The sequence below is a fragment of the Bacillus sp. LBA3-1-1.1 genome (genome assembly GCF_040676495.1).
Classification (GTDB): domain Bacteria; phylum Bacillota; class Bacilli; order Bacillales; family Bacillaceae_G; genus Bacillus_A; species Bacillus_A nitratireducens.
Genome location: NZ_JBEGIB010000009.1, coordinates 57,672 through 114,075, shown reverse-complemented (window position 1 = coordinate 114,075; position 56,404 = coordinate 57,672). Strand labels below are relative to the sequence as shown.

63 protein-coding genes, 4 pseudogenes and 1 other annotated feature (2 of these 68 only partly in view) are annotated in these 56,404 nt (G+C 36.5%); of the genes and pseudogenes, 45 read left to right on the top strand and 22 right to left on the bottom strand.

What is annotated here, in order from left to right:
- The 3 genes in view from acuC to acuA are tightly spaced (at most 17 nt apart) and all read right to left on the bottom strand, a layout consistent with a single transcriptional unit that may run on beyond the window.
- On the bottom strand, positions 1-168 hold the beginning of the coding sequence (gene acuC, locus MRBLBA3_RS09790; protein ID WP_363381065.1) for an acetoin utilization protein AcuC. Its footprint begins 999 nt before the window's first position; only the first 168 of its 1,167 coding nucleotides appear in the window; the start codon lies at positions 166-168; its stop codon lies beyond the left edge, outside the window.
- A complete protein-coding gene (locus tag MRBLBA3_RS09785) occupies positions 165-809 on the bottom strand; it encodes an acetoin utilization AcuB family protein (RefSeq protein WP_000634567.1) in 645 nt (214 codons plus the stop codon). Before MRBLBA3_RS09785 ends, acuC begins: the two co-directional genes overlap by 4 nt.
- 17 nt (positions 810-826) lie before the next feature.
- Positions 827-1,459 (bottom strand): acetoin utilization protein acetyltransferase AcuA, encoded by a 633-nt coding sequence (acuA, locus tag MRBLBA3_RS09780; RefSeq protein WP_061680131.1) that lies wholly within the window; start codon positions 1,457-1,459, stop codon positions 827-829.
- 176 nt (positions 1,460-1,635) lie between these two features.
- Between acuA and acsA the strand changes: the two genes are divergently transcribed.
- The 6 genes from acsA (at position 1,636) to tyrS (ending at position 6,908) form a co-directional block, all read left to right on the top strand.
- A complete protein-coding gene (gene acsA / locus MRBLBA3_RS09775) occupies positions 1,636-3,354 on the top strand; it encodes an acetate--CoA ligase (protein ID WP_363381018.1) in 1,719 nt (572 codons plus the stop codon).
- An 89-nt stretch (positions 3,355-3,443) separates the two neighbouring features.
- Complete coding sequence (locus MRBLBA3_RS09770; protein WP_363381017.1) at positions 3,444-4,001, top strand: maltose acetyltransferase domain-containing protein; 558 nt, start codon at positions 3,444-3,446, stop codon at positions 3,999-4,001.
- 66 nt (positions 4,002-4,067) lie between these two features.
- Positions 4,068-4,523: a hypothetical protein gene (locus MRBLBA3_RS09765; RefSeq protein WP_363381015.1), complete on the top strand. Its 456-nt coding sequence runs from the start codon at positions 4,068-4,070 to the stop codon at positions 4,521-4,523.
- Positions 4,504-5,049: an RNA polymerase sigma factor gene (locus MRBLBA3_RS09760; RefSeq protein ID WP_212088158.1), complete on the top strand. Its 546-nt coding sequence runs from the start codon at positions 4,504-4,506 to the stop codon at positions 5,047-5,049. The genes MRBLBA3_RS09765 and MRBLBA3_RS09760 overlap by 20 nt, the downstream gene beginning before the upstream one ends.
- Entirely contained in the window at positions 5,030-5,275 is a 246-nt protein-coding gene (locus MRBLBA3_RS09755) for a hypothetical protein (protein ID WP_363381013.1), read from the top strand. The genes MRBLBA3_RS09760 and MRBLBA3_RS09755 overlap by 20 nt, the downstream gene beginning before the upstream one ends.
- A 77-nt stretch (positions 5,276-5,352) precedes the next feature.
- Positions 5,353-5,581: a binding site (T-box leader), on the top strand.
- Between the two features lie 70 nt (positions 5,582-5,651).
- On the top strand, positions 5,652-6,908 hold the full coding sequence (gene tyrS / locus MRBLBA3_RS09750; protein WP_000512075.1) for a tyrosine--tRNA ligase: 1,257 nt from the start codon (positions 5,652-5,654) through the stop codon (positions 6,906-6,908).
- A gap of 78 nt (positions 6,909-6,986) precedes the next feature.
- Here the strand turns inward: tyrS and MRBLBA3_RS09745 are convergent.
- Positions 6,987-7,289, bottom strand: a pseudogene (locus MRBLBA3_RS09745) (YjdJ family protein).
- Positions 7,290-7,476: 187 nt separating this feature from the next.
- Between MRBLBA3_RS09745 and MRBLBA3_RS09740 the strand changes: the two are divergent.
- The gene (locus tag MRBLBA3_RS09740) at positions 7,477-7,605 is read left to right on the top strand and encodes a hypothetical protein (RefSeq protein WP_000050937.1); all 129 of its coding nucleotides are present in this window, start codon (positions 7,477-7,479) and stop codon (positions 7,603-7,605) included.
- Between the two features lie 70 nt (positions 7,606-7,675).
- On the opposite strand, the gene MRBLBA3_RS09735 is transcribed toward MRBLBA3_RS09740, so the two are convergent.
- Positions 7,676-8,539: an alpha/beta fold hydrolase gene (locus MRBLBA3_RS09735; RefSeq protein ID WP_363381063.1), complete on the bottom strand. Its 864-nt coding sequence runs from the start codon at positions 8,537-8,539 to the stop codon at positions 7,676-7,678.
- Between the two features lie 393 nt (positions 8,540-8,932).
- Positions 8,933-9,535, bottom strand: a complete 603-nt coding sequence (rpsD, locus tag MRBLBA3_RS09730) for a 30S ribosomal protein S4 (protein ID WP_000135322.1) — start codon at positions 9,533-9,535, stop codon at positions 8,933-8,935.
- A 398-nt stretch (positions 9,536-9,933) separates the two neighbouring features.
- Between rpsD and megL the strand changes: the two genes are divergently transcribed.
- Entirely contained in the window at positions 9,934-11,109 is a 1,176-nt protein-coding gene (gene megL, locus MRBLBA3_RS09725) for a methionine gamma-lyase (RefSeq protein WP_000726600.1), read from the top strand.
- A 63-nt stretch (positions 11,110-11,172) separates the two neighbouring features.
- On the opposite strand, the gene MRBLBA3_RS09720 is transcribed toward megL, so the two are convergent.
- Positions 11,173-11,652, bottom strand: coding sequence for a GAF domain-containing protein (locus MRBLBA3_RS09720; RefSeq protein ID WP_000494318.1), 480 nt, complete (start codon positions 11,650-11,652; stop codon positions 11,173-11,175).
- Positions 11,653-11,799: 147 nt separating this feature from the next.
- Between MRBLBA3_RS09720 and refZ the strand changes: the two genes are divergently transcribed.
- On the top strand, positions 11,800-12,438 hold the full coding sequence (refZ, locus tag MRBLBA3_RS09715) for a forespore capture DNA-binding protein RefZ (RefSeq protein WP_000814943.1): 639 nt from the start codon (positions 11,800-11,802) through the stop codon (positions 12,436-12,438).
- Between the two features lie 11 nt (positions 12,439-12,449).
- On the opposite strand, the gene MRBLBA3_RS09710 is transcribed toward refZ, so the two are convergent.
- Complete coding sequence (locus MRBLBA3_RS09710; protein WP_363381009.1) at positions 12,450-13,394, bottom strand: DMT family transporter; 945 nt, start codon at positions 13,392-13,394, stop codon at positions 12,450-12,452.
- Positions 13,395-13,518: 124 nt separating this feature from the next.
- On the opposite strand from MRBLBA3_RS09710, the gene MRBLBA3_RS09705 reads away from it, so the two are divergent.
- From MRBLBA3_RS09705 to MRBLBA3_RS09670, 8 genes are all read left to right on the top strand, one after another.
- On the top strand, positions 13,519-14,361 hold the full coding sequence (locus tag MRBLBA3_RS09705) for a LysR family transcriptional regulator (RefSeq protein ID WP_212091629.1): 843 nt from the start codon (positions 13,519-13,521) through the stop codon (positions 14,359-14,361).
- Positions 14,362-14,567: 206 nt separating this feature from the next.
- Positions 14,568-16,277: a septation ring formation regulator EzrA gene (gene ezrA / locus MRBLBA3_RS09700; RefSeq protein ID WP_000377311.1), complete on the top strand. Its 1,710-nt coding sequence runs from the start codon at positions 14,568-14,570 to the stop codon at positions 16,275-16,277.
- A gap of 172 nt (positions 16,278-16,449) precedes the next feature.
- The gene (locus tag MRBLBA3_RS09695) at positions 16,450-17,592 is read left to right on the top strand and encodes a cysteine desulfurase family protein (RefSeq protein WP_000638969.1); all 1,143 of its coding nucleotides are present in this window, start codon (positions 16,450-16,452) and stop codon (positions 17,590-17,592) included.
- Positions 17,593-17,598: 6 nt separating this feature from the next.
- Complete coding sequence (gene thiI, locus MRBLBA3_RS09690; RefSeq protein WP_363381007.1) at positions 17,599-18,813, top strand: tRNA uracil 4-sulfurtransferase ThiI; 1,215 nt, start codon at positions 17,599-17,601, stop codon at positions 18,811-18,813.
- A 79-nt stretch (positions 18,814-18,892) separates the two neighbouring features.
- The gene (locus tag MRBLBA3_RS09685) at positions 18,893-19,087 is read left to right on the top strand and encodes an alpha/beta-type small acid-soluble spore protein (RefSeq protein ID WP_363381005.1); all 195 of its coding nucleotides are present in this window, start codon (positions 18,893-18,895) and stop codon (positions 19,085-19,087) included.
- Between the two features lie 192 nt (positions 19,088-19,279).
- Positions 19,280-20,866, top strand: a complete 1,587-nt coding sequence (gene mbcS, locus MRBLBA3_RS09680) for an acyl-CoA synthetase MbcS (protein WP_363381003.1) — start codon at positions 19,280-19,282, stop codon at positions 20,864-20,866.
- Between the two features lie 103 nt (positions 20,867-20,969).
- A complete protein-coding gene (locus MRBLBA3_RS09675; RefSeq protein WP_000600347.1) occupies positions 20,970-21,401 on the top strand; it encodes a VOC family protein in 432 nt (143 codons plus the stop codon).
- 86 nt (positions 21,402-21,487) lie between these two features.
- On the top strand, positions 21,488-23,056 hold the full coding sequence (locus tag MRBLBA3_RS09670; protein WP_363381001.1) for an amidohydrolase: 1,569 nt from the start codon (positions 21,488-21,490) through the stop codon (positions 23,054-23,056).
- A 232-nt stretch (positions 23,057-23,288) separates the two neighbouring features.
- Here MRBLBA3_RS09670 and MRBLBA3_RS09665 read toward each other — a convergent pair whose 3' ends face one another.
- On the bottom strand, positions 23,289-24,092 hold the full coding sequence (locus MRBLBA3_RS09665; protein ID WP_000013620.1) for an NAD kinase: 804 nt from the start codon (positions 24,090-24,092) through the stop codon (positions 23,289-23,291).
- A gap of 204 nt (positions 24,093-24,296) precedes the next feature.
- Here MRBLBA3_RS09665 and MRBLBA3_RS09660 point away from each other — a divergent pair, with 204 nt between their 5' ends.
- From MRBLBA3_RS09660 to ackA, 5 genes are all read left to right on the top strand, one after another.
- Positions 24,297-24,935, top strand: coding sequence for a DUF2953 domain-containing protein (locus MRBLBA3_RS09660; RefSeq protein WP_044737576.1), 639 nt, complete (start codon positions 24,297-24,299; stop codon positions 24,933-24,935).
- A gap of 12 nt (positions 24,936-24,947) precedes the next feature.
- Positions 24,948-25,343 carry a GerW family sporulation protein gene (ytfJ, locus tag MRBLBA3_RS09655; protein WP_000350005.1) on the top strand — a complete coding sequence of 132 codons (396 nt, stop codon included), beginning with the start codon at positions 24,948-24,950 and terminating at the stop codon, positions 25,341-25,343.
- 134 nt (positions 25,344-25,477) lie between these two features.
- Positions 25,478-25,978, top strand: a complete 501-nt coding sequence (gene tpx, locus MRBLBA3_RS09650) for a thiol peroxidase (RefSeq protein ID WP_000024524.1) — start codon at positions 25,478-25,480, stop codon at positions 25,976-25,978.
- Between the two features lie 211 nt (positions 25,979-26,189).
- Positions 26,190-27,176, top strand: a complete 987-nt coding sequence (locus MRBLBA3_RS09645; RefSeq protein ID WP_000076016.1) for a class I SAM-dependent methyltransferase — start codon at positions 26,190-26,192, stop codon at positions 27,174-27,176.
- Between the two features lie 299 nt (positions 27,177-27,475).
- Entirely contained in the window at positions 27,476-28,669 is a 1,194-nt protein-coding gene (gene ackA / locus MRBLBA3_RS09640; protein WP_000034571.1) for an acetate kinase, read from the top strand.
- 28 nt (positions 28,670-28,697) lie between these two features.
- Here the strand turns inward: ackA and MRBLBA3_RS09635 are convergent.
- Positions 28,698-29,132 (bottom strand): annotated as a pseudogene (locus MRBLBA3_RS09635) (NUDIX hydrolase).
- Between the two features lie 71 nt (positions 29,133-29,203).
- On the bottom strand, positions 29,204-29,839 hold the full coding sequence (locus MRBLBA3_RS09630) for a DUF1796 family putative cysteine peptidase (RefSeq protein ID WP_242399424.1): 636 nt from the start codon (positions 29,837-29,839) through the stop codon (positions 29,204-29,206).
- Positions 29,840-29,976: 137 nt separating this feature from the next.
- Between MRBLBA3_RS09630 and MRBLBA3_RS09625 the strand changes: the two genes are divergently transcribed.
- Positions 29,977-30,810 carry an EcsC family protein gene (locus MRBLBA3_RS09625; RefSeq protein WP_001256862.1) on the top strand — a complete coding sequence of 278 codons (834 nt, stop codon included), beginning with the start codon at positions 29,977-29,979 and terminating at the stop codon, positions 30,808-30,810.
- A 32-nt stretch (positions 30,811-30,842) separates the two neighbouring features.
- Here the strand turns inward: MRBLBA3_RS09625 and MRBLBA3_RS09620 are convergent, their stop codons facing one another.
- Positions 30,843-31,505 (bottom strand): YitT family protein, encoded by a 663-nt coding sequence (locus tag MRBLBA3_RS09620; protein ID WP_001244528.1) that lies wholly within the window; start codon positions 31,503-31,505, stop codon positions 30,843-30,845.
- Positions 31,506-32,361: 856 nt separating this feature from the next.
- Between MRBLBA3_RS09620 and MRBLBA3_RS09615 the strand changes: the two genes are divergently transcribed.
- On the top strand, positions 32,362-32,556 hold the full coding sequence (locus MRBLBA3_RS09615; RefSeq protein WP_000910278.1) for a hypothetical protein: 195 nt from the start codon (positions 32,362-32,364) through the stop codon (positions 32,554-32,556).
- A 28-nt stretch (positions 32,557-32,584) separates the two neighbouring features.
- Here MRBLBA3_RS09615 and MRBLBA3_RS09610 read toward each other — a convergent pair whose 3' ends face one another.
- On the bottom strand, positions 32,585-32,902 hold the full coding sequence (locus MRBLBA3_RS09610; protein ID WP_000759797.1) for a hypothetical protein: 318 nt from the start codon (positions 32,900-32,902) through the stop codon (positions 32,585-32,587).
- 166 nt (positions 32,903-33,068) lie between these two features.
- On the opposite strand from MRBLBA3_RS09610, the gene MRBLBA3_RS09605 reads away from it, so the two are divergent.
- Complete coding sequence (locus MRBLBA3_RS09605) at positions 33,069-34,274, top strand: argininosuccinate synthase (RefSeq protein WP_044737579.1); 1,206 nt, start codon at positions 33,069-33,071, stop codon at positions 34,272-34,274.
- Positions 34,271-35,659: an argininosuccinate lyase gene (gene argH, locus MRBLBA3_RS09600; RefSeq protein WP_044737580.1), complete on the top strand. Its 1,389-nt coding sequence runs from the start codon at positions 34,271-34,273 to the stop codon at positions 35,657-35,659. Before MRBLBA3_RS09605 ends, argH begins: the two co-directional genes overlap by 4 nt.
- A 57-nt stretch (positions 35,660-35,716) precedes the next feature.
- Here argH and MRBLBA3_RS09595 read toward each other — a convergent pair whose 3' ends face one another.
- Together MRBLBA3_RS09595 and MRBLBA3_RS09590 are read right to left on the bottom strand one after the other, a co-directional pair.
- Positions 35,717-36,283 carry a DinB family protein gene (locus tag MRBLBA3_RS09595; RefSeq protein ID WP_044737581.1) on the bottom strand — a complete coding sequence of 189 codons (567 nt, stop codon included), beginning with the start codon at positions 36,281-36,283 and terminating at the stop codon, positions 35,717-35,719.
- Positions 36,284-36,380: 97 nt separating this feature from the next.
- Positions 36,381-36,560, bottom strand: a complete 180-nt coding sequence (locus tag MRBLBA3_RS09590) for a hypothetical protein (protein ID WP_000342972.1) — start codon at positions 36,558-36,560, stop codon at positions 36,381-36,383.
- Between the two features lie 95 nt (positions 36,561-36,655).
- Here MRBLBA3_RS09590 and MRBLBA3_RS09585 point away from each other — a divergent pair, with 95 nt between their 5' ends.
- Positions 36,656-37,351: a hypothetical protein gene (locus MRBLBA3_RS09585; RefSeq protein ID WP_044737582.1), complete on the top strand. Its 696-nt coding sequence runs from the start codon at positions 36,656-36,658 to the stop codon at positions 37,349-37,351.
- A 41-nt stretch (positions 37,352-37,392) separates the two neighbouring features.
- Here MRBLBA3_RS09585 and MRBLBA3_RS09580 read toward each other — a convergent pair whose 3' ends face one another.
- A complete protein-coding gene (locus MRBLBA3_RS09580) occupies positions 37,393-37,851 on the bottom strand; it encodes a universal stress protein (protein WP_001066676.1) in 459 nt (152 codons plus the stop codon).
- 147 nt (positions 37,852-37,998) lie between these two features.
- Between MRBLBA3_RS09580 and MRBLBA3_RS09575 the strand changes: the two genes are divergently transcribed.
- The 8 genes and pseudogenes from MRBLBA3_RS09575 (at position 37,999) to MRBLBA3_RS09540 (ending at position 42,916) form a co-directional block, all read left to right on the top strand.
- A complete protein-coding gene (locus tag MRBLBA3_RS09575; RefSeq protein WP_002077498.1) occupies positions 37,999-38,790 on the top strand; it encodes an SDR family oxidoreductase in 792 nt (263 codons plus the stop codon).
- A 212-nt stretch (positions 38,791-39,002) separates the two neighbouring features.
- The gene (gene ald, locus MRBLBA3_RS09570; RefSeq protein WP_001219389.1) at positions 39,003-40,136 is read left to right on the top strand and encodes an alanine dehydrogenase; all 1,134 of its coding nucleotides are present in this window, start codon (positions 39,003-39,005) and stop codon (positions 40,134-40,136) included.
- 137 nt (positions 40,137-40,273) lie between these two features.
- Positions 40,274-40,702 (top strand): hypothetical protein, encoded by a 429-nt coding sequence (locus MRBLBA3_RS09565; RefSeq protein ID WP_044737583.1) that lies wholly within the window; start codon positions 40,274-40,276, stop codon positions 40,700-40,702.
- Positions 40,703-40,747: 45 nt separating this feature from the next.
- Positions 40,748-41,080, top strand: a complete 333-nt coding sequence (locus MRBLBA3_RS09560; RefSeq protein ID WP_044737584.1) for a cupin domain-containing protein — start codon at positions 40,748-40,750, stop codon at positions 41,078-41,080.
- Complete coding sequence (locus tag MRBLBA3_RS09555) at positions 41,077-41,871, top strand: GNAT family N-acetyltransferase (protein WP_044737585.1); 795 nt, start codon at positions 41,077-41,079, stop codon at positions 41,869-41,871. Before MRBLBA3_RS09560 ends, MRBLBA3_RS09555 begins: the two co-directional genes overlap by 4 nt.
- A gap of 2 nt (positions 41,872-41,873) precedes the next feature.
- On the top strand, positions 41,874-42,218 hold the full coding sequence (locus tag MRBLBA3_RS09550) for a DUF6176 family protein (RefSeq protein WP_363380992.1): 345 nt from the start codon (positions 41,874-41,876) through the stop codon (positions 42,216-42,218).
- A gap of 170 nt (positions 42,219-42,388) precedes the next feature.
- A pseudogene (locus tag MRBLBA3_RS20095) lies at positions 42,389-42,646 on the top strand (anti sigma factor C-terminal domain-containing protein); the annotation flags it as partial.
- 63 nt (positions 42,647-42,709) lie between these two features.
- Entirely contained in the window at positions 42,710-42,916 is a 207-nt protein-coding gene (locus MRBLBA3_RS09540) for a hypothetical protein (protein ID WP_001248910.1), read from the top strand.
- A 32-nt stretch (positions 42,917-42,948) separates the two neighbouring features.
- Here the strand turns inward: MRBLBA3_RS09540 and MRBLBA3_RS09535 are convergent.
- Positions 42,949-43,182: pseudogene (locus tag MRBLBA3_RS09535) on the bottom strand (hypothetical protein); the annotation flags it as partial.
- Between the two features lie 93 nt (positions 43,183-43,275).
- Here MRBLBA3_RS09535 and MRBLBA3_RS09530 point away from each other — a divergent pair.
- Positions 43,276-43,650 (top strand): hypothetical protein, encoded by a 375-nt coding sequence (locus MRBLBA3_RS09530; RefSeq protein WP_000816734.1) that lies wholly within the window; start codon positions 43,276-43,278, stop codon positions 43,648-43,650.
- 20 nt (positions 43,651-43,670) lie between these two features.
- On the top strand, positions 43,671-44,042 hold the full coding sequence (locus MRBLBA3_RS09525; RefSeq protein WP_044737587.1) for a DUF3221 domain-containing protein: 372 nt from the start codon (positions 43,671-43,673) through the stop codon (positions 44,040-44,042).
- A gap of 29 nt (positions 44,043-44,071) precedes the next feature.
- On the opposite strand, the gene pepQ is transcribed toward MRBLBA3_RS09525, so the two are convergent.
- A complete protein-coding gene (pepQ, locus tag MRBLBA3_RS09520; protein ID WP_044737588.1) occupies positions 44,072-45,169 on the bottom strand; it encodes a Xaa-Pro dipeptidase in 1,098 nt (365 codons plus the stop codon).
- 149 nt (positions 45,170-45,318) lie between these two features.
- Between pepQ and MRBLBA3_RS09515 the strand changes: the two genes are divergently transcribed.
- Positions 45,319-46,002, top strand: coding sequence for a metal-dependent hydrolase (locus MRBLBA3_RS09515; protein ID WP_044737662.1), 684 nt, complete (start codon positions 45,319-45,321; stop codon positions 46,000-46,002).
- Positions 46,003-46,041: 39 nt separating this feature from the next.
- Here MRBLBA3_RS09515 and MRBLBA3_RS09510 read toward each other — a convergent pair whose 3' ends face one another.
- Entirely contained in the window at positions 46,042-46,203 is a 162-nt protein-coding gene (locus MRBLBA3_RS09510) for a hypothetical protein (protein ID WP_000984674.1), read from the bottom strand.
- A gap of 244 nt (positions 46,204-46,447) precedes the next feature.
- Here MRBLBA3_RS09510 and MRBLBA3_RS09505 point away from each other — a divergent pair, with 244 nt between their 5' ends.
- The 3 genes from MRBLBA3_RS09505 (at position 46,448) to MRBLBA3_RS09495 (ending at position 48,625) form a co-directional block, all read left to right on the top strand.
- Positions 46,448-47,761 (top strand): CBS domain-containing protein, encoded by a 1,314-nt coding sequence (locus tag MRBLBA3_RS09505; RefSeq protein ID WP_000201570.1) that lies wholly within the window; start codon positions 46,448-46,450, stop codon positions 47,759-47,761.
- Positions 47,762-47,916: 155 nt separating this feature from the next.
- Positions 47,917-48,240 carry a hypothetical protein gene (locus tag MRBLBA3_RS09500; RefSeq protein ID WP_044737589.1) on the top strand — a complete coding sequence of 108 codons (324 nt, stop codon included), beginning with the start codon at positions 47,917-47,919 and terminating at the stop codon, positions 48,238-48,240.
- Between the two features lie 121 nt (positions 48,241-48,361).
- Positions 48,362-48,625: a DUF3949 domain-containing protein gene (locus tag MRBLBA3_RS09495; protein WP_000093647.1), complete on the top strand. Its 264-nt coding sequence runs from the start codon at positions 48,362-48,364 to the stop codon at positions 48,623-48,625.
- A gap of 7 nt (positions 48,626-48,632) precedes the next feature.
- Here MRBLBA3_RS09495 and MRBLBA3_RS09490 read toward each other — a convergent pair whose 3' ends face one another.
- Entirely contained in the window at positions 48,633-48,938 is a 306-nt protein-coding gene (locus tag MRBLBA3_RS09490) for a YtpI family protein (RefSeq protein WP_001144758.1), read from the bottom strand.
- Between the two features lie 156 nt (positions 48,939-49,094).
- Between MRBLBA3_RS09490 and MRBLBA3_RS09485 the strand changes: the two genes are divergently transcribed.
- Positions 49,095-50,027, top strand: coding sequence for a DHH family phosphoesterase (locus tag MRBLBA3_RS09485; RefSeq protein ID WP_000545125.1), 933 nt, complete (start codon positions 49,095-49,097; stop codon positions 50,025-50,027).
- 99 nt (positions 50,028-50,126) lie between these two features.
- Here the strand turns inward: MRBLBA3_RS09485 and ytrI are convergent, their stop codons facing one another.
- Both ytrI and MRBLBA3_RS09475 read right to left on the bottom strand, forming a co-directional pair.
- Complete coding sequence (gene ytrI, locus MRBLBA3_RS09480) at positions 50,127-50,630, bottom strand: sporulation membrane protein YtrI (protein ID WP_001265739.1); 504 nt, start codon at positions 50,628-50,630, stop codon at positions 50,127-50,129.
- A complete protein-coding gene (locus MRBLBA3_RS09475) occupies positions 50,627-51,040 on the bottom strand; it encodes a YtrH family sporulation protein (protein WP_141528859.1) in 414 nt (137 codons plus the stop codon). Before MRBLBA3_RS09475 ends, ytrI begins: the two co-directional genes overlap by 4 nt.
- Positions 51,041-51,082: 42 nt before the next feature.
- Here MRBLBA3_RS09475 and dnaE point away from each other — a divergent pair, with 42 nt between their 5' ends.
- The 3 genes from dnaE to MRBLBA3_RS09460 all read left to right on the top strand — a co-directional run.
- The gene (gene dnaE / locus MRBLBA3_RS09470; protein WP_000673704.1) at positions 51,083-54,409 is read left to right on the top strand and encodes a DNA polymerase III subunit alpha; all 3,327 of its coding nucleotides are present in this window, start codon (positions 51,083-51,085) and stop codon (positions 54,407-54,409) included.
- A gap of 133 nt (positions 54,410-54,542) precedes the next feature.
- Entirely contained in the window at positions 54,543-55,751 is a 1,209-nt protein-coding gene (locus MRBLBA3_RS09465; RefSeq protein WP_165444500.1) for an NAD(P)-dependent malic enzyme, read from the top strand.
- A 14-nt stretch (positions 55,752-55,765) separates the two neighbouring features.
- Positions 55,766-56,404, top strand: the 5' portion of a protein-coding gene (locus tag MRBLBA3_RS09460) for a FadR/GntR family transcriptional regulator (RefSeq protein WP_000204430.1). Its footprint extends 6 nt past the window's final position; only the first 639 of its 645 coding nucleotides appear in the window; the start codon lies at positions 55,766-55,768; the stop codon falls past the right edge of the window.

Sequence of the window (56,404 nt, the reverse complement as noted above, 5' to 3'; positions counted from 1 at the left end):
AATCTCTTCATCTGTAGCCATCCGTGGCGCGATGACTTGAGAAGGAGAGATAAAACCGCTCTTTTGTAATAAATCATACGTGAGTGTGACGCGCAGTTGGTTAAAAGGATGATCAGGGCTAAATGAATAGCCCCGAAAGTCATCCGAATAAATGAAGGCGCTACTCATGCTTGCATCCCCATTATGTTCGGCCATAAAACACGATAGCCTTCTGTTTCAAGTGCTTCAATCACCCTTAAAGGATTCATCGTTTGAATGCGGAAAACGAGTACTTTATCATTCTCATCTTTTGCTGGGTAGACGAGAACGCTCACGATATTTATTTGTAAATCACTAAAAATAGCAACAACTTTTCCGAGAATACCAGGTTCATTTTTTACTTGAATTTCAATTTGTGAACTTGGTTGATGTGCTCCTGTTAATTTCACTAACGTGTGCAGTACCGTAGATTCAGAAATGATTCCAACTAACTTTCCAGCCTTTGTAACAGGGAGACAGCCAATTTTATTTTCAAAAAATAAAGTAGCAATTTCCTCAACGAAATCAAGAGGATGGCAAGTCATAACAGGATGTTTCATAATAAGTTCAAGTGGTTGCTTCAGCATATCGAGTGAAACTTGTTCATCTAAAATAGACGGACTTGCATCTCTTACATCCCGATCAGAAATAATGCCTACGACATGATTATTTTGATCGACAATTGGAATGTGCCGAATGCCTTTCGTGCGTATCGTTCGGATTGCTGTTTCAATTGTATCGTTTGGATGCAGTGTCACTACATCTTGATTCATAATTTCTTCTACAATCATTCCAGTTGCCCCCTTTATTAATACATAAAACGATTGTGAAAACGTAGACGATCAAATGCTTGAATAGAATCCGTATCAACACGTTTACCGATGCGGACCATTAAACAGTTAGCAGGATGTGAACAAATTTCAGGATCATCTGTAGCCATCCATTGTAAGCCACCAGCATTCATCATTTTTTCCATTACTTTTCGGTATTCCCAAACATTTAAGCCTGTTTGTTTTAAATCCCAGTGCCAATAATATTCAGTCGTTAATATAATGTAATCCTCCATATGATCGTCCATCATTGAAACTTCTAATAAGTTTTTTCCGACAGCGCAACCACGAAAGGCTGGGACAACTTCAATCGCCCCAAGTTCAATTAAGTTTTCAATCTTTCCTTCTGACCATCGCTCGAGCGGATCAGGATACAAGTATGTAACATATCCAACGATCGTTTGGTCATGTCTAGCAATAATGAGACGAGCTTCTGGTAACTTAGAAATTTCGACAATTGCTTTATATTGCTGCTCGGCAGGACGAAACGCAATTAAGTCTGGATGGAATTCATACATTTCAAGATTATGTGTAGAGACAGGACCTTCAATAATTAAAGTGCCTTTCGCTGTTTTTAAGTTTCTGGCATTATATATTTTTTTATGAATCAATTTATTGCTCACCACCTTGAGGGTTTGTGAATCTATTAATATCGTACTTTATAATATATGCGATGTGAATCGAATTTTGTCATTAAAAATTTGTCTAAAAATCAACAAATATACTGAAAATTTTAAATAATATCATTATAATAGATAATAGAATACATAGGAGGGGGATGTAAAGTATGAAAGTGGAAACGCTTCCTGTCATTAAAGGAGAAAATAATTTGCCGAATTATGAAGAGGCATACGCGAATTTTAACTGGGAAGAGGTTAATAAAAATTTTACTTGGAATGAAACAGGCCGAGTGAATATGGCGTATGAGGCAATTGATAAGCATGCGAAATCCGATCGAAAGAATAAAGTGGCACTTTATTATCAAGATGGATCGCGAAAAGAGAAATATACATTTAAGGAAATGAAGGATTTTTCTAATAAAGCAGGAAATGTCCTGAAAAACTATGGCGATGTTGAGAAAGGCGATCGCGTTTTTATTTTTATGCCGCGTTCCCCAGAATTATATTTCGCACTTCTAGGTGCAGTGAAATTAGGGGCAATTGTTGGACCGTTATTTGAAGCATTTATGGAAGGCGCAGTTCGCGATCGTTTGGAAGATAGCGAAGCAAAGGTGTTAATTACAACTCCTGAATTGTTAGAGCGCATACCATTAAATGATTTACCAGCTTTAAAAACTGTCTTCCTTGTTGGAGACAATGCAGAAGAAGGCGGTAAACTTGTAGCGTTCAATCCTTTATTTGAACAAGCTTCAAAAGAATTACATATCGAATGGTTAGGCCGTGAAGACGGTTTAATCCTTCATTACACATCTGGCTCTACTGGTAAGCCAAAAGGCGTCCTTCATGCGCAAAACGCAATGGTTCAGCACTATCAAACAGCGAAATGGGTATTAGATTTAAAAGAAGATGACGTATATTGGTGTACAGCTGACCCAGGCTGGGTAACTGGAACAGCTTACGGTATTTTCGCACCGTGGTTAGTAGGGGCATCAAATGTTATTTTAGGCGGGAGATTTAGTCCAGAAGCGTGGTACGAAGCGTTACAAGATTACGGTGTAACAGTTTGGTATAGCGCACCAACAGCGTTCCGTATGTTAATGGGAGCTGGACAAGAAGCAATAAAAAAATATGATTTATCACAAGTACGCCACGTTTTAAGCGTTGGTGAACCGTTAAATCCAGAAGTAATTCGTTGGGGTATGAACGCATTTGGACTTCGTATTCATGATACGTGGTGGATGACAGAAACAGGTGGACAAGTTATTTGTAACTACCCTTGTATGGAAATCCGTCCAGGTTCAATGGGTAAACCAATTCCAGGTGTGAAAGCAGCGATTGTTGATAATGAAGGAAATGAAGTACCTCCATACACAATGGGGAACTTAGCAATTGGTAAAGGCTGGCCAGCTATGATGCGTGGAATCTGGAATAACCAGCAAAAATATGAATCTTACTTTATGCCAGGAGATTGGTACGTATCAGGTGATTCAGCTTATATGGATGAAGACGGATACTTCTGGTTCCAAGGGCGCATTGATGATGTAATTATGACGTCAGGTGAGCGCGTTGGTCCATTTGAAGTAGAAAGTAAATTAATCGAGCACGCTGCTGTTGCAGAAGCTGGTGTAATTGGTATTCCTGATCCGGTTCGCGGAGAAATCATTAAAGCATTTATCGCGCTTCGTGCAGGATATGAACCATCTGATGAATTAAAAGAAGAGATTCGTCAATTTGTAAAAAAAGGCCTAGCAGCTCATGCAGCGCCAAGACAAATTGAATTTAGAGATAAATTACCGAAAACGAGAAGTGGTAAAATTATGCGCCGCGTATTAAAAGCGTGGGAGTTAAACTTACCAACAGGTGACTTATCAACGATGGAAGATTAAGAGAGAAAGGTCTGAACGAAATAACGTTCAGACCTTTCTTTTTTTATGGTATCATAAACTTATACATACGAGTTAAGGGGGAGAAGGAAATGAAAACAGAAAAAGAAAAGATGATACAAGGGGAAATGTACATACCAGCTGATCCAGTTTTAGTACAAGAGAGGGAGCAGGCTCGTATATTAACGAGAAAATTAAATGATACGCCAGAAGTACAATTAAAAGAGCGTAGCGAAATCGTAAAAGAACTATTCGGAACGACTGGAGATAACATTCATCTTGAATCTTCTTTTAGATGTGATTATGGTTATAACATCCACGTTGGTGAAAACTTTTACGCAAACTTTGACTGTACGATTTTAGACGTATGCCCAGTTACAATCGGAGTGAACTGTATGTTAGCTCCAGGTGTTCACATTTATACAGCAACACACCCGCTTGACCCGGTAGAGCGCATAAGCGGATCAGAATACGGAAAACCAGTTACAATTGGTGATAACGTATGGATTGGTGGAAGAGCGATTATTAATCCAGGTGTAACAATTGGAGATAATGCGGTTATCGCATCTGGTGCTGTTGTAACGAAAGATGTGCCTGATCATGTAGTAGTTGGCGGAAATCCTGCGAAGATTATTAAAAAACTAAAATAATATTTGAACGAAGTGCCTTCCTTGTCTGTATACATTTATGAAAGAATAGATGAGGGAGGCTTTTTTATGTCCAATAAATTACTTCTTGCTTTTGCTTTAATTGGAATTATAGTCGTATTTTCTTGTGGTTTGCTATTACCGATGCCAATCGGATTTAAAGTATCAATGATTACAGCTGGGGTCATGATGATTGTTATGTTTTCCATCATTATTCCGTTTGATAGAAAACATATAGTAAGGAAAAAAGGATATAAAATTGATTTTACAAAAACAAAAGTGTATTTTCGTTGGAATGTATTTGATACGATTTCGGCCAGTCTTGCAGTGTATGCATGCATATGTGTGCAGGTATTAAACATTTTAGTTTCAACCGGCCATACAATTCAAAACCCTTACGTTCAATTTTTTACGAATCAATCGCAAGTATGGATTATTGTCGCAAGTGTATATTTAATTTCCCGTATTTCATTAACGTTAAAAGGAATAAAGGAGATCAAAAATCATGGCGCAGATTGGGATTGAGGAAGAGCTCATGCTTGCCTATCAAAGAGGAGATAAACAGGCGGGAGAAAAACTATATGTTTTAATCAAACCAGCGCTATATACATTTTTATATCGATTTAACCGAGATGAACAATTAAGTATCGACCTCGTACAAGATACGTTTTTGACGTTAGAGCGTAAGAAACATATGTATGAACCTGAAAAAGGCAAAATAAAAACGTATTTATTTCAAATTGGTTATCGTCTCATGATTAATAAATTAAATAGAAGAAAAAAGTGGCGTACGCTTTTGCCATTTTTAGTACCGATTCAGGAAAAAGAATTTTCTCACGAAGATCGGCTCACGGTAAGAGAGGCAATTTTGAAAGTTCCTGAAGAGCAGCGGGCTGTCCTTATTCTTTCTTATTATCATGATATGCAGCAAAAAGAGATTGCAGAGATATTAAACATCCCGATTGGAACAGTGAAGTCGAGGCTTCATAACGGAATAAAGAAATTGAAACAATTGCTGGAGGTGGATGAAATTGAGCGAAAATCCCTTTAAGACTGAATATAAATTACAGCAGCATTTGGATAGTGACCATGTAGAAATACCCGATTTTCCAAAAACGGTAAGTCGCTTCGATCGATTAATCGGATTTCTTGCTTCTCCGGCGAAAGATCCTGTGGAAGCGATGATTGGAAATGATTTATCAATTGTTTTTCATATTTCACTATTAGTCGGTGTTCCAATTCTTTCTCTTATTACGATACTTTTTGCGACGTTGTAAAGGAATGGAAAGGAGAGAAAACCTACCTCTATTTGACACGCCTATATAAATGATGGTATAAAGAAAAGTATATGAATAATTGAGCGTGGAAAGGGAGAAGTAGTGATCATTTCCCTGTTTTAGAGAGCTGATGGTCGGTGAAAATCAGCACATAGATGATCGCGAATTACGCCCCTAGAGCATCTTTTTTCGATTGAATTGTATTCAAAAGGGAAAAGACGGTGCTAAGCCGTTATGTAAATAAGGTGGTAGGCTTTTTTTGTCTGCAACTAGGGTGGTAACGCGATAATCAAAATCGTCCCTTATTTAAAGGGGCGATTTTTTTATGTTTTCAACCTTCACGCCAGTAATGAACTTAAAGGAGAGTATGTAGGATATGGGTATTTTACAAGATCTTGAATTTCGCGGTCTAATTAATCAGCAAACAGATGCTGAGGGCCTTGAGCAATTATTAGAAAAAGAAAGCGTTAAATTATACTGTGGTTTCGACCCGACAGCGGATAGCTTACACATCGGTCATATGTTACCAGTATTAATGTTACGCCGTTTCCAATTAGCTGGTCACCAACCAATCGCACTTGTTGGCGGTGGTACTGGTATGATCGGTGACCCAAGTGGTAAAAAAGCAGAACGTACATTAAATACGAAAGATACAGTTGCTTACTACACAGAAAGCATTAAAAACCAACTTTCAAATTTCTTAGAATTTGAAAACGTGGACAACCCAGCAACAATGGCTAATAACTATGATTGGCTTGGTAACTTAGATGTAATTTCATTCTTACGCGATATCGGTAAAAACTTCGGTTTAAACTATATGTTAGCAAAAGATACAGTAGCATCTCGTTTAGATACTGGTATTTCATTCACTGAGTTTAGTTATATGATTTTACAATCATACGACTTCTTAAACTTATATCAAAACCATAATTGCCGTCTACAAATCGGTGGTAGTGACCAATGGGGTAACATTACAGCTGGTCTTGAATTAATCCGTAAATCAGAAGAAGATGCGAAAGCATTTGGTTTAACAATTCCACTTGTTACAAAATCTGACGGTACGAAGTTTGGTAAAACAGAAGGCGGCGCAATTTGGTTAGACCCAGAGAAAACAACTCCTTACGAGTTCTACCAATTCTGGATTAACACAGATGACCGCGACGTTGTTAAATACTTAAAATACTTCACATTCTTATCTCATGAAGAAATTCTTGAGCTTGAAAAGCAAGTAGCTGAAGCACCAGAAAAACGTGCAGCACAAAAAGCATTAGGTTCTGAAATGACAAAACTTGTTCACGGCGAAGAAGCATTAGAGCAAGCGATTAAAATTTCAGCTGCATTATTCAGCGGTTCTGTAGCAGAACTTACTGCAAGCGAAATCGAGCAAGGATTCAAAGACGTACCATCTGTAGAACGCACTGCAGAAGATACAGTATTAATTGACTTACTTGTAGAAAGCAAAATCTCTCCATCTAAACGTCAAGCGCGTGAAGATGTAACGAACGGCGCGATCTACGTAAACGGTGAGCGTACACAAGCATTAGACTACGTTGTAACAGAAAACGACCGCATCGAAGGTAAATTTACAATTATTCGCCGCGGTAAAAAGAAATATTTCTTAATTCGTTACTAATCAGAAACGAATGTAAAACAAATAGTACCCCGAATTGTAAACTGAAAAGTTTATGATTCGGGGTTTTTATGTATGAATTTAGATTACCTCATGAGTTCTTTTAAATAGAATATGAAGAATTAATCCGAGCATATAAAGTAAGCTAATTAACATAACGACAAATGCTGTTGGATAAAATTTTGCCGCATATATAAAGAAATCGATTTGATAAATATCTTGATAATTTGAAACTGTGCCTTTAAAGTAATTCGTAAACTTAGCGCTATATTTTCATTCATCGGGATAGTCTATTAAATTACTCCCTTGATACCAACTAATCAAAGCTGAAGTAATAAACAGCATAAACGAACTGCCTAGTTGAACCATTTGGTTTATTGTCAAAACGAATCACACCCCTAATTTCTGGTATTATATCGTAAAAATTTACTTTAATAAACCATTTCGGGGATAAAATACAGTTAGCAGTTCTGTAACTTTTTTGTTTTAATCTCCTTTTCGAGTTCATACGGAAATCACATGTAAGCGGTATGATAAACGTATAACAAATAGAAAGGAGTGGTAAAACGAAATGTCACTAGAAGCGCTCATTATTTTTTCTTTGCTAAATGCGGGTCAGCTTGCAGAGCATTCGAAGGTTGATATACATAAAGAGCAGAAGGATGCTTATGTATATGTTCAAAAAGAGGAAAATAAATAATTTTATTTTATATATAAACGAAAAAAGCCAATCCAGAGGATTGGCTTTTTGGAATTTGTTATTTTATTGGTTACTGGATTGTATTTTTTGAAGTGTGTGCAACAATTGCATTAATGATTGTATTCCAATCATCAAAATGTATTTCGTGACCAGTTCCTTCAAGGGTAAGAAGAGTTGAATTCGGCAGCTCATTCATTAATGCTAAGCCGTGTTCATACGGAAGAATCGTATCGTCTGTACCGTGAATTACTAGTGTTGGAACTTGTATTTCTTTGATTTTGTCTTCATAAAAGTCATTCCCAGTAAGTGTTGCATGATTAAACATGCTTAGTAAACTATTCGCACGTTTACAATCTTGAGTTGTTTGCTTACGGGCGCGTTCTTCGTCAAATATATGATTTGAACCACAAAGTATTTTTGCTCCTTCTACTAAGTAGTCAATAACAGCTTCTTCATTTGACCAATCCAAAGTTGCTCCTTTAGCATGGTACTCAAATAAGCTCGGATCTATGCCGGGTAAATTACGGTCATTTTCATCTGCTCCAAAAAGACTGGAAGAAATGGTTGTCATACTTAAAATTCTTTCAGGGTTGTTATAGGATACGACCTGAGCAATCATACCTCCTAATGACATGCCAACTAGATGTGCTTGTTGAATATTATAAGCATTTAGGACACTGATAGCATCATTTGCCATATCGACCACAGTATAGTTAGTTGTGCCAGGAGCATACGTAGTAGAGCGTCCCACATCCCGGTTGTCAAATCGAATTACGTATCTACCTGCAGCAGCTAATTTTTGGCAGAATTCTTCGTCCCAATAGACCATTGAATTCATAGCTCCATTTATTAATAAGATAGTTGGGTTTATTGTTTCACCAAAACTTTCTGTACATATGTTAATGTCGTTAATTCTAATCATTTTTTCATTCATCATTTATTCCTCATCTCATTTGAATTTAGTGGACTTAGAAAAAGGCACACTCAAATATATCCAAATGTTTGTCAAACAATATAGGTAAATATAAATGAAATGTACCTTGAATTAACGTAAGCGCATAAATTGAATAATCATCGTATTCATTCTCCTTAAGTAAAACAAATTGGGTTAAACCCTTCGCCTATTGTAAACTATTCAGATAACATTTTCCATGGAAATATAAGTGATTTGTTGGGGAGTGTTCAATGTGATGCCGGGGGGATATGTTAATAGTTATTTTCCGTACATTAATGTAGTATGCGTTCTATTGCCTTTTGAGTGGAAAACTATTTAAATAAACATGTTAGAAAACGAAAAAAGCCAATCCAGAGGATTGGCTTTTTGTCATTAACGAGAGTAGAACTCTACGATTAATGCTTCGTTGATTTCAGCTGCTAACTCAGAACGCTCAGCGTGACGAGTGTAAGTAGCTTCTAACTTATCAGCATCGAAAGTTAAGTATTCTGGTACGAAGTTGTTAACTTCGATCGCTTCTTTAACAACAACAAGGCTGTTAGATTTTTCGCGAACGCTGATAGTTTGACCAGGTTTTACACGGTAAGATGGGATATCTACGCGAGATCCATCAACTGTGATGTGACCGTGGTTTACTAATTGGCGAGCTGCACGACGAGTGCGAGCTAAGCCCATACGGTAAACTAAGTTGTCAAGACGAGCTTCAAGAAGGATCATGAAGTTTTCGCCGTGCTTACCAGGCATTTTACCTGCTTGGTCAAATGTGCGACGGAATTGACGCTCAGTCATGCCGTACATGTGACGAAGTTTTTGTTTCTCTTGTAATTGTAAACCGTATTCTGAAAGTTTCTTACGTTGGTTAGGACCGTGAGGACCTGGTGCGTAAGGGCGTTTTTCTAATTCTTTTCCTGTGCCGCTTAGAGAGATTCCAAGACGACGAGACAGTTTCCAAGCTGGACCTGTATAACGAGCCATAGTTGACTCCTCCTTTAAAAATGTTTTTATTTACGTAAAATAAAAACAGACGTAATCGATATTTACGGGCATTTTGTTTTCATGTACCTTCGCTCCAGCAGCAGGGAGTTACGAGATACACCTCCGTAGAGGAACAAAATACAAACGATAAACTCACATTACAAGGCTGCCTTTTTATTTTACACAAACGCTATTATATCTTTTACCCAGAGTTTCGTCAAGCGACTCCCTTTTTGTTTTATGCATATAAATTTTGGAAATTAACAAGAAGGAATTTAAAACAATATAAAAGAAGAGATAGAAACACAAATAAAACGCTTACATAAAATGTAGTAAAAACGTTCATCAGTTTTTTGCTGGTGGATATGTGGCAATAAAAACATAAAGGGGATGTTTTTATGAAAAAGAAGCATATGGAGACAGCGTTAATTCATCACGGTTATACATCAGAGGAACATAAAGGAAGTTTAACACCACCTTTATTTCAAACGTCTACATTTACATTTGAAACTGCGCAGCAAGGAGAGGCGAGTTTCGCAGGAGTGGATCCATCGTATATTTACTCAAGACTTGGAAATCCAACTGTGAAATTATTTGAAGAACGTATGGCGGTGTTAGAAGGAGGAGAAGAAGCGCTTGCTTTCGGATCTGGCATGGCGGCTATTTCAGCAACCTTAATTGGCTTTCTAAAGGCTGGAGATCATATTATTTGTTCAAATGGATTATATGGGTGTACTTACGGTTTTTTAGAAGTGTTAGAAGAGAAGTTTATGATTACGCATTCGTTTTGTGATATGGAGACAGAGACTGATATTGAAAATAAAATTCGTCCAAATACAAAGCTCATTTTCGTTGAAACACCGATTAATCCAACGATGAAATTAATTGATTTAGAAAAGGTGATTGGGGTAGCGAAGCGCAATGACTTGCTTGTGATTGTCGATAATACATTTTGTTCACCTTATTTACAAAGACCTCTTGAACTCGGTTGTGACGCTGTTGTTCATAGTGCGACAAAATATATTGGTGGTCACGGTGATGTTGTAGCCGGTGTAACGATTTGTAAAACGAAAGCGCTAGCTGAAAAAATCCGTCCGATGCGAAAAGATATCGGTGGTATTATGGCGCCGTTTGATGCGTGGTTATTGTTACGCGGGTTAAAGACGTTAGCGGTAAGAATGGATCGTCATTGTGATAATGCAGAAAAAATTGTATCGTTCCTGAAAAATCATGACGCGGTAGAAGGTGTTTGGTACCCAGAAGGGGAATTAGCATCTCGCCAAATGAAACGGGGCGGCGGTGTTATTTCTTTTTCAATAAAAGGCGGAAAAGAAGAGACGCAAGCGTTTATCAATGACCTTTACTTTATTACGATTGCGGTAAGTTTAGGTGATACAGAAACATTAATTCAGCATCCAGCGACGATGACGCACGCTGCGATTCCAGCTGATTTAAGAAAAGAAATGGGCATTTATGATAATTTAATACGTCTATCTGTCGGTTTAGAATCATGGGAAGATATCGTTTCTGATTTAGAGCAAGCGTTAAAGAAAATATCTACTGTGAATCAATAAAAAAGAGTGAGTTATCGGTTTCGTACAAGACGTACTAAATCGACAACTCGCTCTTTTCTTTTTTTAAATATGTTTTAGGAGTGTTTCCACAAACTTTTCTAAATAGTGCTGATCTACTTCGTCAAAACGATTTTTTTCAGGACTATCAATATCAAGTACACCAATGACATTTCCTTCTTTCAGAATCGGTACAACGATTTCTGAATTAGAAGCACTATCGCAAGCGATATGTCCTGGGAACTGATGAACGTCCGCCACAAGCTGCGTTGTTTTCGTTTCAGCTGCAACGCCGCAAACGCCTCGTCCAAATGGAATACGTACGCAAGCAGGCATTCCTTGGAATGGTCCAAGAACAAGCTGATTTCCCTCTGTTACATAAAAGCCAACCCAATTAACGCGATCTAAAAATTGGTTTAATAGTGCGGACGCATTTGATAAGTTTGCGACTACGTTTGGTTCGCCAGTTAATAATGCATCCAGTTGTTTAATTACTGTCTCATATTGCTCTTCACGAGATCCTGCATAACTTTCTTTTGTAAACATGGAAACAACTCCCTTTTTAGCGAGATATGTAAAACGATAGCAAAATACGATGTATTTCACATGACTTTGTCGATAGAAAATTAAAGGAATTTGTCTTAAAAGTCAAGAAATTTAAACTATAGCTGTTCAGTGAGAGGAAGTGAGCGCATGAAACAGACGAAACAAAAAGTAATTGATGCGGCAATATCGTTGTTTAACACGAAAGGTTATGATGGAACGTCGGTGCGAGAAATTGCAAAGCGAGCGGATGTGAATGTAGCGAATATTTCATATTATTTTGCTGGAAAGCAAGGTTTATTAGAACAGCTTATTACTGACTTTTTAGAAGGATATATTCATGTAATTGAAACGTCATTTGAACAGAGAGAATATTTATCGGCCAAAGATGTGATGGCGCAAATGGTGCGCGGGATTTTACGATATCAATTTGATAATAGAGAACTGACACGTTTTTTTTATAGAGAGCTTTCGCTTGATACGACATTAATTCGTGAAGTGATGACCGTTTATTTTTCTAGAGAAAGATATTATATAGAGCAAATCATTAAACAGGGACAAATGAAACAAGAGTTTAAAAAGGTATCTTTTACAATGTTTATGACGCAATTAAAAGGCATGATAAATATGCCGTTTTTATATCCGCAATATATATCAGAAGTGTTGCATTCTTTTCCGTCCGAGACATTTTTCCTAGAAATGTACACGAAAGAAATTGAGCAATGGATGGAACAAACATTATATAAAGCGAATATGTACTATGAATTGCCAAGAGCTGTTCATATGTGAAAAATCCCCACCTAACGAACTGAGGTGGGGATTTTTATGTCTTGTTTTCTTTGCCATAAATTGTTGCATAATAGCGCAATAATTGTTAATGAGGCGCCGGCAATTTCAATTTTGTCGACTGTATAACCTCGAAAGATAGAACCGATAAGTGCAAGTACAGGAACTAAATTCATAAATAATATGCCGTTAATAGATGAAATATATCGATTCCCCGTGTTCCAGCAAAATACAGCGATAACGCCGGCGATAATCGACATATAAAAGAGTTCAAAACGAACGCTCATAATTGTAGATAATGATGGTACATTAACGACGTTTGTGTAAGTTAAGAAAGTGACAATAATGATGAGTGAAATTGAGCCGAATAAACAAGTTAACGTCGTATATCGAAGTGGTGACCAAGATTGAAAACGAGCACCGCCGTTCGTGTAAATTACCCAGCAAGTAACGCCGCATAACATAAATATATTTGTTGATAAGTGGCTTGCTGCTCCAAATAATAAATGAATATTTCCTTTTGAAATGACAAGCATAACACCGAGTAATGCAACGAACATACAAAGAAATGTGTAGTTTTGTGGGCGTTTGTTTTTTGTTATCCACTGCAATAATAAAGCGATGAGTGGCATAAGAGACTGAATCATCGCGGCATGGATGGCTCCAGAAGGCCCGGCAAGTTGTTGGCCATAAAAAATTAGAAAACCATATCCAGCGAAACCGACTGTTCCGTAAAAGAATAAAGAAAGTGTTCTTTTTTCTAAGCGGAGTGAAGTTTTTCCTTCAGTAATTAATAGCAAAATAAGAAAAATAATAGCTGCAGATCCGTATCGGATAGTTGTGAAGAAGAACGGATCGATAAATTGCAAGGCATTTGCCATTACAGGAAACATAAATCCCCAAGCAGTTACAGCAAGCAGGCATAGAAGAGAGCCGAGTAGTATTTGTTTTTTGTCCAAGAGTTCCATTCTCCTTTACATTTCGTTATAGTAAGTTGATGAAATAAGTATAGAGATTGATTCTTCTTAAAAGGAAATATCGATTTTTTATGACAGTTATAACTTTTTGTTAGAGGTGTGTATGATGGATTTGGAGGCAGTACGATCTTTTATTGAAGTAAAGCAAACGCGAAGTTTATCGAAGGCGAGTAAACTTTTACATATTTCACAACCAGCGCTTAGTAAACAAATTCAAAGATTAGAAGCGGATTTAGAGGTTACTTTACTCAAGCGTTCCGCGCAAGGAGTGGAGTTAACAGAGGCTGGAGAGTTATTTATAACAAGAATGTTACCGATTTTGGAACACATACATGAAGTGAAAGCCGAAATGAAGAAATTTCAAGAGAAGCGGAAAATTTCTATAGGCATATTGCCAAGTTTAGCAGCGCATTACATCTCAAAATGTAAAGATATATTAGGTGACGGATTCGAAGTAGAATGGAAAATTGAGCATACGAAAGTACTAATGGGACTCTTTAAAGAACGGAAGATTGAAGCGATGTTCGTCGATTCAGTAGTAGAAGACGTTACGTGTATAAAAGAAGTGCGAGAAGAAAAAATTGTTTGTGTAGTTTCAAATGATCATCTTTATAAAGAGAAAACAGTGATCCGAATGGAAGATTTGCAAAATGAAAAGTTAATCGTATATCCAGAAATCTGTGATGTAAGGAAAATGATTACGAATATGTTTCAAGGGATAGGTGCGAAACCAATCATTGCATTTGAAACGTCTTATGCAGAACCGATGCTTGCGATGGTAGGAGCTGGACTTGGTATAACGTTGCTTCCGGAAACCGCTGTACAGCAAGCGGTAATGCAAGGTAACGTGCGTGCGATTTCTGTAGAACCACCACTAATACGAAAAATTTATTTCGTATCTCATCTGAAAGAGTGCTCGTTCTTGCATTCATTTGAGGCTGGAGAATGAAATAAGCGGAATGTTAAGAAAGATTACAAGTGCATTTAAAGAAACATGAAATTTTAAAAAAAACTAGGTCAAAAACACGTCATAACATGGTATGATTAGTACATTGTTAGTTGTTAAATATAGGGGATTCCCTTTTTATACATAATGCCTTCCATTTCATAAACGGAACGGACAAAAAAAGAGATATAACTAGGAGGCTTTTTTGCATGGATTCTATCCTGACGATCGTTATCATTGTAGTAAGCTCTATTCTAGTGCTGCTCATGATAGAGCTTGTGATAAGAAATCGTTCATATAAAGATATTGAAGCACTGGAGCAGTGGAAACAAGAGATAAAAGATAAGCCTGTGGCAGATGAACTAAAACGGGTGAAAGACTTAAATATGACAGGTCAAACAGAAGAACTGTTTGGTAAATGGCGTGAAGAATGGGATGAAATTGTATCAACAACCCTTCCGAAAGCTGACAAAGATTTAGCGCAAGCGCGAAAATTCGCCTCGCAATTCTCCTTCCGAAAAGCAAAGCATGCGATGAATGAATCCATAAGTGGTTTAGATGACGCTGATAATCGTATTACAGACATTTTAAATGAATTACAGCAATTGTTAGAAAGCCATGAAAAAAATAGCTCGGAAATTGAAGGGTTACGTGATACATATCGTAGTATGAAAAAGAGCGTTCTTGCTCATCGACACATGTATGGAGCAGCTGAGCAAAAAATCGAAGAGATGTTAGACGTTGAATCCGAGAAGTTCAAAACTTTTGAAGAGGCAACAGATAATGGTGATTATTTAAAAGCGAGAGAAATTGTTATTAGTTTAGAAGAAGGTTTAGCAAGTTTAGAAATCATCATTCATCAAATTCCAGATTTATTAGTAGAGTGTCAAGCGACATTACCAGTTCAGCTGGAAGACTTATTACAAGGTCATGATGATATGATAAGACAAGGCTATGTATTAGAGTATTTGGAAATTCCTAAAGAAGTCCGCGATATGACGACACAACTACACACATGTTTAATGGATATACAGGAGCTTTATATAACGGAAGCAGCAGAAAAAGTAGAGAACTTAAAAACTCGTTTAGACAGTTTTTATGATCAACTTGAACAAGAAGTGCATGCGAAACATTATGTGGAGCAAAAAACACTTTCTGTTTATGAAGATTTAGAAGAAATTCGCACTGAAACAATTGAAACGAAAGCAGAAACACAACTTGTAAAACAAAGTTATCAATTACAAGACAAAGATATTGAGTCACAAAAAGTAATTGAAAAGCAAATGCATATTTTAATGAAACGTTTTGAAGTGTTGCAAATACGCGTTGCTGAACAAGATATCGCATTCTCTATTATTCGTGAGGAACTAGAAGAGATTTATGAGCAATGTGAAACGTTAAAAGTACTTCATGCAGAATATAAAGAAATGTTGCAAACGATGCGTAAAGAAGAATTCGAAGCGCGTGAGAAGTTACAAGAAATGCGAAATACTATTTTCGAAACGAAACGCTTTATGCAAAAGTCGAATTTGCCAGGTCTTCCAGAGAGTATTATGGAAGATTTACAAAGAGGACAAATGGCAATGCAAGCTGTATATGATCAATTAGAAGTAAAGCCGTTAAATATGAATGCTGTAAATAGCAGTTTAGAAGAGGCGTACACAACTGTTAATGGTGTATCTGAAATGACGGAAGAGTTAATTGGACAAGCATATTTAGTTGAAAAATTAATTCAATACGGTAATCGTTACCGCAGTCATGATGAGAATCTTGCAGAAAGCTTAGATTATGCGGAGAAATTATTCCGTGAATATCAATACGATGCAGCTTTAGAACAAGCGGCTTCTGTACTAGAGCAACTTGAACCTGGCGTTGTTCAAAAAATAGCTGAATATGTAGACAATGAACAAACCCTTTAATAAAGGGTTTGTTTTTTTGTGTAATTTTGGAGGCGATGTTGCTATAATGAATAGCGGAATACAGTAAGGTTATTCGTTTTAAAATATAACGGAACCTTTGAGTAGTTTTAGCGTAATTACACGTATTTATGATATGATTATACGATGTGACAGCGCTGAAAGGGGAAGAACGATGATCTATTTTGATAATAGTGCGACGACAAAGCCATATCCAGAAGCTCTTCAATCGTACGTAACGGTTGCAGGGAAATATTTTGGAAATCCTTCTTCTATTCATTCGCTTGGAGGAGAGGCAGAGCGTCTATTAACACAATCGAGAACGATTGCAGCACAGCTCCTTCACGTTAAACCTTCTGAAATTATTTTCACATCGGGTGGAACGGAAGGGAATAACCTTGCGATTAAAGGAATAGCGATGAGGAATCGTTCGCGCGGTAAACATATCATTACAACAAATATTGAACACGCGTCTGTGTTTGAGGCATATAAACAATTAGAAGATCTCGGTTTTGATGTAACATATTTACCGGTTAACGAGCACGGTGTTGTATCGGTAGAGGATGTAAAACGAGCGCTTCGTGAAGATACGATTCTTGTGTCAATTATTCACGTGAACAACGAGACTGGAGCGATTCAGCCTGTTGCTGAAATTGGAACAATGTTATCGAACTATCCGAAAATAAGATTCCACGTGGACCATGTGCAAGGGATAGGAAAAGTACCGCTTGATTTATACGCTTCTCATATTGACCTTTGTTCAATATCTGGGCATAAATTTCATAGCGTAAAGGGGACAGGTCTTCTTTACGTACGTGATGGTGTAAGGTTAGATCCAATCTTATCAGGTGGTCAACAAGAGCTTAAGTATCGTTCAGGAACAGAAAACTTACCTGGTATTGTAGCGATGGTAAAAGCACTTCGTATGACGATGGAGCAAGTGAAAGAAAAGGTAGTTCATTTGCAAAATTTACAAGCAGAGCTTGTCCGTGTCTTTAAAGAGATGGAAGATGTAACGATTAATACGTCACTTGAATATGCGGCACCGCACATTTTAAATGTATCATTTGTTGGTTTAAAACCAGAAGTGGTCGTTCATGCTTTAGAAGAGCATGGTGTATATGTATCAACGAAGTCTGCTTGTTCTTCAAAAGCAAATGAAGTGAGCCGAGTACTAGTGTCAATGGGAATACCGCATGCCGCAGCTGCAAGCGCAATCCGCATTAGTCTAGCACCGGAAAACACGATGGAAGAAGTAAACCAATTTGAAGGTATTGTTAAAGCGACAATGCCAAAATTATATGAAGTGATGAGGTAAAGAAATATGATGACATATGAATATATTTTAGTTCGTTATGGAGAGATGACGACAAAAGGTAAGAACCGTTCTAAATTTGTAAGCACATTAAAAGATAACGTGAAGTTCAAATTAAAAAAATTCCCAAACATTAAAATTGATGCAACACATGATCGTATGTACATTCAGTTAAATGGTGAAGACCATGAAGCAATTTCTGAAAGATTGAAAGATGTATTTGGTATTCATAAGTTTAACTTAGCAATGAAAGTACCATCAGAATTAGAAGATATTAAAAAAGGTGCATTAGCAGCTTTCTTACAAGTAAAAGGTGATGTGAAAACATTTAAAATTACAGTGCACCGTTCTGATAAGCGCTTCCCAATGAAGACGATGGAGTTACTTCCAGAAATCGGTGGGCACATTTTAGAAAATACAGAGGATATCACAGTAGATGTTCATAATCCAGGTGTGAATGTACGTATAGAAATTCGCAGTGGTTACAGCTATATTATGTGTGGTGAGCACATGGGAGCTGGCGGTTTACCAGTTGGCGTTGGCGGAAAAGTAATGGTACTTCTTTCTGGTGGTATCGATAGCCCGGTAGCAACTTACTTAACGATGAAACGCGGCGTATCTGTGGAAGCAGTTCACTTCCATAGTCCACCTTTCACAAGCGAGCGCGCGAAACAAAAAGTAATCGATTTAGCACAAGAGTTAACGAAATACTGTAAACGTGTAACACTTCACCTTGTTCCATTTACTGAAGTGCAAAAAACGATTAATAAAGAAATTCCATCTAGCTATTCTATGACGGTTATGCGTCGTATGATGATGCGTATTACAGAGCGTATTGCAGAGGAGCGTAATGCACTTGCAATTACGACTGGTGAAAGTCTTGGACAAGTAGCGAGCCAAACGTTAGATAGTATGCATACGATTAACGAAGTGACAAATTATCCTGTTATTCGTCCGCTTATTACGATGGATAAATTAGAAATTATTAAAATTGCAAATGAAATTGGAACGTATGATATTTCAATTCGTCCATATGAAGATTGCTGTACAGTATTTACACCAGCAAGTCCATCGACGAAACCGAAGCGTGAGAAAGCAAATCGTTTTGAAGCGAAGTACGATTTCGCACCGTTAATCGAAGAGGCTGTAGCGAACAAAGAAACAATGGTATTACAAACAGTAGAAGTAGTGGCCGAAGAAGAAAAATTCGAAGAACTTTTCTAAACCCATAAATTACCACATTCAAATGTGCATGAAGTCATGTTGTTTATCACACTCTATACTCACAAGGAGGTGATACAACATGGTAAGCACAAATAAATTAGCAGTGTCTGGTGCTCAAGCAGCATTAGATCAAATGAAATACGAAATCGCTCAAGAGTTTGGTGTTCAACTTGGAGCTGATGCAACATCTCGCGCTAACGGTTCTGTTGGTGGCGAAATCACTAAACGTCTAGTTTCACTAGCTGAGCAACAATTAGGCGGTTACCAAAAATAATCCCATATATGATGGCTTAGAAAGAGCGGGTTCTCCCGCTCTTTCTTTTTTGTCATGGTTTATCGATAAATCGATATAAGTTTATTCAACGGTTCGACATGGATATAAAAAAATTGTCAAAAGAAGAGGGTTCAAAATTTACTGAAAATTCTTTATTATATAAGGGAGGCATAGAAATAAAGGAGGATGTTTATGAAGAGAGAGGAATTGTTGGCGCCGCAGTCTTATAATTTAGTTTCGGAAATAGAGAAATATACGAATGATAAAGAGAAGCTTGCTTTAATTTGGCAAGATGATAAAGGAAATAGACGAGAGGTTACATATTTTGAATTAATGCAAGGCGCGAATAAAATTGGAAACGCTTTTATAAAAAGTGGCTTACAAAAAGGGGACAAGCTCCTTATTATGATGCCGCGCTTAATTGAAGCTTACATGACGTACATTGCTGCGATTAAAGCAGGATTTGTCGTTATTCCAAGCTCAGAAATGTTACGTAAAAAAGATATTGAGTACCGTATTGGGCACGGAGAAGTGAAAGCAATCGTAAGTTACGAACCGTATATTGGACAATTCGACGGCGTAGAAGCGGTGGAATCTCTTCAGAAATTCGTCTTGAGCGAGCGTTCAGTAGATGGTTGGAAAAATTTAAAAACAGCATTAGAAACAGAAAGTGACATGTTAGAAATGGCGAAGACAGATAAAGAAGATATGGTCTTTTTATCTTATACGTCAGGGACGACAGGAAATCCAAAAGGAGTTGTTCATACGCATGCATGGGCATACGCTCATTTACGTACAAGCGCCCCGAACTGGCTCGGAATCGAAGAAGATGATGTTGTATGGGCGACGGCTAGTCCAGGTTGGCAAAAGTGGATTTGGAGCCCGTTTGTAGCGACTCTCGGTTCAGGTGCAACAGGATTTGTATATAATGGTAAGTTTGAACCAAAAACGTATTTAAGTTTATTAGGCGATAACAAGGTGAATGTGCTTTGTTGTACGCCGACTGAGTATAGATTAATGGCAAAGGTAGAGAACTTAAGTGAGTACAATTTAGAAGCGTTACATAGCGCTGTATCAGCTGGTGAGCCGTTAAACAGGGAAGTTATTGAAACGTTCCAAAGGCATTTTGATATTACGGTAAGAGACGGTTATGGGCAAACGGAAAACACATTACTCGTTGGGATAATGAAAGGGATGGACATTAGACCAGGATCAATGGGAAAACCGACGCCAGGCAACCATGTTGATATCGTAAATGAGGAAGGTATTCCGGTGCAGGTAGGAGAAGTTGGTGATATTGCAGTTCACATTGAAACACCAGCACTCTTTAAACAATATTATAAAGACAATGAGCGTACAGCGATGCAATTCCGCGGTGATTATTATATTACCGGTGATAAAGCGAAAAAGGATGAAGACGGCTATTTCTGGTTTGAAGGGCGCGGTGATGATATTATTATTAGCTCTGGTTATACAATCGGACCGTTTGAAGTAGAAGATGCACTTGTAAAACATCCTTACGTAAGAGAGTGTGCGGTTGTCGCAAGCCCTGATGAAATTCGTGGAAGTGTCGTGAAGGCATTTATCGTATTAAGAGAGAATATAGAGAAGAACGAAGAAACATTAATTCCAGTGCTCCAACAACACGTCAAAGAACTGACTGCACCATATAAATACCCTCGTAAAATTGAATTTGTAGATGAATTACCAAAAACGATTTCTGGAAAAATTCGCCGTATTGAACTTAGAAAACAAGAGATGGAGCTTCCTTCAAAATAATTTTGAAAATGAAGAAGTAAATAGTTGAATGAAATGTAAAACGTATGATAATATAAAAACGAACACAAGTTCGATTTTATAAATTAAAAAAAGAGGTGTCCGTATGATTTTAGGTATTAATCCGTACTTAGTTTTAGATGGTAGTGGGCAAGAAGCTGTACAGTTTTATAAAGAGGCGTTAGATGCAAAAGTAGAAGTAATGCAAACTTTTGGTGACATGCCTGAAAATCCAGAATACCCGATTCCAGCTGAAGCGAAAGAGCGCGTTGCACATGCTACTTTAAAAGTTGGTAATACGAAACTTATGATTTCTGATACATTCCCAGGTCAAGGGCATGCGATTGGATCTCAAGTAACAATCGCAATTCAAATTAGTAACGCGGAAAAAGCGAAAGAAGTATTCGATAAGTTACAAGAAGGTGGCGAAGTTATTATGCCACTTCAAGAAACTTTCTGGAGCCCAGCATACGGACAAGTAAAAGATAAATTTAATATTGAATGGCAAGTTACAACGAACCCTACTGAACAAAATTAATTTTTGGAAAAGCACCATTTTTAATCAAAATGGTGCTTTTTTATACGCTCTAATTTCGTAGACTAAAGGAAAAAGGGGATGAGTATATGGGAGAAATTTGGTATGGCGGCACCATTTACACTATGCGAGAAGAGAATGAAAAAGTAGAAGCTATTTACGTTGAAAATGGCGTCATTGTTGATATGGGGAATAAAGAAGAGTTAGAAAAACGATATTCAGAAGTGAAGTTATATGACTTAAAAGGGAAAACGATGATCCCAGGGCTGGTTGATAGCCATATGCACCTTATTGGCCATGGGGAGAGGTTACTTCGTCTAGATTTATCAAATTGCACATCTTATAGCGAGATGCTTACTCTCGTTCAGAAGCGAGTAGAAGAAGCGCCAAAAGGCTCTTGGGTTATTGGGGAAGGATGGAATGAAAATAATTTTACAGATACAAAACAAGTTCATGTACGTGATTTAGATGAAATCTCTAAAGAGCATCCGATTTTATTAAAGCGCGTTTGTCGTCACGTGACATGGGTGAATTCATACATATTGGAACAAGCGAAAATAACAGAAGCGGCGCAAGACCCGAAAGGCGGGAAAATTGGCCGGGACTCATTAAATAAATTAACAGGGCTTTTATATGAACAAGGACAAGAGTTAATTAAACATGTGCAGCCAGAAATTGATGAAGCTTATTTACAAAGAGCTTTGCAAACTGCGATAAAAGATTGCTGGCAATACGGACTCGTTGGTGGGCATACGGAAGATTTAAATTATTACGGTGGTTTTAGAAAAACGCACAATGCGTTTTCGCACGTTATAAAAGAAATGCCATTTAAAGCACATTTGCTCGTTCATCATGAAGTAGCGAATGAGCGAAAAGAATATGAAAATGAGCACTACATTGAATTTGGAGCGATGAAGATTTTTTCTGATGGATCTTTTGGCGGAAGAACAGCTTTATTAAGTGAACCGTATGAAGATGCGCAGGAAACGAATGGAGTTGCGATTTTTTCACGTGCAGAGCTTGCAGAATTAGTGAAGAAAGCTCGTGATTTACATATGCCAGTTGCGATTCATACAATCGGTGATTTATCACTAGAATATGTCATTGATGCGCTTGAATTACATCCACCAGCAGAAGGATTACGTGACCGCATTATTCATTGTCAGCTTGCTCGTGAAGAGTTGATTGAGAGAATGAAAAACTTGCAAGCCATTATTGATATACAGCCAGTCTTTGTTTCATCGGATTTCCCGTCAGTCATTGAAAAAATAGGCGAGCATCGTCTTCGTTATGCGTACGCTTGGAAGACGTTACTGGAAGCAGGATTACACTGCAACGGTGGATCTGATGCGCCGATTGAACAAGTGAATCCGTTTTTAGGTATATATAGTGCTGTTACACGTAGAAGTTTTATTGACGGTGTATGCTATATGCCAGAGGAAAGATTAACGGTATATGAAGCTGTCTCTTTATTTACAACAGGAAGTGCGTATGCAATTGGAAAAGAAGGAAAGCGAGGACAAATTACAAAAGGATATGAAGCAGACTTTACGATATTAGACCGCAATGTTTTTGAAATTGAGGCGGAAGAAATAAAAGAAATACAGGCCGAAATGACCATCATTGATGGGAAGATTGTTTATAGAAAAGACGTCTAAAAGTTTGAGGGAGCGGCTCCGAAAATACATGTTGGTGATGCTTCCTCTTTTTAGATAGGTTGATGATGTAGTCACTTTTTGTCGGTAAATCGATATTTTGGATGGAATCGTTCATATAATTTCATATACTGTTGTCCTGGTCCGAAAAAATCGTGAAACATCGTTAAGTCTCAGTTGAGAAATAAATAACCGCAGAATTATGGAATCCCATAATTCTGCGGTTATTTTAATACTATAAAAATGTTCTCTGTACTTTTTCCCAGAAAGAGTTGTTTTTTAATTTAACAGTTTTAATTTGTTTATCGCTTAAACGAACAACGGCTTTCTCCACTTGCTTAATGCTAAGTGCTTCGTTATCCATTCCGATAACAGGGTAATCATTGCCATCTGGTTTAAGTGTTAAAGTTAACGTACGCTCGTGATTTAAAAGAAACGGTGATCCGAGTGTACGGTATGTGTTGTTATTTAAAGATGCTAGTTCGCTTACTTGGAAACATGGGATAAGTGGATCGACAACTGCACCATGTAATGATTTATTGTAAGCGGTACTTCCTGTTGGTGTGGAGATAACTAATCCATCACCTCTAAATGTTTCAAAATGTAAATTGTCGACGTGTACATCTACGACAAATGTTTTAATGATGCTAGAGCGTAATGAGAACTCATTTAAACAATGGAATGATGTACCGTGATCTACATCAACTTTAATTGTTGGATACCTTCGCACTTCAATTTCGTTTTTTGTAATTTCTTGAAGGGCTGTATCAACGTGATCGATGTGGAAATCGCAGTAGAAAGAAATTTCATCTTTCGTAGAAATACCTGCGTATAAGCAATCTTCCCTAAAACCAGTTTTACGAACGGCTTGTAAGAAAGTTCCATCATCTCCAACGCTGACGATAGCGTTTGCATTTTTTGGATGATCTAATATGGTAAATCCATTCTCCTCTAAAATACGATATATTGGTTTCATTTTTTCAACGAGCGTTACTTTGTCATCACCATAAAAGAAAAATAAATTGCGACGATTTGCCATTATGTATCCCTCCACTGCAGTTAAATTTTCTAGTCTTAGTGCTGCATACCATCAGAGTGTGTTCTGAATGATATGCTCAAATAGTATATTTCGATATAAAATGTCAAAATCCCTTTTTATTTTTAGAAAAATTTTTATATTCAATTTTATCAAAGGTTGTTTAATGATGAATAAACTTGTCGATAATGGGTATGGAGTGAAAGGATGGTACGAATGAAATGGCTCGTAATTGGAATGATAATTCTTCTACTTTTTATTTTGCTTATACTATTATCGAAAATATCGATTAAGGTGACGTTTTTATATTCAGAAATGGAAAAGCAATGTTTATTTCAAGTGAAAATATGGATGATTCGATATACGTTTGATGTGTTGGAAAGAATTGAAAAACAACAGAAAAAGACGGGGCAGAAAATCGAAAAAGCTGAGAAAGATGGCGGAATAGACAATAAAATTATGGCACAACTTGATAGCATTGGAGAACTGATAAAAAAGCTTCAAGAAGTTCATACTATTGTTAAAGATTTTCTCAAACGTGTGAAAATCAATGGTTGGAGATGGCACACGCAAATTGGTGCAGGTGATGCAGCTAGTACCGGAATTGTCACTGGATATGCATGGGGGACGAAAGGAATGGCTGCTGGAGTTGTAGGACAATATATGCATATTGTCGACGTACCAGAATTTGAAATTACACCTGTTTTTCAAGGGAAGGGATTTGCATCAAGATGTGAATTAACAGCTTCCTTTCATATATTTCGTACTGTGAAAACAGCGGTAAAACTACTCATGTTTATGAGAAAACAAAAGTCTGGTATGACAGATAAATCTGTTCAAGCATAGGGGGGATATAGAATGGACCATCCAATTCAAGGTTTAATGACAACCGCAATGCAGCATTTAAAACAAATGACTGATGTAAATACAATTGTTGGTGACCCGATTAAAGCAGCAGATGGAAGTGTAATTCTTACCGTTTCGAAAGTAAGTTTTGGCTTTGCTGCTGGTGGAAGTGAATTTGGCAAGGTAGAGCATTCAGGCCGTCATCCATTTGGAGGAGGTAGCGGTGGTGGAGTTTCCATTAATCCAGTTGCCTTTCTCGTTATAAATGGAGAAGGTGTGAAAGTTTTACATTTAGATAAACAAACACATGTCATTGACAAAATAATTGAATTAGCACCACAAGCTGTTGATAAAGTGAAAGAAATGATGGATAAACGAAAAGAAGATGATCCGGAATTTCAAATTTAACGAGTAAAAAAGCTAATCAATGGATTAGCTTTTTTATTTTTTTGTAAATAAAGCGATTTTATTTGCATTATCGATAGGGACAAACTATCATTTACATTGTACATATTTTGTTTAAAATAAGGGAGGATTTTTAAGTGGCAAATGTAACTTTTAAAGGTAACCCAATGACTTTAGTTGGAACAGAAGTTAAAGTTGGCGATCAAGCGCCTAACTTCCAAGTATTAGCAAACGACTTATCTCCAGTAAGTTTAGAAACATACAAAGGCGAAGTAAAATTAATTAGTGTTGTACCTTCAATCGACACAGGTGTTTGTGATGCACAAACACGTCGTTTTAACCAAGATGCAGCAGGTATTGAAAACGCGAAAGTATTAACAATTAGCGCTGATTTACCATTCGCTCAAAAACGCTGGTGTGCAGCAAACGGTTTAGAAAATGTTGTAACACTTTCTGATCACCGTGACCTTTCATTCGGTGAAGCTTACGGCTTAGTAATGAAAGAACTTCGTTTACTTGCTCGTGCAGTATTCGTAGTAGATAGCAATGACAAAGTAGTTTACGCAGAATACGTAGGCGAAGGTACAAGCCATCCAAACTATGAAGCAGCATTAGAAGCAGCTAAATCTGCGAAGTAATGTAAATGAAGACGACCTCTCATTAAAGTTTTACTTTAGAAGAGGTCGTCTTTTCTCATGTATTGTTAACTGAACCAATATATGAGAAAAGACGTTACATCATAAACAACTTGAAGGGGAGCTCTTTGCAAGAGGTCGCTTTTTCTTTTGGGAAAAATTTAGATTATGGTATGATGTAAGTTATGTGTAAAAGAGAGAAGGAGGAATGTACGTGAGTCAGGCAGTAGAAACATTATTTTCTATTTTTGATTCTTCTACGGTAGTTTTACGTAAAGAATTAGATGTAACATATTTAGAGGCGCTTGTAGAAACAGGTGATAACTTGTTTGAGGGAGCGATTTTACAAGAGGAATTATCCGAATCAACAATTGAAAGGTTGAATCGTGAATATAGTACGTTTAATGAAGAAACATATAAAGGGGAAGAAATTCGTAAAGCATTTCAGCTAGCCATTTTAAAAGGAATGAAAGAAGGCGTGCAAGCGAATCATGAAATGACGCCTGATGCAGTTGGAATGTTCATGAGTTATTTATTCCATAAATTTATGCAAGGGCAAAAAGAAATTACAGTTTTAGACCCTGCAATTGGAACAGGTAACTTAATGACTACAATATTTAATGGTGCCAAAGAAGAACTAGCAATGAGTGGATTTGGTGTAGAAGTGGATGAAGTGCTAATTAAACTTGCTTTAGTAAATGCGAATTTACAAAAGCATGCAATTGAATTCTTCCACCAAGATGGACTAGCACCACTTTATATCGATCCAGTTGATGCAGTCGTTTCAGATTTACCAATTGGTTACTATCCAAATGAAATCGGTGCAAGTGAATATACGTTAAAAGCAAATGAAGGAATGTCATATGCGCATCACTTATTTATTGAACAAAGTGTGAAACATACGAAAGAAGGCGGGTATTTATTCTTCTTAGTACCAAACTTCATTTTTGAAAGTGATCAAGCGCCAAAACTACATGCATTTATTAAAGAAACATGCTTTATTCAAGGTTTGTTACAGCTACCTGTTTCCATGTTTAAAAACGAGAAAAATGCAAAAAGTATATTTGTTCTCCAAAAGAAAGGTCCTAGTGTAATAATGCCAAAACAGGCGTTATTAGTGGAGTTACCTAAATTCTCCAACATGAAGGCGATGGAGAACATTATGGATCAATTAAATACTTGGTTTGCAACACATAAATAAGGTAAGTTATATGTAACAGGGGTAGTGATTAATGTAGTACAGATTTATAGGATTTGTCATATTTTTTAATATATACAAGATTTAACTGAATTTTTTTGAAATCTGTAATATATTTTTTTTCTTGGTGTTACAATTTTTTCACTTGAAATATATGTCGGACGATGTTTAAATTAAAATCGTGAGTATAAAATTTACTGATGATGAAACGTTTTCATATTGAGTGAATTTAATTAGATAAAATCGAGCGGTTTGTGGAATGATCCACACAACTACCAAGAGAAAAAGGGGCGAAAGACTAGATGTCAAAAATCATCGCGATTAACGCAGGAAGCTCTTCCTTAAAATTCCAATTATTTGAAATGCCAAGTGAAACAGTATTAACAAAAGGTTTAGTAGAACGTATCGGTTTAGAAGATAGTATCTTCACTATTACTGTAGATGGCGAAAAACAAAAAGAAATTACAAACATCCCAGATCACGCAGTAGCAGTTAATATGCTTCTTAAGAAGTTAACTGAAAACGGAATCGTAAAATCTCTTGATGAGATTGGCGGTATCGGTCACCGTGTTGTACACGGCGGCGAAAAATTTGCTGATTCTGTTTTAATTACTGATGAAGTATTAGCGGATATCGAAGAATTAAGCGATTTAGCACCACTTCACAACCCAGCAAACCTTGTTGGTATTAAAGCATTCCAAGAAGTATTACCAAACGTACCAGCAGTAGCAGTATTCGATACAGCATTCCACCAAACAATGCCGGAATCTGCATTCCTATACAGCTTACCATATGAGTACTATGAAAAATTCGGTATCCGTAAATACGGTTTCCACGGAACTTCTCATAAATACGTAACTGAGCGTGCGGCTGAACTATTAGGTCGTCCACTTGAAAGCTTAAGCCTACTTTCTTGTCACTTAGGTAACGGTGCAAGTATCGCAGCAGTAGAAGGCGGAAAATCAATCGATACTTCTATGGGCTTCACTCCACTTGCTGGTGTAACAATGGGTACACGTTCTGGTAACATTGACCCTGCGTTAATTCCATACATCATGGAAAAAACAGGCCAAACAGTAGAAGAAGTAGTTAGCGTATTAAACAAGAAGAGTGGTATGTTAGGTCTTACTGGTTACTCTAGTGACCTACGTGACATCATTGCGAAAGAAGAAGAAGGCGACCACCGTGCGAAAGTAGCACTTGATGTATTCGTAAGCCGTATCCACAAATACATCGGTTCTTACACTGCTCGTATGAAAGGTGTAGACGCAATCATCTTCACAGCTGGTGTAGGTGAAAACAGTGCAATTATTCGTGAACGCGTATTAGAAGGCCTTGAGTACATGGGCGTATACTTCGACGTAAAACGTAATAATGTATTCGGTGAAGAAGCATTCATCAGCTTCCCACACTCTCCAGTAAAAATTATCGTAATTCCAACTGACGAAGAAGTTATGATCGCTCGTGACGTACTACGTCTTGGAGATATTGGTTAATATACTATATGAAAAGAAAGACGAGATCCTATAGGATCTCGTCTTTTTTCTTTTTGATATATTTCAAAATTCCATCCGGATATAGTACTTTTTCCTTCTGAATGAATGCAGTAATGGGAACCTATTTTGCATATGACATTGTTTGTTCATCTTGTATATTGAGTATTTCCGTTTCATATAGTGACGTGTCTAATAAGCATAAAGAATATAGTTGAATGATTTCATGACCAATTTCCTCATCTAGATGAAAGATGTTGTCTAAGCAGCCTAAATAATTGGTGATTTCCACTTCTGTATGAAGCTCTTCTTTAAATTCACGAATAACAGTATGTGCTGATTTTTCACCAAGTTCAATTGATCCGCCAAGAGGTCGGTAATATGTTTCATCGCCTGTATGATATTCTTGTACGAGAAGGCGACCGTGATGTATAGCAATGCCAAAAGCTTTTGCGCGTGGATACATATATAATCACTCCTTATTTATTTTGTATAAGGATGATTATAAGGCAGGGTGTGATAAAAGGTGACGTGTATTTAAGCGTTTGGCCGAATTGTGATGCCATTAAATAAGTCATTCCAAAATGCTTCATTGTACTGGTATACATCCATAATAGGGCATTTTATAACACAAATATTTTGTAATCCCCAATCTTCTTGGGTGATAGTTGGTACATCGGCAGGAAGGAGTAAAAGGACGGAGAAGTTATGTTTGACCATTTGAGATAAAATTTGTTCAAGAGAAAGTGCTTCTTCATATGTTCCTCCAGTACGAATAAATAATATTGATTCTTCCATTTCAATTGTAGTTAGAAAACGATTAATCCGATGCTCATAATTTAATTTAATATCTGTATAGGAAGGCCAAGAAGTGGGTGTATTTACATCTGTTTTAAAGTCATGACAGGAGTCGATTTCATAAAGGTTGTCTCTTAGTCGTAACTTAGCATCATCATCCCAAAATGAGATGAAAGACAGATTTTCTAATTCTAAAAAACGGTGAAAGCGATTTTGTAATAATAAATTTACTTTCTCTAATGAAGGACTTAGCATAAAATCAATAACACCAAAAAATGGTGATAATTTGAATTGGAATAATGCCCAAGCAGGCCAACAGTTTTGTCCTAAGCTGAATACTGCATTATAATTTTGTTTTATATTGGATAGATTCATGTGAGTTATCTCATCCTTTTTGCTAATATTTTATGTCATTAAAAAATGGTATGTGAATAAAGATAGACAAGCATATTTGCAAAGAACAAGCGGAAATATGTTACAATGGAAAAAAATCGAACGAGGTGGTTGTTGCGATGCGATCGAAGCGAGAACAAGCCATTTTAGACAATATAAAAGAGTGGGAAGGGCAATTAGTAGAGCAAGAAGCGACCGACTTTCAAAAGATGTTTGATAAGTGGTTGCATACGACAATTGCGAAACTGCCTGAGAAAAAACGAAAAGACTTTTTTACGAAAGCAGATGGATGGCTCTTTCATTTGCATGCGCTTATTCAAAGTTCACAATCACAGCTAGATGCACGTAATCGTATTTTAGGAACGTCGAGAGTATTTGATGAATCCATTGAGCAACTTGAAGATTTGAAGGCGTTATCTATTGATCAATTAACATACATAGCAGAGCAGCAAACAGCACGTCATCGCCTATATTCATTCGTACAAGGCGGAGCAACTGGTGCTGGTGGTTTATTATTATTAACGGCTGATTTTCCGGTTATGATTGCGTTAAATGTGAAGGCTGTACAACTTGTTGCGACATCATTTGGGCATGATGTGAACAAGCCGTATGAAATGATGCTTGCATTAAAAGTATTCCATGCATCATTATTACCGGCGAGGCTTCAGCAATATGCATGGTACAATTTACTGAGAGAACTCGAACAAGAGGATTCATTCTTCTATGAAGGAGACGAAGCAGTGTTAAAGCCAGCTTCTACTGAGGTTGTGTTAAAACAAATTTTGAAGACGTTTTCGATTTATGCTCTTCGTCGTAAATTATTCCAAGGGATTCCTGTACTCGGAATGGCAATTGGCTCTACAGTGAACTATCGCTTAACGAGGAATGTTACTGAATTTGCAAATAAGTTTTATCAAGTACGCTACATATTAGAAAAAGAAAAGAGAGCATGAAAAAAAAGCGAGAGGCCGAAGCCTTTCGCTTTTTAGTTTGTCGCATGTTTTTTGGACATTGGAATAGATACTGGTTGCTTTGCTGCTTTCTTTTCTGTTTTTGGATAGTAAATTAAATCCAACGTTTTTGCCTGTACGGCAATCGAAAGAATAGTAAAAGCAATTTCTGTCCAATTTAAATAATATAATGAAAGCGCAAGAACAATCGCGTCAAAGACGAAGAAAATTTGCCCAATTGTAAAACGAGTTCGTTTACTTAATACAATTGTTAAAATATCGTCTCCACCGGTTGCACCGCCAAATCGCAATATAAAACCGAGTCCAATACCAGCTAACGCACCGCCAACTACTGCAGCTATAAATAAATTGTTTGATAAATCTACCGTAAAAGGAGAATAATTTTCCATAAGGGAATAAAATGCTCCGAATGAAAGTGAACCTAAGAATGAATAGCCAACCATTTTTCTACCTAAAAATGAAGCACATAGTAAAATAATAGGGATATCCATTAATACAGTTGAAATAGATGGTGAAATATCATAAAAATTTTGGATAAATAGTGCAATTCCTACAAAGCCACCTTCTGTTAAGTGGTTTTGGAAGTGAATGTGATATAGCGCTGCTGCTAAAATAAATGAACCGATTAAAACCATAAAAACTTCTTTAATAATTTGTCGACTTTGGATGTTCCTCATCGTTATTCCTTCTTTCCGTAGTTAGTAGTCCTTGTTGTGTTGTAAACTAACTACGAGCTCACATGTAGCTTTCAGTTAGTTTACGAAAAAAACTAACTACGCTATATGTCGCTGAAGAAATAACGAATAATCCTCTCGTCCATCAATTCTCCCTACCTTCGTTTTAGTTTAAGTCTTAAAACGACTAAACAAAACGTGGAGTAGGATTCTTCATTTAGCAATCCTGCTCTTCTTTGTTTTGCTTAGCTAGTAACAATTAAGTCCTAAACAAAACGCTATGTGTAAGAAGAGTCTTTTTTTTGCCAAATTATCCTTCGGGCAATCATAATTTCCCCACTCTCGTATTTTTTTCGCTAGACTAAAGTATCTGAGCTGAAAAATACGCTACGTGTATGATTCGTCAATACGATGCCACATGCTCCTTCGAGCGATCATGATATCAAAATCCCTTCCTTCAAGATTTATATTATTATATCATACTTTCAAAAAATGTATGCGGATGGAAACCGACAATAAACGAAGGAAATCTACAAAAATTATTATGTTTAAATATTTTTGTAGAAAAGCCTAAGTTATTTTGCAGAATTGGACGGTTTTTAAAAGTTTGTCCAATAAGTAAGAAAGGAATGGCGTTTATTCAGTTGTATCTTTCTGGTCACCTTTATCTTTAAAAAACGCATCCCAGCTAATCACACTTAAAAAAGTTAAAGCGATAATAATGAAAGCTCGCATGAAGTTGAGACCTCCTTTTGTACATAGTATATGAATAATTTGTTTCAGAATGTGTCATTTTTTTACAAGTCTTACTTGTTATGAGATTATATCAATATAGATAGATGAAAGGGAGAGAGAAGATATGCTAAAAGACATGTTCAAAAGAAAAGAATTAATATGCGTTTCATGTCAGAAAAAGATTCAATATGAAGAAGAGCTCGTTGCTTTTGTAAAGTTGCCAAAGGAAAGAAGTATATTAGTTGGACCGTTTGATGTGTGTTTGGCGAAAACAGCACAAGAAATATATTGTAAATCGTGTTACGACAAAAAAGCATGACCCAAAGTAATTGAGGGGCATGCTTTTTTCATTGGTGTGCTTTTCCCTCAGATACATTTTGAGTGAGTCGATACCAAAGCCAAAGGTCATTAATGATGGAAGCGAGATCAGCAATTTCTGAATTAAGTTTGCAAGAAATTTCGAAGTTTTCTTCGTTATTTAAATGATGCTGTTTTGCATTAATAGAGTGTTCGAGTTCTTTTATACGATCAGGAATCTTCCCGCGAACTTGCTCCCATTTTAATAAAATAGAATGCTGCGCTTGTTCAGAGATGTTTTCCCATTCGTCTTGTATGTTCGGCACTTCAATTCCTAGATGTTCATTGTATATAAAATATTTTTTCATAGACATCCCTCCATTTTCCTGCCTCTATTTTACATAAAAACAGAAAGAAGTTCGATGAAATTGTTTGAAAAAATTTGAAAATGACCCTTGATACATTTTGTAAAAGGTGTTAAAGTGTGAATTATTATAAAAGAAAATGAATATTTATTCTTTAGGGGGATGCAAAATGGAGAAGAAAAAAGTTGTGTTAGCATATTCTGGAGGTCTTGATACTTCCGTTGCAATTAAATGGTTACAAGAGAAGAATTATGATATTATCGCGCTTTGCTTAGATCTAGGGGAAGGTAAAGATTTAGCGTTTGTAAAAGAAAAAGCACTTGCAGTAGGTGCAATTAAATCGTATATGGTGGATGTTCAAGAAGAATTCGCGAATGAATATGCATTGATGGCGATGCAAGCACACACATTATACGAAGGGAAATATCCTCTTGTCTCTGCATTATCTCGTCCGCTTATTGCGAAAAAGTTAGTGGAAATTGCAGAACAAGAAGGCGCAACTGCAGTTGCACATGGATGTACAGGGAAAGGGAATGACCAAGTTCGTTTTGAAGTTTCTATTCAAGCATTAAATCCTTATTTAGAAGTGATTGCACCTGTGCGTGAATGGAAATGGTCACGTGAAGAAGAAATTGCATATGCAAAAGAAAATGATGTACCAATTCCGATTAATTTAGATAGCCCATTTTCAATCGATCAAAACTTATGGGGACGCAGCAACGAATGTGGAATTTTAGAAGATCCATGGGCAGCGCCGCCAGAAGATGCATATGAGATGACATTGGCATTAGAAGATACACCGAATAAACCAGAATTTGTAGAAATCGGCTTTGAAGCAGGCGTACCAACGACTTTAAATGGCACTGCATATCCACTTTCAGAATTAATTAAAACGTTAAATGCGCTTGCTGGAAAACACGGTGTTGGACGTATCGATCACGTAGAAAATCGTCTTGTCGGTATTAAATCTCGTGAAGTATACGAATGCCCAGCAGCAATGACGTTAATTACAGCACATAAAGAGCTAGAAGATTTAACACACGTAAAAGAAGTAGCACATTTTAAACCGGTGATTGAGCAGAAAATAACAGAACTTATTTATAACGGTTTATGGTTCTCTCCTTTAAAACAAGCGCTCCATGCATTTTTACAAGAGACGCAAAAGAATGTAACAGGTACAGTGCGTGTGAAATTATTTAAAGGTCATGCGATTGTAGAAGGACGTAAATCTGAGTACTCTTTATACGATGAAAAGCTAGCAACATATACTGCCCAGGACGAATTTAATCATGATGCAGCAGTTGGATTCATTTCGTTATTTGGTTTACCGACGAAAGTATACAGCCAAGTGAATCAAAAGAAGGTGGAAGCGTGAGCAAACTTTGGGGCGGACGTTTTACAGAAGAAGCGGAGGCATGGGTTGAGGAATTTGGAGCATCCATCTCCTTCGATCAACAATTAGTAAATCAAGATATAAATGGGAGTATTGCACACGTAACGATGCTAGCAAAGCAAGGCATCGTTACGAAAGAAGAAGCAGAGAAAATAAAGATAGGGCTTCAATGTTTACTAGAGGAAGCGAAAGAAAATAAATTGAGTTTCTCAGTCGAGGCTGAGGACATTCATTTAAATATCGAAAAGATGTTAATTGAAAACATCGGTGAAGTAGGAGGGAAACTTCATACTGGCCGAAGCCGTAATGATCAAGTAGCGACAGATATGCACTTGTATTTAAAAGAAAAAGTAGAACATATTATAAAAGCTACAAAACAATTGCAAACCGTTCTTGTTCATCAAGCGGAAAATAACATTGAAACAATTATGCCTGGCTATACGCACTTGCAGCGTGCGCAGCCGATTTCATTTGCGCATCATATTCTTGCTTACTTTTGGATGTTAGAGCGCGATGTGAATCGTTATGAAGATTCGTTAAAGCGTATTAACATTTCACCATTAGGAGCAGGAGCACTAGCTGGTACAACATTCCCGATTGACCGAGAATATAGTGCGGAGCTTCTTGGATTTAATGGAATCTATGAAAATAGTTTAGATGCGGTAAGTGATCGTGATTTCATACTGGAGTTTTTAAGTAACTCATCTATGCTTATGATGCACTTATCACGCTTTTGCGAAGAACTTATTTTGTGGAGTAGTCAAGAGTTTCAATTTATTGAAATGAGCGATCAATACGCAACAGGAAGCAGTATTATGCCGCAGAAGAAAAATCCGGATATGGCGGAACTTATTCGTGGTAAAACGGGCAGAGTATACGGTAATTTATTCAGTTTACTTACAGTAATGAAAGGATTGCCGCTCGCTTACAATAAAGACTTACAAGAAGATAAAGAAGGAATGTTTGATACAGTGAAAACAGTAGAAGGATGCCTTCATATTATGGCAGGCATGATTGAAACGATGACTGTAAACAAAGAAAAAATGGGGCAAGCTGTGACGCAAGACTTTTCTAACGCAACAGAAATTGCCGACTATTTAGCAAGCAAGGGACTGCCGTTCCGTCAAGCTCATGAAATTGTCGGGAAACTAGTTCTTCATTGTACGCAAAAAGGAATCTATTTATTAGATGTATCACTTGAAACGTATAAAGAAATGAGTCCGTTATTTGAAGAAGATTTATATGAAGTTCTTTCACCTTATGCAGCTGTAAAGCGCCGTAATAGTGCTGGTGGGACTGGATTTAAGCAAATTGAAAAGGCTTTGGAGAAGGCAAAGGGGTTAGTTGGAGAGTTTGTTGGAAGTTAAATGATGCATGATATAGAAGGTAAGGTGCTTTTTTAGAAGTACCTTACCTTTTTGTGTTTAGATTTTTAGGTATGTATCTATCATTTCATAATTGTTTTTCATAATCATAAAGTGATGCCTCTCATGTATCGCTAATAGCTGAATAGATTGAATAAGGTTAGGGTAGTGAGCAATTGGATCTAAAAATACGATATGACCTGCAATATTTTCTTCTATATTTTGAACTAGTTTCTTTATTTCATCTGTTTCACGTGAGAGTAATTCTTCTAATTCGTTTACATTCATAGAGTAATAGATTTTTTTTGAAGGGATTAAAATCCAAGGAGCTTTCATTCCTTTACCGTGTTTTTCTTTATATTCGGCATAAATGTCATGTATGTCAGTTGCAAATGGGGTGTTTTTTCTTAGCTTGGCATAAGGGATAAGAGTGAAAGAGAATTTAATCGCTACTTTTAGCATCTTTGCAATTAAATATAAATGATAAAAATGCTCACCGATAGACCATTTTCCGTCCTCTTTCCTATACCATAGTTGTTCGTGTGAAAGGGCATGAAGCTTAGGTAGGAACTGGTTTCTTTGTACATGTAATGTGTGAAAATGTTTTGAGATATTTTCAGATTGCATATTTTAGTATCCTCCATGCTTTTTCCTAATTATAACATTTTTTGTATGAATTTAATTAAGCCTAGAACAATATGTTCTAGGCTTAAAGTTTCATCGATTAATCATACTTATGTCGATCTTTCGTAATTCGAATATACTCAATATCCATCAAATCTCGAAGTAGTGCACCGTTACTTAGTTCCACGCCATGTTTCTCTTTAAAATGTGTGCGGATCGTATGTAACATTTCGATTTCTTTCCCATTCACATCTAAAATAATACGTTCATAATCATCCATGTAGCATCCTCCTTTTCTAAACACATATATTTTGTCCGTCTATTTCTAAAAAATGTATGTTAATGTAATGTTAGGAAATGAGAAAGGAATGGAAAATGAGGCGTATTTATTTTGTAGGGTTAATTGTGTACACGCTAATTGTATTACACGTTGCATTCCCGAGCGTATTTTCATTTGAGAATGTAGACACAGTACACGTTGTGATATTTATCTTTACTTTATTTGTGATAGATTGCTGTATTTCGATATGGCTTTCGAAAAGAAAAAATGTACAAGATAAAACAGAAATAGAACGGAAAAAGAGAAAACGTTCATTTTGGATGACAACGTATTGTTTTTCTTTAGTGATTGCTGCTGCATTTTTTAGTGAGCATATTCCACTAGAAAGATTGGATATTGAATTTTGGGCAATCGTATTTGCATGTTATTTTTTTATGCATTTTCTTCCTTATATGAAAGAAAGGCGAGGAGAAGAGGAAGATCCGATTGAAGAAGAAGTGAGAGAACAAGAGAGTAAGAGAATAGAAGAAGCCATAAAGAAACTTGGCGAACAAAAGTGGTATTTGAAATCAAAAATCATATATGTTCTTTGCTTTATCACGCCGCCAATCGGTTATTTGTATGTATTCTGCCTTCGTAAAAAAATGACAGAAGATGCAAAGCAAACGTACTTAACGGTTGCGACGATAATGATGGCACTATGGTCTTTGAAGTTCCTGCCGCCCTATGTGTTGGCAGTTACCGTTGTTGTTGTGGTTTGTCTTGTACTTATATTGAAGTTTGTGAAATGAAAAACACCAAGCCTATGTGGACTTGGTGTTTTATTTATGAATTAAAGATCACCTTGCTCCTCATCACCACGAACAACAAGGACATCGCATTTCGCATAGCGAATAATATGTTCAGAGACGCTACCAATTAGGAAACGTTCTACAGCATTTAAACCAGTTGCACCACACATAATTAAATCCACTTTATGGTTTGGAGCGATTTCTTTTGAAATTTTAGATTTAGGATTACCAAATTCTAATACAGTTTCCACTTTTTCAAGACCAGCTTCAAGCGCAGTTTTTTTGTAGTCTTCTAATAAGTCTTCTGCAAATAGATTTGCGCGTTCAGCAATTGCACGGCTATAAGCCTCTACTGCTGAGTATGCTTTTACATCAACGATATGAGCAATTGTTAATGTTGCGTTGTTTCGTTTTGCAACTTGAATTGCTTTTTTAAAGGCTTTTTCTGCTTCTTTAGAACCGTCCACCGCAATTAAAATATTTGTATATGTATTATTCATAGTAAATTCCTCCCAATCATTTTTATTACCGTTTACAACTTTATTATAAAACAAATTTTGGTAATGTGCTTGTCGGAAACGTTACAGAATTTTGAAAACTTTGCTTTAATTCATTTTAGTTGTAATTGAAGCGAGAACTTGTTACATATGGAGTATAGCAATTTAAAAGGAGGCATGTTTGTGAGACACGCGCTCATTACAGCCGGTACGAAAGGTTTAGGAAAGCAAGTAACAGAAAAGTTATTGGCTAAAGGATATTCAGTAACAGTAACATATCATAGCGATACAAGTGCTATGGAAACAATGAAAGAAACATATAAAAATATGGAAGAACGTCTACAGTTCGTGCAAGCTGATGTCACGAAAAAGGAAGATTTACATAAAATAGTAGAAGAAGCGATGAGCCGTTTTGGCAAAGTTGACTTCTTAATTAATAATGCTGGTCCTTACGTATTTGAAAGGAAAAAATTAGTCGATTACGAAGAAGACGAATGGAATGAAATGATCCAGGGTAATTTAACAGCGGTGTTTCATTTATTAAAACTTGTCGTACCGATTATGAGAAACCAACAATTTGGCCGTATTATTAACTATGGATTTCAAGGGGCAGATAGCGCGCCTGGATGGATTTATCGTTCAGCCTTTGCAGCTGCGAAAGTCGGACTTGTTTCTTTAACGAAAACAGTCGCATACGAAGAAGCTGAATACGGTATTACTGCGAATATGGTATGTCCTGGTGATATAATTGGTGAAATGAAAGAGGCAACGATTGAAGAAGCACGAAATCTGAAAGGTAGTAACACACCAATTGGTAGATCTGGAACAGGTGAAGATATCGCAAGAACCATTTCGTTTTTATGTGAGGACGATTCTGATATGATTACGGGCACGATTATTGAAGTAACAGGTGCTGTTGATGTTATTCATAGACATCGATAGAATTAAATAAAGTGAAGTTTCGAATAATTGGACAGTTTATCCTTTATACTGAGAGGTACGGATAATACTGTCCTTTCATGTAAGATTAAATCTATCGGAAAACTTGTATTATTTTTGTCAAATATTGAGATATTATGTTAGAATATAAGAGCGTAGAAAGCGCTTTAAAAAATGATTCAGGGGTCATTTCATAACTCAAGGGGGAACTAATAATGCGTATCGGTATTCCAACAGAAATTAAAAACAATGAAAACCGTGTGGCAATGACGCCAGCGGGAGCTGTACATTTAGTACAAAATGGTCATGAAGTTTTTGTTCAAAAAGGAGCAGGTATAGGATCAGGCTTTACAGATGAAGAATACGTACAAGCTGGTGCGAAACTTGTTGAAACTGCTGAAGAAGCATGGAATCAAGATATGGTTATGAAGGTAAAAGAGCCAGTTGCAAGTGAATACGGCTATTTCCGCGAAGGTTTAATTTTATTCACATACTTACACTTAGCTCCAGAACCAGAATTAACGAAAGCATTAATTGATAACAAAGTGGTATCAATTGCATACGAAACAGTACAATTAGACAATCGTTCTTTACCATTACTTGCACCAATGAGTGAAGTAGCTGGTCGTATGTCTGCACAAATCGGTGCACAATTCCTTGAGAAAAACAAAGGCGGTAAAGGTATCTTGCTTGCAGGCGTTCCAGGGGTGAAACGCGGCAAAGTAACAATTATCGGCGGTGGTCAAGCTGGTACAAACGCAGCGAAGATTGCAGTAGGTTTAGGTGCAGATGTAACAATCATCGACTTAAGTGCAGAACGTCTTCGTCAGTTAGATGACATTTTCGGAAACCAAGTAAAAACGTTAATGTCTAACCCGTATAACATTGCAGAAGCTGTAAAAGAATCTGATCTTGTAATCGGTGCAGTATTAATCCCAGGTGCAAAAGCGCCAAAACTTGTAACAGAAGAAATGATTCAATCAATGGAACCAGGTTCTGTCGTTGTAGATATCGCGATTGACCAAGGTGGTATTTTCGAAACAACTGACCGTATTACAACTCATGATAACCCAACTTATGAAAAACACGGCGTTGTTCACTATGCAGTTGCAAACATGCCAGGTGCGGTTCCACGTACATCAACTCTTGCATTAACAAACGTAACAGTACCATATGCAGTACAAATTGCTAACAAAGGCTATAAAGACGCTTGCTTAGGCAACTCTGCATTATTAAAAGGTATTAACACATTAGATGGCTATGTAACATTCGAAGCAGTGGCAGAAGCACACGGCTTACAATACGCTGATGCAAAAGAGCTTCTTGAAAAAGCTCCTGCTTTATCATAATAGAGATACATTTAAGACCTTCCTTTACGAGGAGGGTCTTTTTTTAGGGAATAATATGTAAAAAATTGTTACTTATTGATGTTAATGGATGTTTATTGTGATAATTTAGAATTATACAATAAAAAAGAGGGGATTCAATGGGGAGCAAAAATAAGAAGAAAAAGCAAGCTAAGAGACAAAAATATATAAAGAAAAAACAGGAACAGAACATTCCAACTTCAAAAAAAATAGTCATTATGATAGAAAAAACGTTTCGGTATGTTTGTATGGTTCTGTATGTGATTTTGTGTATGGGTTCATTTGGGGTGCTTTACAGTTTTGGGATAACACCGAATATTATTGAGAGTATTTTAGAGTTTATACTTGCCGTAATAGAATTAGTTTTATTCATTATATTCTTTGATACAGTATGGCCTAGTCATGAAAGTAAGAGAGATAGGAAAAGAAAAAAGAGAAAAAAATCTTCATACGTTTCAAGTTCGTCAAGTGGATTTGGTGACTACAGTAGCAACAATTGTAGTAGCTCAAGTGATGGTGGAGGAGATTGCGGAGGTGGTGGAGATTAAATTGGTTATTTCAAAAAAACGAATAGTGAAAGGATGGAACGAAATATGGAAACTGTGAACTTAATAGAACTAACAAAAGATATTCAAAATCAACATAAAAACTTCGTCGTTTCAAATGTAAATAGTCATTGCTTACGAATTGCTGTATTTACGGGTGAATATGATTGGCACTATCATTCTAATTCGGATGAATTATTCATTGTATTAGAGGGAGAACTATTTATCGATTTTCAAGATGGAGAAACAGCGGTTTTAAAACCAAATGATTCAATTTTAATTCCAGCATGTACGATTCATAGAACGAGAGCATTAAAGAGAACGGTAAATCTTTGTTTTGAAAATATAGAGGCTGATACGATTATTGTGGAGGTCGTATGAGAAGGTTAGAGATTGAAGAATACGATAAAGTAATTCCACTTTTAGAAGGGAATCAACGAACAACGACTTTTGCGTATGCAGTTTGTGATCAAAACATAAATGGTGAAATTTTTATAAATGAGAAATTAACAGCAGGACTAATCGTCACAGCTAACGGCATTTATTATTTGTTTGGTGATACTTATGACCAAAGTTTTAACGAAGATTTAGTTTCATACATTGAAACAGCTATTGAAAAAACAGAGAAACGATTTACACTGTTCACTTCGAGTAAAGAGTGGGAAATGATGATTGAGGAGCGTTTTAGTAATACACTTTGGAAAATTCCACGAATGACATTTCAATTTCAAAGAGAAATTTTTGAAGCTAGAAAACGAGATTTAAACAAAAATACATATGAAGTTAAGTGTATTGATAAAAGCAATATAGAAAGAAGCAATGAATTTACAGAGGACTATTACAAAGAGTATTGGGGATCAAAAGAAGTGTTTTTAAATAGTGGCTTTGGTTTTTATATAGAACAAGATGGGATGATTGTAGCTGAATGTGTTTCAATATTTAACGGGAATGGATTTGCTGAAATTGATATTGTAACGCATGAAGCGTATCAAGGGAAAGGGTTAGCTCACGCTGTCGCAACACGTTTTATTGAGCATTCCATGCAAAATGATATTATACCGTGCTGGGATTGTTATGTAGACAATATTCCTTCGCAAAAATTAGCTAGTAAATTAAGTTTTCATAATCCAATAGAATATAGTTTGTTTGTACGTAAGAGAACGGGGGAATAAAAATGAATGTGGAGTTAACGAGATTTAAAGTGAAACAAGGTAAAAGTCATCGTGTAGATGAATGGATGCAGCTTCTTAATGGCAATATGAAAGAAGTGCTTTTGACATTAAACGACGAGAAAATGTATGTAGAGACAATTTTCCGGGAAATAAGAGATGGAGAAGAGTACTTATATTGGTATTCTGTGCAAGGAGAAGGTGGGGCTCTTGTCGAAAATTCTCATCATGAAATTGATAAAAAGCACTTAGCGTTTTGGTATGAGTGTATTAATGAAGAAGCGCCGGCTATTGATATGAAAACAGAAGTCGTTATGATTCAAGATGTTGTGAAAGAAGCGATGAAATAATAGAATAATATTTTTGTGAGAAGTGCATCAAAATGGATGTGCTTTTTATTATGAAAATTTTTTCGAAAAGGCTGTATACATTTTGTGCTCTCAAACGTTGAGTATATAGAAAGGAGAGCTAGATGAGTCATGATACGTTTGAATCATTATTAATAGAGAAATCAAAAGCTGTGTTTGGATTTCAGGGGAGTTATGCTGATAGAAAGGCGAGTACGAGTTGATTGGTTCTATGAAATCTTTAAGTGAAAATAAAGGGGGGATATCAAGAACATTTTAGGACAAACTATGATGAGATGAACAACTTCGAATCAAAAGACCTACCAATATATGGTGTAGTTGTAACAGGCGAAACAGAGGATTTACAAAGTTTACAAGGAGCACCATATATTAAGGCTGCTGTTAGAGGTGTAACAGTTGAGAAATATTGATTACAAGTAATTAATGTGAATAATCAGAAAACTTATGTTATAATATGGGAAAAGGAGGTTTATATGAGGCAAATACATGGAGCAATTTATATTTACATAACAATGTTTTTCGTAGGAGCATCTTATGGTTTAGGGCATGTGTATTCGCATCCTGTATTAACCTTTTTGAGTGGAGCATGTATGGTGATTGCGTTTCTTGTCCACCTTTTCTCAGTTTGGATCGTGAAATTTCAAATAAATATTAGTGAAATAGAAGAAGGCACTTTTTAAGGTGCCTTCTTTTTTTAATAATATTTGGGAAGCTCTTGCAATAATTTTTCAATTTCGCATTCGGTTTCTTTACATATAGACAGTGTGTGTGAAATGTAGTCTTGTTTGATGAGATGATAAAAAGTAGAGTAAATGAGTTTGTCCCTTAAATAGCTATCAGTAACACCGATTTGCTCGAGCATATTGGAACTTAAAGAATCGATGTTAAGTGTGTTATTAATTATGTAATTATTGTTACGAATTTCTTCTAACTGTTGCTGTAACATATAAACCCCCTATTTTAGAAAATTCTGTATTTAAATAGTATAATAGACGGAAGGAATAGACAATAAATAAGTGCTTTTGAATGGAGGGGCATTATGAAGAGAGCATTATTCTTTTTTATTAGTATTTTCTTGTTAGGAAGTTGTTCGATTTCGTATGTTACTTTTTCTAGCGAGAGCAAAAGTTGGACGGGGCAATATAAAGGTCATATTAAGGATGACAGTGAAGATGGAATGTTTACGTTTCAGTATAAGGGCGGAGATGGAAATACAGAATTTAAAAATTTAGAGATTGCTATTAATGAAGCGTTTCGTACAATGACACAAACGTCAGAAAGTCATAAAGGGGCAAGGATTGAAATGAAATCATCTTGTGTAAGTTGTGCGCCTCTATCTAAAGATGAACCGATAGAGGTTGTGATTAAATGGGATGATAAGTATGAAGAGAAGATGGTTTTAAAGCGGAAATAGCGAAGAGTGAGGGATTAAAAATGAATAGAAATATGAAAATTTCTATGCATATATTTTTAAGTGTATTTCTAATCATATTATCAGCGTGTACTATGAAAACAGTAGAGCAAGTAGGAGTAAAAGAAGAACCTAAAGAAGGGTATGTAATATTGAGAAATGGCACAATATTTTTTGAAAGTGATAAAACTTTTAAAACAAAAGTAGAGTTGCAAAATTATATGGAACAACAAATGAATAAAGAGCATCCATCAGATATAGTGTTGAGTTTTAAGGAGAAAAACACATCTAATCAATTAAAAACAGGGGATAAAATAAAAGTATGGTCTTCTCATATACTTGAAAGTTACCCAGGGCAAATGATTGTAGAGAAATTTGAAGTAGTAGAGAAATAGAAAAAGGCAGCAATTACGCTGCCTTTTTATTATTTTATAAATTGTAATTCTTTCGGGAACTTCGTTAAAATTTCTGATCCGTCTTTTGTGATATAAATATCATCTTCAATACGAACGCCACCTACGTTTGGTACGTAAATACCTGGCTCGATTGTGAAGACCATACCCTCTTTTAATGGAGACTCGTTACCAGCTTTTACATCTGGATATTCGTGTACGCTAATTCCAAGTCCGTGACCAAGGCGGTGTGGGAAGAAGTCGCCGTAACCTGCATCTGCGATAACAGAGCGAGCAGCGTTGTCGATTGCGCCAAGTGTAACACCTGGTTTACATGCTTCAACTGCTTGTAGTTGTCCAGCAAGTACAGTGTTATAAATGCGAGTTTGTTCTTCAGAAATGTCACCGAATGCTACTGTACGTGTAATGTCAGAGCAATAACCTTCAATGATTACGCCTAAATCAAATAGTACGAAATCGCCGCGTTTCATTTTGTTGGCACCTGGAATACCGTGTGGAAGAGCAGAGTTTGCACCTGCTAATACCATCGTATCGAATGACATTTTATGGATGCCTTTTGTTTTTAATTCATGCTCAATAATTGCTAATACTTCTAGCTCGCTGCGATTTTCTTTAATTGCATTTACACCCACTTCAACAGCATAGTCTGCCATTTTAGCTGCTTCGCGTAAAATAGAAAGTTCTTTTTCGTCTTTAATTAAGCGAAGCTCGCGAACTTTCTCTTCAGCTGATTTGAAAGCTGCATTTGGGAATAATTTTGTTAATTCTTCGTAACGTTCTACGTTTAAATGTTCTTTTTCAATTGCAACTGCATTTGCATTGATGCCGCGGTCTTTAATTGCTTTTGCAATCATATCCCATGGTCTGTCAGTATCAGTAAATCCGATAATTTCATGTGCCCAGCCAGCGTTACGTGCTTGGCCTTCTTCCATTTTAGGACAAATTAAAATAGGTTCTTTTTCTTGGAACACAAACATACCAAGTAGTCTTTCATGTGGTTCACAATGGAAGTTCGTCATGTAGAAAACGTTTGGTGTAGAAGTTAAGAACGCAGCTTCTACGTTTTTTTCTTTTAGCCATTGCATTAAATTTTCTAATCTAGCATTCATCGATTGGCACCCCCGAGATATTTAATTACAAATATAACTTTACATCGGACGAAAGCGTTATGACAAGTAAATAGATGTTAGAAAAGACAGGGAATTAAGAAATCATGTAGAATAAAAAGTGTGAATGTGAATAGGGGAGGAATGTAATGATGAAAGTATCTTATCACGGGCATTCAGTTGTAAAGATTGAAACGAATGGAAAAGTTATTTTAATTGATCCATTTTTAACGGGAAATCCGAAAACAGATTTAAAGGCTGAAGATGTAAAAGTTGATGCGATTCTTTTATCGCATGGACATGGTGATCATGTTGGAGATACAGTAGAGCTTGCGAAGAAAAATAATGCAGTTGTTGTAGCGCCATTTGAATTAGCGACATTTTTAGGATGGCAAGGTGTAAATACACATCCGATGCATATTGGTGGTTCGCATGAATTTGACTTCGGAAAAGTGAAGTTTACACAAGCATTCCACGGTTCTAGTTATATTGATGAAGAAAATAAGACGATTACATATACAGGTATGCCAGCGGGTATTTTGTTTACAGCAGAAGAGAAAACTGTGTACCATGCAGGAGATACCGCTCTATTCTCTGATATGAAATTAATTGGGGAACTGAATAACATTGATGTAGCATTTTTACCAATTGGCGATAATTTCACAATGGGACCGGAAGACGCTGTTTTAGCTGCAAAATGGATTGGTGCGAAAACAGTTGTACCAATGCATTACAATACGTTCCCAGTTATCGAACAAGATCCATATCAATTTGTAGAAAAACTACAAAATTGTACAGGGAAAGTATTAAAATCTGGAGAAAGTATTACATTATAAAAAAGAAACCCTTCATTTGAAAAGACAAGTGAAGGGTTTTTACGTGTTCAGTATAGCTTTGAAAGCTTGTGGTTGTTTTGGTGATTCTTTTCTTTTTGGAAGTGGCTGTTCAGGTGTTTCATTCAATTCCATCGCAACTTTTTTTCCATCCACGAAAGCTAAAAATACAGCACCTATAACCTCTAAAAATTTTCTCATCATTTATCCGCTCCTTTGTTTCATTTCTTGTCTTAATTGTATATTGAAGCGTCTGGACAAACTATCGAACGAGATGACAATACCATTACATTGTTGTAATAGAAAGACGGGTGTAATGTAAGGAGTATTTTGTTATAAAAAAAATGGTACAGGTATATAAAGAGAGAGTGTAACAGTTTTGAAAATATAGTATACTGAAAATACAACACATGAAGAATTTAGGGAAAAGAAAGTATGGTGAAACCATTTGGCTACCAAGCATAATCAAATTTTAGAACATATTAATAGCCTGCCAGTAGGGCATAAAATTTCTGTGAGGCAAATTGCAAAAGATTTAGGTGTAAGTGAAGGGACAGCTTACCGTGCAATTAAAGATGCAGAAAATAAAGGGTATGTTAGTACAATTGAACGTGTCGGAACAATTCGAATTGAACAAAAGAAGAAAGAAAATATCGAAAAACTGACATATGCAGAAGTCGTTAACATTGTCGATGGTCAAGTACTTGGGGGCAGAGAAGGACTACATAAAACATTAAATAAATTCGTAATCGGAGCTATGAAATTAGAAGCGATGATGCGCTATACAGAAGCAGGGAACTTACTGATTATCGGTAACCGTACGAACGCACATCAATTAGCGTTAGAAGCTGGAGCTGCAGTGTTAATTACGGGCGGATTTGATACGGAAGATCATGTGAAGAAATTAGCAGACGAATTAAAGCTTCCAATTATTTCGAGTAGTTATGATACATTTACGGTCGCAACGTTAATTAACCGTGCAATTTATGATCAACTTATTAAGAAAGAAATTGTACTCGTTGAAGATATTTTAACGCCAATTGAAGAAACGTTATATTTAAAGCCAAATGATACAGTACAGCAATGGCATGCCTATAATGAAGAAACGATGCATGGACGTTATCCAATTGTTGATGAAAATAAAAAGGTGTTAGGTATCGTAACTTCAAAAGATATGATTGGTGTCGTAAAAGAAACACCAATTGATAAAGTGATGACAAAGCATCCGATTACGGTAAATGGAAAAATGTCTGTTGCAGCTGCGGCACGTATGATGGTATGGGAAGGTATTGAGTTACTTCCTGTTGTGGAAGAAGGGAATAAATTGCAAGGGATCATTAGTCGCCAAGATGTACTTCAGGCGCTGCAAATGATTCAGCGCCAACCGCAAGTTGGCGAAACAATTGATGACATTGTAACAAATCAATTTATGACACCGAAAGAAGCGAAAAATGAGCATCTGTATCAATTTTCAGTGACGCCACAAATGACGAATTCAATCGGAACGTTATCTTACGGTGTATTCGCAACAATTGTGACGGAAGCGACAAACCGTGTTATTCGTGCGCAGAAGAAGAGCGATTTAATTGTTGAGAACTTAACAATTTATTTCGTAAAGCCGGTTCAAATTGATAATGTTGTATCGGTTCATCCGAAAGTATTAGAAATTGGCCGTAAATTTGGTAAGGTTGATGTGGAAGTGCATCATGAAGGTAATGTTGTCGGGAAAGCATTACTTATGGTGCAGTTAATCGATAAATAAAAAGATGGAACAAATCGTTTTGATTTGTTCCATCTTTTTTTGTTGAAAGAATAGAATCAAAAAAGAAAATAAATTGCGTATTATTTCATATTCATAGTAGAAATACTCGGGAATTTGAAAGTGGAGGAAATGTCGTAGTGATAAGGAGGTGTTGAATGGCTGGGATAATTTTCTTTTTAGTTGTCGTATGTATCATAATTGTTCATGTGTTAACACATAGAAGAATGAATGGTATTAAAAAGAAGTTGTATTTTGTAAGTTTGATTCTCGCAAGTATTGGTTCCTTTATTCCTATATCAGGAGAAAATGAGCTTGATTTCCTTTATTTTGGTGTACCAGCTGAAACGTTTGTTTATTATGGTGGTTGGGAAGTCTGGTTTAATCCATTAGGGTTTTTCTTTAACTTTATTTTGTTTTATTGGGTATTGAAGCTACTGCTAAAGATATGGGAGGGTTTTAGCTGGAAGACAAAGAAGTAGCAGGATATATATGTGGAGAAGTAATTATATAATTAAAAATCAGAATATTAATTCAATTTGATTTTATACTATGTTATAATTGTATTGTAAGATAATGGATTTTTGGAAGGTGGTATACCATATGTCATCAGAATTACTCCTTTTTGTTGGTATCGCACTATTTTACTTTCTTGTAATGATACCGATTCAATATTTATATTTACAAGGACTGCATGAAAAAAAGAAACGAACAGGATTATCACAGCGAGAACTATATGAAAAGATGTCCTTTGAAGAAGAGCAATTACATTTTCATGTGCAAGGTAACCTCTTTAATATACCATCCGCGTTTGTTGCATATATGATTTTGAAAGTTAAGGGACGTAAAAAAGCATCACAATATTGATGCTTTTTTACGTTGTTTTATAAGATTCGGCTTCTTTGACTGCCAATGGTAGAAAGTGTTTATATTGGCGGAATCCATTAAATGTACTCGCGCTGCCAAATAAAATAAATAAAGCACCAACAATAATGCGGGCAGTTGAAAGTTCTAAAAAGAATTGGTTTATCCCGAAAAATAGGACGAATAAGCCGAGTGCCATCGCGGATTTTCCAGAGAGCCACCCTTTCTCCATCGGACGGTTTGTACGAAAGAATTTTGTTTTATAGAAAAGATACAACATAAATGAGACGATAATACAAAAGACTAATACTGGCATAATGCACACTCCCATCGCTTCGTATAAAATGGTAAAGAAAAAGAAATATCTAAACTTTCTAATTTTTATTATAAAGCAATTGTTCGCATGTATGAAATATTTTCCGTTATAATGGGGGATAAAGTGAAGAAGTTGAATAAAAAGGAGATTATACATATGCATGAACAAATTTTAGGAGCAATTAAAGAGTTTGATACGATTATTATTCATCGTCATGTACGTCCGGATCCAGATGCATTGGGTTCTCAGTGCGGACTTGGTACAATTCTGCAAGAATCGTTTCCAGAGAAAAATATTTATATGGTTGGGTACAACGAGCCTTCTTTATCGTTTTTACGAGTAATGGATGATATTGAAGATAGTGTATATGAAGATGCACTTGTTATTGTTTGTGATACAGCAAATCAAGAGCGTGTTTGTGATCAACGTTATACAAAAGGAAAGATGTTAATTAAAATTGATCATCATCCGAATGAAGATCCATACGGAGATATTACGTGGGTGGATACGACAGCTAGTTCTACAAGTGAAATGATTTATGAGTTTTACAGTTATGGAAAAGATAAAGGATTAAAGATAACAACAGAAGCAGCTCGCCTTATTTTAGCGGGTATTGTCGGTGATACAGGTCGTTTCTTATTCCCGAATACAACAGCAAAAACACTTCGTTACGTAAGTGAGCTCGTTGACATGGGTGTTAAATTCACAGATTTATACAATGAGATGTATAAGACGAAAGAAAAAATTGCTCGTTTAAACGGTTATATTTTACAAAACTTTACGATGGTAGAAGAAGGTGCAGCGTATATTAAATTAACGAAAGAGGTACTAGAAGAGTTTGATGTACTTCCTTCTGAAGCATCTGGTGTTGTCGGAGCGCTTGGTAATATTGACGGATTAAAGGCATGGGTTCTATTTTTAGAGGAAGGCGATGTGATTCGTGTTCGTCTTCGTTCAAAAGGACCAGTTATTAATAAATTAGCAATGCAATATAATGGTGGAGGACATCCGATGGCTTCTGGTGCAAAAGCATCTTCTTGGGAAGAAGCGGATCGTCTTTTTGCTGATTTACGTGAGCTGTGTAGATAAAAATTGTATGTTGAACGAAAGAGAAGGAGAGGCACTGAAGCCCTCCTTTTTTGTTTTTAAATCCAAATATCATTAAATGGAGATTTACGGAGGTATTTTTTATTTTTCTTTCTCTATAACAATACTAATTTCCAGTACGGTATCAAAAGAGACTGTGTCTACTTTAAAGCGATATATACGATCGTAATGTTTGTACGTTTTATTTTCGATTACTTTTTTGAGTAGGTCTTTATTTTTTGCGATGCTTTGAATGTTTTTCGTTAAAAGATGCTGGAGATCATTATGGATAGAAGTAGTCATGTTTTCGAGTGTAAGGTTGTCTAAATCATATTTTTCACGATTTATAATTTTTATTTTAATTTCTTGAATTGTTAAGAGCCGCTTATTTTCTGTATTCAATTTCTCTTGATCTTCGAGAAGGACGTGGAGTTTTGCTTCTTGCTTTTCTATAATTTCTCTTTGTTCTGCTATTTCACTAGCTTGTTCCTGCTGAAAAACACCATATATGTACAAAAAAATAAACCAGCTCAAAACGCCTCCAACAGCAGCACCTGCTAAAACTAAGTACCATCTTTTGGCTGTATTGGCACTTGGTACTCTCATACATGTTCCTGCGTTAGCCATTTAATAATAATAAGACCAGTTTGCATACCACCAGTTGCAAAAAAAATAAGGAGAATTTGTTTTACGATATCTTTCATATCTCCGCCAAAGAAGCTTCTTTCAAAGCTATAAAAGGTATCGAACGTTCCACCTATCGCTGCAACGAGTGCCCAGATTCTTAAATTTTGTGCAAATTGATTAATATAAGTTAGAGCTGGTTTTCCAATGAGAAATGCACCAAATCCGCCAATTAATGAACCACCAAGTATAACTCCAAAGGCAATAAAGTAACTAATAATAAGCAGAGAGAAAAAAGTATGTTCTCTTACATCCATCGTCATTCCCCTTTCTTCTTCATGTATATGGACAAAGTATGAGAAGTATGTTTTGATTTCCGCTTTCCTCATCACCTATAATAAAAGTAGTCAAATAGGTAAAGAGAGGGTACAACAGTGAAGTTTGTGCATTTACAATGTCAAACCGTTTTTAGTTTGTTAAAAAGTGCTTGTAAAATTGATGAGCTTGTCATTCGGGCGAAAGAGCTTGGATTTTCATCGCTGGCCATTACAGATGAAAATGTTATGTATGGAGTTATTCCGTTTTATAAAGCATGCAAGAAAAATGGTATACAGCCTATTATCGGCTTAACAGCTTCTATTTTTAGTGAAGAAGAAGAAAAGTCTTATCCACTCGTCTTACTTGCTGAGAATGAAATAGGCTATCAAAATTTATTGAAAATTTCTAGCAGCATTATGACGAAGTCAAAAGAGGGTATTCCAAAGAAGTGGCTCGCCCATTATGCGAAAGGATTAATTGCAATTTCACCAGGGAAAGACGGAGAGATTGAACAGTTATTATTAGAAGACAAAGAGAGTCAGGCTGAAGAAGTAGCTCATACGTATCAAAATATGTTCAGCAATTTTTATATAAGTTTGCAGCATCATGCGATTCAAGATGAACTGCTTTTACAAGAAAAGCTGCCTGAATTTATTAATAAGGTAAACGTTCCAGTCGTTGCAACAAATGATGTACGCTACATTAATCAAAGTGATGCACTTGTTCATGAATGTTTATTATCTGTTGAAGGCGGAACGAAAATGACTGATCCAGATAGGCCGAGAATGAAAACGGATCAATATTATTTAAAGTCATCGGATGAAATGGAAGCACTATTTTCTCATGCTGAGGAAGCGATTCAAAATACAATAAAAATCGCGGAGCGTTGCCGAGTAGAAATTCCTTTCCATGTAAATCAATTACCGAAATTTCCTGTTCCATCTAACGAGACGAATGATACGTATTTGCGCCGTGTTTGTGAAGAAGGCTTGCGCAAACGATATGGTACGCCGAAAGAAGTGCACATACAGCGTTTGAATCATGAATTAGATGTGATTTCTAGTATGGGATTTAGTGACTATTTCCTCATCGTATGGGACTTTATGAAATACGCACATGAAAATCATATTTTAACAGGACCAGGACGTGGATCGGCAGCTGGTTCACTCGTTTCTTACGTATTGGAGATTACAGATATCGATCCGATTGAATATGACTTACTATTTGAAAGGTTTTTAAATCCTGAACGTGTGACACTTCCAGATATTGATATTGATTTTCCAGATATAAGACGTGATGAGATGATTCGATATGTGAAAGATAAATATGGTCAGCTTCGTGTTGCTCAAATTGTAACGTTCGGAACTCTTGCAGCGAAAGCCGCAATTAGGGACATCGCTCGTGTAATGGGGCTTCCGCCAAGAGATATTGACATATTTTCAAAACTTATCCCATCAAAGCTTGGTATAACGTTAAAAGATGCATATGAGGAATCTCAGTCACTCCGTGAGTTTATACAAGGGAATCTTTTGCATGAGCGTGTGTTTGAAATTGCAAAACGTGTAGAGGGATTACCGCGTCATACGTCTATTCATGCGGCCGGCGTTATTATGAGCCAAGAACCGTTAACAGGAAGTGTAGCAATTCAAGAAGGGCATAACGATGTTTATGTTACGCAATATCCAGCCGATGCATTAGAAGAGCTTGGGTTGCTCAAGATGGACTTTTTAGGATTACGTAATTTAACGTTACTTGAAAATATTATAAAGTTTATTGTGAAAAAAACGGGGAAACACATTGATATAAGAAATTTACCTCTTCAAGATGAAAAGACGTTTCAATTGTTAGGAAGAGGGGATACAACAGGTGTATTCCAGCTTGAATCAGGTGGTATGCGAAATGTACTTCGTGGGTTAAAACCGAATGAATTTGAAGATATAGTTGCTGTTAACTCGTTATACAGACCGGGACCGATGGAACAAATTCCAACCTTTATTGAATCGAAGCACGGAAAACGACGAATTGAATATTTACATCCGGACTTAAAGCCGATTTTAGAAAGAACATATGGCGTAATTGTATACCAAGAACAAATTATGCAAATCGCATCGAAGTTAGCCGGATTTTCGCTTGGAGAAGCGGATTTACTGCGCCGTGCAGTGAGTAAAAAGAATCGTGATATTTTAGATCAAGAACGTAAGCATTTTGTTCAAGGTTGTTTGAAAAACGGATACGATGAGACAGCTTCAGAACAAATTTACGATTTGATTGTAAGATTTGCGAACTACGGTTTTAACCGAAGTCACGCTGTAGCTTACAGTATGATCGGATATCAGCTTGCCTATTTAAAAGCGAATTATACGCTAGAATTTATGACAGCACTATTATCAAGTGCAATTGGAAATGAAGATAAGATTGTGCAGTATATACGAGAAACGAAACGAAAAGGGTTTCATGTTTTGCCACCGTCTCTTCAGAGAAGTGGTTATAACTTCCAAATGGAAGGGAATGCGATACGTTACAGTTTACTTTCAATTCGAAATATCGGGATGGCTACAGTGACGGCGTTACTCGAAGAACGAGAGGAAAAAATGTTCGAAGATTTATTTGAATTTTGTCTTCGTATGCCATCAAAGTTTGTAACGGAGCGAAATTTAGAAGCGTTTGTCTGGTCGGGATGTTTTGACGATTTTGGTGTTTCGAGAACGAATTTATGGAAAAGTCTTAAAGGAGCGCTAGAGTACGCGAACCTTGCACGTGATTTAGGAGATGCTGTTCCAAAATCAAAATATGTACAAGGAGAAGAGCTACCCTTTATTGAACAGTTAAATAAAGAGAAAGAAGCCCTCGGTTTTTATTTATCTAGTTACCCGACAGCGCAGTATGCGAAGTTAGGAAAAGAATTAGAAATCCCATCTCTAGCTCAGGCGATGCGACATAAGAAAAAAGTACAAAGAGCGATTGTGTATATAACAAGTGTGAGAGTGATTCGTACGAAAAAGTTTCAAAAGATGGCGTTTATTACATTTTGTGATCAAAATGATGAAATGGAAGCGGTTGTTTTCCCGGAAACGTATATACATTTCTCAGACAAGTTACAAGAAGGGGCAATTGTTTTAGTTGACGGTACGATTGAGCTAAGGAATCATAAGCTGCAATGGATTGTAAATGGACTCTATCCGTTAGAGGAAATGGATGTTTATGAAGAAAAGAAAGACGCATCTGTTTACGTGAAATTGCCATCTCAGTATGAGAAAAAGCTTTTAAATCAGGTTACAAAAATATTGTTTGACTATTCAGGTTTTGCGAAAGTACTAATTTATTATGAAAAGGAACATAAAATGGTACAATTATCTCGAAGTTTATCAATTCATCCAAGTGAAGAATGCTTAGGAACACTTCGTGAAATTGTCGGCGGCGAAAATGTCGTTGTGAAAATATAATGGACAATTTCCCTACACTTCGATTATTATAGTAGTAGTGTTCGTGGTCAGACCACTTGGAGAAATTGATATCAGCAAGAATAATTTGAGGAGAGTGGATAGTTTGTCAACACTTCGTGAAGAAGCACTTCACATGCATAAAGTGCATCAAGGAAAATTAGAAACTGTATCAAAAGTAAAAGTAGAAAATGCAAAAGATTTAAGTCTTGCATATTCTCCAGGGGTTGCAGAGCCTTGTAAAGAAATTTATGACGATAAAAGTAAGGTATATGAATATACAATGAAGGGAAATATGGTAGCAGTTGTGACAGATGGAACGGCTGTACTTGGTCTTGGTAACATTGGACCTGAAGCATCTCTTCCAGTAATGGAAGGTAAAGCTGTATTATTCAAGAGCTTTGCTGGTGTAGATGCATTCCCGATTGCCTTAAATACAAACGATGTAGATAAAATTGTTGAAACTGTAAAATTAATGGAGCCAACTTTTGGCGGTGTAAACTTAGAAGATATTGCAGCACCAAACTGCTTCGTTATTGAAGAACGTTTGAAAAAAGAAACAAATATTCCTATCTTCCATGATGATCAACACGGAACAGCTATCGTAACAGTAGCGGGCCTTGTAAACGCGCTGAAATTAGTTGGAAAGAAAATGTCTGACATTAAAGTTGTCGCAAATGGCGCAGGTGCAGCGGGTATTGCAATCATTAAACTTTTATATCGCTATGGTGTACGTGACGTTATTATGTGTGACCGTAAAGGTGCAATCTATGAAGGTCGCCCTACAGGTATGAATCCGGTGAAAGATGAAGTTGCAAAATATACAAATAAGAATCGTATTGAAGGTTCTTTAGCTGACGTTTTACAAGGTGCGGACGTATTCATTGGTGTATCTGCAGCAGGTGCATTAACTGAAGAGATGGTTCGTACAATGAATGACGATGCAATTATTTTTGCAATGGCGAATCCGGTTCCAGAAATTATGCCAGAATTGGCAAAAGCAGCGGGCGCAGCTGTTGTTGGAACAGGTCGTTCTGACTTCCCGAACCAAGTAAATAATGTACTAGCGTTCCCTGGTATTTTCCGCGGTGCACTTGATGTACATGCGACACAAATTAATGAAGAAATGAAGATGGCAGCTGTACAAGCCATTGCAGAGCTTGTATCAGAAGATGAGTTGAATGCGGACCATATCATTCCGGCGCCATTTGACGCGCGTGTAGCGCCTCAAGTAGCGGCTTACGTTGCGAAAGCGGCAATGGAGACAGGAGTAGCTCGCCGTCAAGTAGATCCAAATGAAGTCGCTGAGAAAACAAAACAATTAGCGCTGATTGGTAAAGAATAAGCGAGGAATTTCCATTGACATCATCAAATACAAAAGTATATCTCGAAATTGTAAAAAAAATCCGTTCCATAATGGAAGAGGATGGTTTAGTAGCGGGGGATCGTTTGCCGTCTGAGCGTGAGTTAAGTTCACGCTTAAACGTTGGACGTTCCTCTGTAAGAGAAGCATTGCGTGCTTTAGAACTTGTAGGGTTAATTGAAACAAGACGTGGTGAGGGGACGTTTATTCGAAACTTTTACGATAACGGTCTTGTACAATTAATTGCTCCGTTCTTGCTGCAAGATGAGAAAACAATTCGTGATTTATTACAAACAAAACGATTGCTTGAGAAAGATATGATTCGAATTGTATGTGATTTGCCGAAAGAAACGTTTTCTAAAGTGCTAAGTAAATTACACCAAGTGCTTGAAGAAAATGAAAGCTCAATTCCAATGCTTCATCAAACGTTCTTTAAAACACTTATTGAACAATTCGATAATTATTTACTTTATCGCATTTGGATGATCGTAAATGATTACGTTGCAACGCTTTCTTGTGAAATTTCAGGAGATTCTATCGAAATATATAGAAAGCTTTATGCTGCCTTGAAAGAGAAACAAGAAAATGATGCGTTAAAAATTTACGATGAATTAGTAGAGAATATACAGTTTCAC

Coding starts and splice junctions, on each gene's coding strand:
- ytfJ (WP_000350005.1), top strand. CDS start 24,948: ATGGACCATCCAATTCAAGGTTTAATGACAACCGCAATGCAGCATTTA.
- MRBLBA3_RS09675 (WP_000600347.1), top strand. CDS start 20,970: ATGATTTTAGGTATTAATCCGTACTTAGTTTTAGATGGTAGTGGGCAA.
- MRBLBA3_RS09740 (WP_000050937.1), top strand. CDS start 7,477: ATGTCACTAGAAGCGCTCATTATTTTTTCTTTGCTAAATGCGGGTCAG.
- MRBLBA3_RS09685 (WP_363381005.1), top strand. CDS start 18,893: ATGGTAAGCACAAATAAATTAGCAGTGTCTGGTGCTCAAGCAGCATTA.
- MRBLBA3_RS09660 (WP_044737576.1), top strand. CDS start 24,297: ATGGTACGAATGAAATGGCTCGTAATTGGAATGATAATTCTTCTACTT.
- MRBLBA3_RS09510 (WP_000984674.1), bottom strand. CDS start 46,203: ATGATGAGAAAATTTTTAGAGGTTATAGGTGCTGTATTTTTAGCTTTC.
- MRBLBA3_RS09515 (WP_044737662.1), top strand. CDS start 45,319: ATGAAAGTATCTTATCACGGGCATTCAGTTGTAAAGATTGAAACGAAT.
- rpsD (WP_000135322.1), bottom strand. CDS start 9,535: ATGGCTCGTTATACAGGTCCAGCTTGGAAACTGTCTCGTCGTCTTGGA.
- refZ (WP_000814943.1), top strand. CDS start 11,800: ATGAAACAGACGAAACAAAAAGTAATTGATGCGGCAATATCGTTGTTT.
- MRBLBA3_RS09590 (WP_000342972.1), bottom strand. CDS start 36,560: ATGGATGATTATGAACGTATTATTTTAGATGTGAATGGGAAAGAAATC.
- MRBLBA3_RS09550 (WP_363380992.1), top strand. CDS start 41,874: ATGAATGTGGAGTTAACGAGATTTAAAGTGAAACAAGGTAAAAGTCAT.
- MRBLBA3_RS09615 (WP_000910278.1), top strand. CDS start 32,362: ATGCTAAAAGACATGTTCAAAAGAAAAGAATTAATATGCGTTTCATGT.
- mbcS (WP_363381003.1), top strand. CDS start 19,280: ATGAAGAGAGAGGAATTGTTGGCGCCGCAGTCTTATAATTTAGTTTCG.
- acsA (WP_363381018.1), top strand. CDS start 1,636: ATGAAAGTGGAAACGCTTCCTGTCATTAAAGGAGAAAATAATTTGCCG.
- MRBLBA3_RS09630 (WP_242399424.1), bottom strand. CDS start 29,839: ATGAATCTATCCAATATAAAACAAAATTATAATGCAGTATTCAGCTTA.
- MRBLBA3_RS09585 (WP_044737582.1), top strand. CDS start 36,656: ATGAGGCGTATTTATTTTGTAGGGTTAATTGTGTACACGCTAATTGTA.
- ezrA (WP_000377311.1), top strand. CDS start 14,568: ATGGATTCTATCCTGACGATCGTTATCATTGTAGTAAGCTCTATTCTA.
- MRBLBA3_RS09770 (WP_363381017.1), top strand. CDS start 3,444: ATGAAAACAGAAAAAGAAAAGATGATACAAGGGGAAATGTACATACCA.
- MRBLBA3_RS09530 (WP_000816734.1), top strand. CDS start 43,276: ATGAAGAGAGCATTATTCTTTTTTATTAGTATTTTCTTGTTAGGAAGT.
- MRBLBA3_RS09580 (WP_001066676.1), bottom strand. CDS start 37,851: ATGAATAATACATATACAAATATTTTAATTGCGGTGGACGGTTCTAAA.
- MRBLBA3_RS09500 (WP_044737589.1), top strand. CDS start 47,917: ATGGCTGGGATAATTTTCTTTTTAGTTGTCGTATGTATCATAATTGTT.
- MRBLBA3_RS09610 (WP_000759797.1), bottom strand. CDS start 32,902: ATGAAAAAATATTTTATATACAATGAACATCTAGGAATTGAAGTGCCG.
- MRBLBA3_RS09495 (WP_000093647.1), top strand. CDS start 48,362: ATGTCATCAGAATTACTCCTTTTTGTTGGTATCGCACTATTTTACTTT.
- MRBLBA3_RS09595 (WP_044737581.1), bottom strand. CDS start 36,283: ATGCAATCTGAAAATATCTCAAAACATTTTCACACATTACATGTACAA.
- MRBLBA3_RS09695 (WP_000638969.1), top strand. CDS start 16,450: ATGATCTATTTTGATAATAGTGCGACGACAAAGCCATATCCAGAAGCT.
- tyrS (WP_000512075.1), top strand. CDS start 5,652: ATGGGTATTTTACAAGATCTTGAATTTCGCGGTCTAATTAATCAGCAA.
- MRBLBA3_RS09485 (WP_000545125.1), top strand. CDS start 49,095: ATGCATGAACAAATTTTAGGAGCAATTAAAGAGTTTGATACGATTATT.
- MRBLBA3_RS09760 (WP_212088158.1), top strand. CDS start 4,504: ATGGCGCAGATTGGGATTGAGGAAGAGCTCATGCTTGCCTATCAAAGA.
- MRBLBA3_RS09605 (WP_044737579.1), top strand. CDS start 33,069: ATGGAGAAGAAAAAAGTTGTGTTAGCATATTCTGGAGGTCTTGATACT.
- MRBLBA3_RS09525 (WP_044737587.1), top strand. CDS start 43,671: ATGAATAGAAATATGAAAATTTCTATGCATATATTTTTAAGTGTATTT.
- MRBLBA3_RS09665 (WP_000013620.1), bottom strand. CDS start 24,092: ATGGCAAATCGTCGCAATTTATTTTTCTTTTATGGTGATGACAAAGTA.
- ackA (WP_000034571.1), top strand. CDS start 27,476: ATGTCAAAAATCATCGCGATTAACGCAGGAAGCTCTTCCTTAAAATTC.
- MRBLBA3_RS09765 (WP_363381015.1), top strand. CDS start 4,068: ATGTCCAATAAATTACTTCTTGCTTTTGCTTTAATTGGAATTATAGTC.
- MRBLBA3_RS09735 (WP_363381063.1), bottom strand. CDS start 8,539: ATGAATGAAAAAATGATTAGAATTAACGACATTAACATATGTACAGAA.
- MRBLBA3_RS09620 (WP_001244528.1), bottom strand. CDS start 31,505: ATGAGGAACATCCAAAGTCGACAAATTATTAAAGAAGTTTTTATGGTT.
- pepQ (WP_044737588.1), bottom strand. CDS start 45,169: ATGAATGCTAGATTAGAAAATTTAATGCAATGGCTAAAAGAAAAAAAC.
- ytrI (WP_001265739.1), bottom strand. CDS start 50,630: ATGAGAGTACCAAGTGCCAATACAGCCAAAAGATGGTACTTAGTTTTA.
- MRBLBA3_RS09490 (WP_001144758.1), bottom strand. CDS start 48,938: ATGCCAGTATTAGTCTTTTGTATTATCGTCTCATTTATGTTGTATCTT.
- MRBLBA3_RS09785 (WP_000634567.1), bottom strand. CDS start 809: ATGATTGTAGAAGAAATTATGAATCAAGATGTAGTGACACTGCATCCA.
- MRBLBA3_RS09540 (WP_001248910.1), top strand. CDS start 42,710: ATGAGGCAAATACATGGAGCAATTTATATTTACATAACAATGTTTTTC.
- MRBLBA3_RS09575 (WP_002077498.1), top strand. CDS start 37,999: ATGGAGTATAGCAATTTAAAAGGAGGCATGTTTGTGAGACACGCGCTC.
- MRBLBA3_RS09670 (WP_363381001.1), top strand. CDS start 21,488: ATGGGAGAAATTTGGTATGGCGGCACCATTTACACTATGCGAGAAGAG.
- MRBLBA3_RS09465 (WP_165444500.1), top strand. CDS start 54,543: ATGCATAAAGTGCATCAAGGAAAATTAGAAACTGTATCAAAAGTAAAA.
- MRBLBA3_RS09720 (WP_000494318.1), bottom strand. CDS start 11,652: ATGTTTACAAAAGAAAGTTATGCAGGATCTCGTGAAGAGCAATATGAG.
- MRBLBA3_RS09555 (WP_044737585.1), top strand. CDS start 41,077: ATGAGAAGGTTAGAGATTGAAGAATACGATAAAGTAATTCCACTTTTA.
- megL (WP_000726600.1), top strand. CDS start 9,934: ATGAAAAAGAAGCATATGGAGACAGCGTTAATTCATCACGGTTATACA.
- ald (WP_001219389.1), top strand. CDS start 39,003: ATGCGTATCGGTATTCCAACAGAAATTAAAAACAATGAAAACCGTGTG.
- MRBLBA3_RS09625 (WP_001256862.1), top strand. CDS start 29,977: ATGCGATCGAAGCGAGAACAAGCCATTTTAGACAATATAAAAGAGTGG.
- MRBLBA3_RS09565 (WP_044737583.1), top strand. CDS start 40,274: ATGGGGAGCAAAAATAAGAAGAAAAAGCAAGCTAAGAGACAAAAATAT.
- MRBLBA3_RS09705 (WP_212091629.1), top strand. CDS start 13,519: ATGGATTTGGAGGCAGTACGATCTTTTATTGAAGTAAAGCAAACGCGA.
- thiI (WP_363381007.1), top strand. CDS start 17,599: ATGATGACATATGAATATATTTTAGTTCGTTATGGAGAGATGACGACA.
- MRBLBA3_RS09560 (WP_044737584.1), top strand. CDS start 40,748: ATGGAAACTGTGAACTTAATAGAACTAACAAAAGATATTCAAAATCAA.